This window comes from Streptomyces sp. NPDC006368, from assembly GCF_040612535.1.
GTDB lineage: Bacteria > Actinomycetota > Actinomycetes > Streptomycetales > Streptomycetaceae > Streptomyces.
The window spans coordinates 1-56,418 of record NZ_JBEXQK010000034.1; the positions used below are offsets into that span (position 1 = coordinate 1).

53 protein-coding genes (1 of these 53 only partly in view) are annotated in these 56,418 nt (G+C 71.8%); 17 read left to right on the plus strand and 36 right to left on the minus strand.

Annotated features, from left to right (window positions below; all coding sequences use genetic code 11):
* Window positions 1–120: 120 nt before the first annotated feature.
* On the minus strand, window positions 121–693 hold the full coding sequence (locus tag ABZZ38_RS22485; RefSeq protein ID WP_356742729.1) for a DUF4245 domain-containing protein: 573 nt from the start codon (window positions 691–693) through the stop codon (window positions 121–123).
* A 130-nt stretch (window positions 694–823) separates the two neighbouring features.
* Here ABZZ38_RS22485 and glpX point away from each other — a divergent pair, with 130 nt between their 5' ends.
* Entirely contained in the window at window positions 824–1,855 is a 1,032-nt protein-coding gene (glpX, locus tag ABZZ38_RS22490) for a class II fructose-bisphosphatase (protein ID WP_356742731.1), read from the plus strand.
* A gap of 64 nt (window positions 1,856–1,919) precedes the next feature.
* Here the strand turns inward: glpX and ABZZ38_RS22495 are convergent, their stop codons facing one another.
* Window positions 1,920–2,294, minus strand: a complete 375-nt coding sequence (locus ABZZ38_RS22495) for a WhiB family transcriptional regulator (RefSeq protein WP_356742733.1) — start codon at window positions 2,292–2,294, stop codon at window positions 1,920–1,922.
* A gap of 136 nt (window positions 2,295–2,430) precedes the next feature.
* Window positions 2,431–3,105 carry a DUF1707 domain-containing protein gene (locus ABZZ38_RS22500; RefSeq protein ID WP_356742735.1) on the minus strand — a complete coding sequence of 225 codons (675 nt, stop codon included), beginning with the start codon at window positions 3,103–3,105 and terminating at the stop codon, window positions 2,431–2,433.
* 205 nt (window positions 3,106–3,310) lie between these two features.
* On the opposite strand from ABZZ38_RS22500, the gene ABZZ38_RS22505 reads away from it, so the two are divergent.
* Entirely contained in the window at window positions 3,311–5,002 is a 1,692-nt protein-coding gene (locus tag ABZZ38_RS22505) for a fumarate hydratase (protein ID WP_356742738.1), read from the plus strand.
* 104 nt (window positions 5,003–5,106) lie between these two features.
* Here the strand turns inward: ABZZ38_RS22505 and ABZZ38_RS22510 are convergent, their stop codons facing one another.
* A complete protein-coding gene (locus ABZZ38_RS22510) occupies window positions 5,107–6,645 on the minus strand; it encodes a ricin-type beta-trefoil lectin domain protein (protein WP_356742740.1) in 1,539 nt (512 codons plus the stop codon).
* 105 nt (window positions 6,646–6,750) lie between these two features.
* Here ABZZ38_RS22510 and ABZZ38_RS22515 point away from each other — a divergent pair, with 105 nt between their 5' ends.
* The 3 genes from ABZZ38_RS22515 (at window position 6,751) to ABZZ38_RS22525 (ending at window position 11,327) form a co-directional block, all read left to right on the plus strand.
* Entirely contained in the window at window positions 6,751–8,142 is a 1,392-nt protein-coding gene (locus ABZZ38_RS22515) for a class II fumarate hydratase (RefSeq protein ID WP_356742742.1), read from the plus strand.
* A 92-nt stretch (window positions 8,143–8,234) separates the two neighbouring features.
* Window positions 8,235–8,918 (plus strand): DUF402 domain-containing protein, encoded by a 684-nt coding sequence (locus tag ABZZ38_RS22520; RefSeq protein WP_356742744.1) that lies wholly within the window; start codon window positions 8,235–8,237, stop codon window positions 8,916–8,918.
* Window positions 8,919–9,152: 234 nt separating this feature from the next.
* Entirely contained in the window at window positions 9,153–11,327 is a 2,175-nt protein-coding gene (locus tag ABZZ38_RS22525; protein WP_356742747.1) for a SpoIIE family protein phosphatase, read from the plus strand.
* Between the two features lie 87 nt (window positions 11,328–11,414).
* Here the strand turns inward: ABZZ38_RS22525 and ABZZ38_RS22530 are convergent, their stop codons facing one another.
* Window positions 11,415–13,652 carry a transglycosylase domain-containing protein gene (locus ABZZ38_RS22530; RefSeq protein ID WP_356742749.1) on the minus strand — a complete coding sequence of 746 codons (2,238 nt, stop codon included), beginning with the start codon at window positions 13,650–13,652 and terminating at the stop codon, window positions 11,415–11,417.
* Between the two features lie 201 nt (window positions 13,653–13,853).
* Here ABZZ38_RS22530 and ABZZ38_RS22535 point away from each other — a divergent pair, with 201 nt between their 5' ends.
* Both ABZZ38_RS22535 and ABZZ38_RS22540 read left to right on the plus strand, forming a co-directional pair.
* Window positions 13,854–14,807, plus strand: coding sequence for an SPFH domain-containing protein (locus ABZZ38_RS22535; RefSeq protein WP_356742751.1), 954 nt, complete (start codon window positions 13,854–13,856; stop codon window positions 14,805–14,807).
* The gene (locus ABZZ38_RS22540; protein WP_356742755.1) at window positions 14,804–15,025 is read left to right on the plus strand and encodes a hypothetical protein; all 222 of its coding nucleotides are present in this window, start codon (window positions 14,804–14,806) and stop codon (window positions 15,023–15,025) included. The genes ABZZ38_RS22535 and ABZZ38_RS22540 overlap by 4 nt, the downstream gene beginning before the upstream one ends.
* A gap of 363 nt (window positions 15,026–15,388) precedes the next feature.
* Here ABZZ38_RS22540 and ABZZ38_RS22545 read toward each other — a convergent pair whose 3' ends face one another.
* A complete protein-coding gene (locus ABZZ38_RS22545; RefSeq protein ID WP_356742757.1) occupies window positions 15,389–16,342 on the minus strand; it encodes a LysR substrate-binding domain-containing protein in 954 nt (317 codons plus the stop codon).
* A gap of 131 nt (window positions 16,343–16,473) precedes the next feature.
* Here ABZZ38_RS22545 and ABZZ38_RS22550 point away from each other — a divergent pair, with 131 nt between their 5' ends.
* Window positions 16,474–17,028: a peroxiredoxin gene (locus ABZZ38_RS22550; protein WP_356742759.1), complete on the plus strand. Its 555-nt coding sequence runs from the start codon at window positions 16,474–16,476 to the stop codon at window positions 17,026–17,028.
* A gap of 18 nt (window positions 17,029–17,046) precedes the next feature.
* Window positions 17,047–17,580, plus strand: a complete 534-nt coding sequence (locus ABZZ38_RS22555) for an alkyl hydroperoxide reductase (protein ID WP_356742761.1) — start codon at window positions 17,047–17,049, stop codon at window positions 17,578–17,580.
* 193 nt (window positions 17,581–17,773) lie between these two features.
* On the opposite strand, the gene ABZZ38_RS22560 is transcribed toward ABZZ38_RS22555, so the two are convergent.
* From ABZZ38_RS22560 to ABZZ38_RS22575, 4 genes are all read right to left on the minus strand, one after another.
* Complete coding sequence (locus ABZZ38_RS22560; RefSeq protein WP_356742763.1) at window positions 17,774–19,108, minus strand: AI-2E family transporter; 1,335 nt, start codon at window positions 19,106–19,108, stop codon at window positions 17,774–17,776.
* Window positions 19,109–19,249: 141 nt separating this feature from the next.
* Window positions 19,250–19,957, minus strand: a complete 708-nt coding sequence (locus ABZZ38_RS22565; protein ID WP_356742765.1) for a transglycosylase SLT domain-containing protein — start codon at window positions 19,955–19,957, stop codon at window positions 19,250–19,252.
* A gap of 393 nt (window positions 19,958–20,350) precedes the next feature.
* Window positions 20,351–21,673: a PhoH family protein gene (locus ABZZ38_RS22570; RefSeq protein WP_356742767.1), complete on the minus strand. Its 1,323-nt coding sequence runs from the start codon at window positions 21,671–21,673 to the stop codon at window positions 20,351–20,353.
* Between the two features lie 301 nt (window positions 21,674–21,974).
* Window positions 21,975–22,736 carry an isoprenyl transferase gene (locus ABZZ38_RS22575; protein ID WP_356742769.1) on the minus strand — a complete coding sequence of 254 codons (762 nt, stop codon included), beginning with the start codon at window positions 22,734–22,736 and terminating at the stop codon, window positions 21,975–21,977.
* Window positions 22,737–22,893: 157 nt separating this feature from the next.
* Between ABZZ38_RS22575 and mgrA the strand changes: the two genes are divergently transcribed.
* On the plus strand, window positions 22,894–23,931 hold the full coding sequence (gene mgrA / locus ABZZ38_RS22580; protein WP_356742771.1) for an L-glyceraldehyde 3-phosphate reductase: 1,038 nt from the start codon (window positions 22,894–22,896) through the stop codon (window positions 23,929–23,931).
* A 372-nt stretch (window positions 23,932–24,303) separates the two neighbouring features.
* Here mgrA and ABZZ38_RS22585 read toward each other — a convergent pair whose 3' ends face one another.
* The 4 genes from ABZZ38_RS22585 to ABZZ38_RS22600 all read right to left on the minus strand — a co-directional run bounded on the left by ABZZ38_RS22585 (window position 24,304) and on the right by ABZZ38_RS22600 (window position 28,608).
* Window positions 24,304–25,812 (minus strand): DUF2079 domain-containing protein, encoded by a 1,509-nt coding sequence (locus ABZZ38_RS22585; RefSeq protein ID WP_356742773.1) that lies wholly within the window; start codon window positions 25,810–25,812, stop codon window positions 24,304–24,306.
* A gap of 347 nt (window positions 25,813–26,159) precedes the next feature.
* On the minus strand, window positions 26,160–26,996 hold the full coding sequence (locus tag ABZZ38_RS22590) for an A24 family peptidase (RefSeq protein WP_356742775.1): 837 nt from the start codon (window positions 26,994–26,996) through the stop codon (window positions 26,160–26,162).
* Window positions 26,997–27,076: 80 nt separating this feature from the next.
* Window positions 27,077–28,225: a mannosyltransferase family protein gene (locus tag ABZZ38_RS22595; protein ID WP_356742777.1), complete on the minus strand. Its 1,149-nt coding sequence runs from the start codon at window positions 28,223–28,225 to the stop codon at window positions 27,077–27,079.
* Between the two features lie 29 nt (window positions 28,226–28,254).
* Window positions 28,255–28,608 (minus strand): hypothetical protein, encoded by a 354-nt coding sequence (locus ABZZ38_RS22600; RefSeq protein ID WP_356742779.1) that lies wholly within the window; start codon window positions 28,606–28,608, stop codon window positions 28,255–28,257.
* Window positions 28,609–28,755: 147 nt separating this feature from the next.
* Here ABZZ38_RS22600 and ABZZ38_RS22605 point away from each other — a divergent pair, with 147 nt between their 5' ends.
* The 4 genes from ABZZ38_RS22605 (at window position 28,756) to ABZZ38_RS22620 (ending at window position 32,400) form a co-directional block, all read left to right on the plus strand.
* The gene (locus tag ABZZ38_RS22605; protein WP_356742781.1) at window positions 28,756–29,112 is read left to right on the plus strand and encodes a DUF192 domain-containing protein; all 357 of its coding nucleotides are present in this window, start codon (window positions 28,756–28,758) and stop codon (window positions 29,110–29,112) included.
* A gap of 154 nt (window positions 29,113–29,266) precedes the next feature.
* Window positions 29,267–31,264 carry a hypothetical protein gene (locus ABZZ38_RS22610; protein WP_356742783.1) on the plus strand — a complete coding sequence of 666 codons (1,998 nt, stop codon included), beginning with the start codon at window positions 29,267–29,269 and terminating at the stop codon, window positions 31,262–31,264.
* Window positions 31,265–31,274: 10 nt separating this feature from the next.
* A complete protein-coding gene (locus ABZZ38_RS22615; RefSeq protein ID WP_356742785.1) occupies window positions 31,275–31,940 on the plus strand; it encodes a hypothetical protein in 666 nt (221 codons plus the stop codon).
* A gap of 22 nt (window positions 31,941–31,962) precedes the next feature.
* A complete protein-coding gene (locus tag ABZZ38_RS22620; protein ID WP_356742787.1) occupies window positions 31,963–32,400 on the plus strand; it encodes a DUF3592 domain-containing protein in 438 nt (145 codons plus the stop codon).
* A gap of 100 nt (window positions 32,401–32,500) precedes the next feature.
* On the opposite strand, the gene ABZZ38_RS22625 is transcribed toward ABZZ38_RS22620, so the two are convergent.
* The 17 genes from ABZZ38_RS22625 to ABZZ38_RS22705 form a co-directional block, all read right to left on the minus strand.
* A complete protein-coding gene (locus ABZZ38_RS22625; protein WP_356742789.1) occupies window positions 32,501–33,031 on the minus strand; it encodes a hypothetical protein in 531 nt (176 codons plus the stop codon).
* Window positions 33,028–33,759 (minus strand): hypothetical protein, encoded by a 732-nt coding sequence (locus tag ABZZ38_RS22630; protein WP_356742791.1) that lies wholly within the window; start codon window positions 33,757–33,759, stop codon window positions 33,028–33,030. The genes ABZZ38_RS22625 and ABZZ38_RS22630 overlap by 4 nt, the downstream gene beginning before the upstream one ends.
* Window positions 33,760–33,812: 53 nt before the next feature.
* Window positions 33,813–36,116, minus strand: coding sequence for a Tox-REase-5 domain-containing protein (locus ABZZ38_RS22635; protein ID WP_356742794.1), 2,304 nt, complete (start codon window positions 36,114–36,116; stop codon window positions 33,813–33,815).
* Between the two features lie 165 nt (window positions 36,117–36,281).
* A complete protein-coding gene (locus tag ABZZ38_RS22640) occupies window positions 36,282–36,938 on the minus strand; it encodes an OmpA family protein (protein WP_356742866.1) in 657 nt (218 codons plus the stop codon).
* Between the two features lie 11 nt (window positions 36,939–36,949).
* Complete coding sequence (locus tag ABZZ38_RS22645; RefSeq protein WP_356742796.1) at window positions 36,950–37,540, minus strand: hypothetical protein; 591 nt, start codon at window positions 37,538–37,540, stop codon at window positions 36,950–36,952.
* Between the two features lie 34 nt (window positions 37,541–37,574).
* The gene (locus tag ABZZ38_RS22650; RefSeq protein ID WP_356742801.1) at window positions 37,575–38,246 is read right to left on the minus strand and encodes a pilus assembly protein TadG-related protein; all 672 of its coding nucleotides are present in this window, start codon (window positions 38,244–38,246) and stop codon (window positions 37,575–37,577) included.
* On the minus strand, window positions 38,246–38,488 hold the full coding sequence (locus tag ABZZ38_RS22655; RefSeq protein WP_356742804.1) for a hypothetical protein: 243 nt from the start codon (window positions 38,486–38,488) through the stop codon (window positions 38,246–38,248). Before ABZZ38_RS22655 ends, ABZZ38_RS22650 begins: the two co-directional genes overlap by 1 nt.
* Window positions 38,489–38,715: 227 nt before the next feature.
* On the minus strand, window positions 38,716–39,645 hold the full coding sequence (locus ABZZ38_RS22660; protein WP_356742808.1) for a response regulator transcription factor: 930 nt from the start codon (window positions 39,643–39,645) through the stop codon (window positions 38,716–38,718).
* Window positions 39,646–39,648: 3 nt separating this feature from the next.
* Window positions 39,649–41,019 carry a histidine kinase gene (locus ABZZ38_RS22665; protein ID WP_356742812.1) on the minus strand — a complete coding sequence of 457 codons (1,371 nt, stop codon included), beginning with the start codon at window positions 41,017–41,019 and terminating at the stop codon, window positions 39,649–39,651.
* A gap of 50 nt (window positions 41,020–41,069) precedes the next feature.
* The gene (locus ABZZ38_RS22670) at window positions 41,070–41,954 is read right to left on the minus strand and encodes a DUF5936 domain-containing protein (protein ID WP_356742816.1); all 885 of its coding nucleotides are present in this window, start codon (window positions 41,952–41,954) and stop codon (window positions 41,070–41,072) included.
* A gap of 13 nt (window positions 41,955–41,967) precedes the next feature.
* On the minus strand, window positions 41,968–42,906 hold the full coding sequence (locus tag ABZZ38_RS22675) for a type II secretion system F family protein (RefSeq protein WP_356742818.1): 939 nt from the start codon (window positions 42,904–42,906) through the stop codon (window positions 41,968–41,970).
* Window positions 42,907–42,916: 10 nt separating this feature from the next.
* Window positions 42,917–44,254 carry a CpaF family protein gene (locus ABZZ38_RS22680; protein ID WP_356742820.1) on the minus strand — a complete coding sequence of 446 codons (1,338 nt, stop codon included), beginning with the start codon at window positions 44,252–44,254 and terminating at the stop codon, window positions 42,917–42,919.
* Window positions 44,255–44,314: 60 nt separating this feature from the next.
* Window positions 44,315–44,713, minus strand: coding sequence for a TadE/TadG family type IV pilus assembly protein (locus ABZZ38_RS22685; protein WP_356742822.1), 399 nt, complete (start codon window positions 44,711–44,713; stop codon window positions 44,315–44,317).
* 2 nt (window positions 44,714–44,715) lie between these two features.
* Window positions 44,716–45,171, minus strand: coding sequence for a TadE family protein (locus ABZZ38_RS22690; RefSeq protein WP_356742824.1), 456 nt, complete (start codon window positions 45,169–45,171; stop codon window positions 44,716–44,718).
* Between the two features lie 3 nt (window positions 45,172–45,174).
* Window positions 45,175–46,443, minus strand: a complete 1,269-nt coding sequence (locus tag ABZZ38_RS22695; RefSeq protein ID WP_356742826.1) for an AAA family ATPase — start codon at window positions 46,441–46,443, stop codon at window positions 45,175–45,177.
* Between the two features lie 7 nt (window positions 46,444–46,450).
* Complete coding sequence (gene cpaB, locus ABZZ38_RS22700; RefSeq protein WP_356742828.1) at window positions 46,451–47,158, minus strand: Flp pilus assembly protein CpaB; 708 nt, start codon at window positions 47,156–47,158, stop codon at window positions 46,451–46,453.
* 65 nt (window positions 47,159–47,223) lie between these two features.
* Complete coding sequence (locus ABZZ38_RS22705; protein WP_356742830.1) at window positions 47,224–48,114, minus strand: zinc ribbon domain-containing protein; 891 nt, start codon at window positions 48,112–48,114, stop codon at window positions 47,224–47,226.
* Between the two features lie 421 nt (window positions 48,115–48,535).
* Between ABZZ38_RS22705 and ABZZ38_RS22710 the strand changes: the two genes are divergently transcribed.
* On the plus strand, window positions 48,536–50,242 hold the full coding sequence (locus tag ABZZ38_RS22710) for a glycoside hydrolase family 18 protein (RefSeq protein WP_356742832.1): 1,707 nt from the start codon (window positions 48,536–48,538) through the stop codon (window positions 50,240–50,242).
* Here ABZZ38_RS22710 and ABZZ38_RS22715 read toward each other — a convergent pair whose 3' ends face one another.
* A complete protein-coding gene (locus tag ABZZ38_RS22715) occupies window positions 50,243–50,713 on the minus strand; it encodes a hypothetical protein (protein WP_356742834.1) in 471 nt (156 codons plus the stop codon). It abuts the gene before it with no gap.
* A 35-nt stretch (window positions 50,714–50,748) separates the two neighbouring features.
* On the minus strand, window positions 50,749–52,038 hold the full coding sequence (locus tag ABZZ38_RS22720) for an Nramp family divalent metal transporter (RefSeq protein WP_356742836.1): 1,290 nt from the start codon (window positions 52,036–52,038) through the stop codon (window positions 50,749–50,751).
* 233 nt (window positions 52,039–52,271) lie between these two features.
* Between ABZZ38_RS22720 and ABZZ38_RS22725 the strand changes: the two genes are divergently transcribed.
* Window positions 52,272–53,621: a M14 family metallopeptidase gene (locus tag ABZZ38_RS22725; protein WP_356742838.1), complete on the plus strand. Its 1,350-nt coding sequence runs from the start codon at window positions 52,272–52,274 to the stop codon at window positions 53,619–53,621.
* Between the two features lie 110 nt (window positions 53,622–53,731).
* On the opposite strand, the gene ABZZ38_RS22730 is transcribed toward ABZZ38_RS22725, so the two are convergent.
* Genes ABZZ38_RS22730 through ABZZ38_RS22740 form a run of 3 tightly spaced genes read right to left on the minus strand, consistent with a single transcriptional unit; the run spans window position 53,732 to window position 56,210 of the window.
* Entirely contained in the window at window positions 53,732–54,136 is a 405-nt protein-coding gene (locus ABZZ38_RS22730; RefSeq protein WP_356742840.1) for a RidA family protein, read from the minus strand.
* The gene (locus ABZZ38_RS22735) at window positions 54,133–54,897 is read right to left on the minus strand and encodes an IclR family transcriptional regulator (RefSeq protein ID WP_356742842.1); all 765 of its coding nucleotides are present in this window, start codon (window positions 54,895–54,897) and stop codon (window positions 54,133–54,135) included. The genes ABZZ38_RS22730 and ABZZ38_RS22735 overlap by 4 nt, the downstream gene beginning before the upstream one ends.
* Entirely contained in the window at window positions 54,894–56,210 is a 1,317-nt protein-coding gene (locus ABZZ38_RS22740; RefSeq protein WP_356742844.1) for a PfkB family carbohydrate kinase, read from the minus strand. The genes ABZZ38_RS22735 and ABZZ38_RS22740 overlap by 4 nt, the downstream gene beginning before the upstream one ends.
* Before the next feature lie 127 nt (window positions 56,211–56,337).
* Between ABZZ38_RS22740 and ABZZ38_RS22745 the strand changes: the two genes are divergently transcribed.
* On the plus strand, window positions 56,338–56,418 hold the start of the coding sequence (locus ABZZ38_RS22745; RefSeq protein WP_356742846.1) for an alanine racemase. 1,188 nt of this gene lie beyond the right edge of the window; only the first 81 of its 1,269 coding nucleotides appear in the window; its start codon is at window positions 56,338–56,340; its stop codon lies off the right edge, out of view.

Here is a 56,418-nt window from a genome sequence, read left to right on the forward strand (position 1 = left end):
GCCCCTGCGCACGCTGACCCGCCACGGCGAGCCGCTGCCCTCCCCGGACCGCTTCCTCTCCGCCGTCGCCTGCCTCCCCCACCCGGTGCCGGGGCCGCCGTCACGCCGGGGCCGCTCGTCTCACGCCTTGTCGTCCGGCGCGGCCTTGCCCGGCGCCGCCTTGGCCGGCACGGCCTTCCCCGGCTTCAGCGCCGCCGCCATCTCGGCCAACCGCTCCGGGGACGCCGTCCCCGTCACGACCGTCGTGACGCCCTTCTCGCGCCGCACCAGGGCGTCGTACTTCGGACCCTCGTAGCGCTGCCACACCTGCCCCGCGACCCGCTGCGTCCGGCCCGTGTCCGCCGCCTCGTGGCTGACCTCGCCGATGTACTTCCGCGCCGCGGCCGTCGACTGCTCCACCGCCACGTACTGCCGGTCCGGCGTCAGGAAGCCCAGGTGCCAGGCGTCGCCGTTCTGCCGCTCGTACGACACCGAGGTGGGCATCCAGCCCTTGGGCAGGCCCTCCGGCGCCAGGATCGGGTACGGCGCCGCGCGCTGCGCCGTCACCATCTCGACCCGGTAGTCCACCGGCTTGATCGGGTCGGCCTTCTCGTCATGCGGAATGAAGAGGTAGATCACGCCACCGGCAGCCAGGATGACCGCCATCGACTGGAACATTCCGCGTACTGTCCGCTTGCCTCGCATACCTGCCACGCCCCCTATGGTCGCATCAGCGCGACCTGCTCATACGTGGGCCCCTCTGCTCAATATGTCGACCTACCGATAGAGTCGCAGCACCCTCTTCACCACTTGCGGCCGTCGCCGTACAGAAAGGTGCGTACCGATGACCGACAATCATCTGCCGTCCGAGCTCGAGGTCTCCCCCGAGGCCCCCGACCGCAACCTGGCCCTGGAGCTGGTCCGGGTCACCGAGGCAGCCGCGATGGCCGCCGGACGCTGGGTCGGCCGGGGCGACAAGAACGGCGCCGACGGCGCGGCGGTACGGGCGATGCGGACCCTCGTCTCCACCGTGTCGATGAACGGCGTCGTCGTCATCGGCGAGGGCGAGAAGGACGAAGCCCCGATGCTGTTCAACGGCGAGCGGATCGGTGATGGCACCGGCGCCGAGTGCGACATCGCCGTGGACCCGATCGACGGCACCACGCTCACCGCCAAGGGCATGCCGAACGCGATCGCCGTGCTGGCCGCCGCCGACCGCGGCACCATGTTCGACCCGTCCGCGGTCTTCTACATGGACAAGCTGGTCACCGGCCCGGAGGCCGCCGACTTCGTCGACATCAACGCCCCGGTCTCCGTGAACATCCGCCGCGTCGCCAAGGCGAAGAACTCCTCGCCCGAGGACGTCACCGTCGTCATCCTGGACCGTCCGCGCCACGAGGGCATCGTCAAGGAGATCCGCGAGACGGGCGCCCGCATCAAGTTCATCTCGGACGGTGACGTGGCCGGTTCGATCATGGCCGTGCGCGAGGGCACCGGCGTGGACCTGCTGATGGGCATCGGCGGTACGCCCGAGGGCATCATCAGCGCCTGCGCGATCAAGTGCCTGGGCGGCGTGATCCAGGGCAAGCTGTGGCCGAAGGACGACGAGGAGCGGCAGCGCGCGCTCGACGCCGGCCACGACCTGGACCGCGTGCTCTCCACGAACGACCTGGTCGGCGGCGACAACGTGTTCTTCGTCGCGACCGGCATCACGGACGGCGAGCTGCTGCGCGGCGTGCACTACCGCGCCGAGACGGCGACGACGTCGTCGCTCGTCATGCGCTCGAAGTCGGGCACGATCCGGCAGATCGACTCGACGCACCGCCTGTCGAAGCTCCGCGCGTACAGCCAGATCGACTTCGACCGCGCGAAGTAGAGGACCGGGACACGAAAAGGGGCGCCCCCATGTGCGGTGGGGGCGCCCCTTCCCGTACGGGCCCTCAGCCGGCGGCGGCTATCTGCCGGCCCGTCGCCGTCGTCTTCTTCAGCTCCACCTCTCGGCGCCGGCGCCGGGCGAGGACGACGCGGCGCTCGGCCGCGGTGAGGCCGCCCCACACGCCGTACGGCTCGGGCTGGAGCAGGGCGTGCTCCCGGCATTCGACCATCACCGGGCAGCGTGCGCAGACCCGCTTGGCGGCCTCCTCACGGGCCAGGCGGGCGGCGGTGGGCTCTTTGGAGGGGGCGAAGAACAGGCCCGCCTCGTCCCGGCGGCACACCGCCTCCGTGTGCCACGGCCCTCCCTGGTCCTCTCGCGCGGGAAGGCGCTGGGCAGGTACGGCGGCGACCTGGAGGGGCTGATGCGGCAGTTGCAGCACGGTCAACTCCTGACGACGGCTTCGCGAGCGAGAGACGATGCAGCAAGGCCTACCCGTTGTGCGCGTGCCTATGCACTGCGTGGCGCTCCGGTCCGGCAGGCGGGACGACGGGCGGCCGAAACCCGCCGGGACCGCTTCAGGCGCCGAGGTGTTTGCGCATCCGGTGGTGGAGGTCCGCGATCCGCTTGCCGCGCTTCGGCTTCGCCTCGACGTTGCCGAACACCGAGAAGCCGTTGACGACGACGACCGGCGCCTCGGGGTCGACGGCCTCCGCGGTGACGACCTCGAAGTTGCCGAACACCCCGCTGCCACTGCCGCGCAGGGTGATGTTCTCCGGGACGCGGACCTCGACGTTGCCGAAGACGGAGGTGGCGTTGATGGTGGTCAGTCGCTGGGCGAAGAACGCCTCGGTGAGGTCGATCTCGACGTTGCCGAACAGCGAGAACGCGGTGGTCCGCCGTCCGATGCGCCAGCGGCCCCTGCGGGTCGTGCTGGAGAAGACGGCGATCAGCTTCTCCGCGGGGGCGGTGTCGTCGTCGGGCCCGTACGTGTACGAGGGCGCGGGCTCGCTCTGCGCGCGCGTGGCCGGCAGGTCCCGGACGAGGGGTTCCAGCTCGCCCATGGTCTTGGCGCGGTACACGGCGTCGATCCGCTCCGCGTGCTCCTCCGCGTCGATCCGCCCCACGGCCAGGGCGTCCCCGAGGATGTCCGCGATCCGGTCCCGGTCGGCGTCCGAGGCCCGCAGGCCTTCGGCGGGCGCGGTCGGCTTCTGCGGCTGCGGCTGCGGCTGCGGCTGCTTTTCGAGGTCCACGGTCTCAGCGTAGCGAAACGCGATAGATCGCGACCAGGGGTCACGGCCGCGCGCCGCGCCCTGGGGCGCACCCGGACAGATGGGCGCAGGGGAGGCGTGAACTGAGCCTTACCTCACAGGTTCGGGCGGCGCGGGGCGTTCTACGCTGGTGGACGCGTCGCCAACGGAGGCGGCGCCGCTGTCAGCCGAGTGAGGAATGGCCGTCATGCCCCCTGTCTCCCGCCCTTCCAACCCTGCGTTCGCGTACTCCGAACTGCTCCCCCTGGGAGAGGACACCACGCCCTACCGCCTGGTGACCGCCGAGGGTGTCTCCACCTTCGAGGCCGACGGCCGTACGTTCCTCAAGGTCGAGCCGGAGGCGCTGCGCAAGCTGGCCGAGGAGGCGATCCACGACATCCAGCACTACCTCCGGCCGGCCCACCTGGCGCAGCTGCGCAAGATCATCGACGATCCGGAGGCGTCGAGCAACGACAAGTTCGTCGCGCTCGACCTGCTGAAGAACGCGAACATCGCGGCGGCGGGCGTCCTGCCCATGTGCCAGGACACCGGTACGGCCATCGTGATGGGCAAGCGCGGCCAGAACGTCCTCACCGAAGGTGAGGACGAGAAGGCCCTGTCGCGCGGCGTCTACGACGCGTACCAGAACCTCAACCTGCGTTACTCGCAGATGGCTCCGCTCACCATGTGGGAGGAGAAGAACACCGGCTCCAACCTCCCGGCCCAGATCGAGCTGTACGCGACGGACGGCGGCGCGTACAAGTTCCTCTTCATGGCGAAGGGCGGCGGCTCCGCCAACAAGTCGTTCCTGTACCAGGAGACGAAGGCGGTCCTCAACGAGGCCTCCATGATGAAGTTCCTGGAGGAGAAGATCCGTTCGCTCGGTACGGCCGCCTGCCCGCCGTACCACCTCGCGATCGTCGTCGGCGGCACGTCGGCCGAGTACGCGCTGAAGACCGCGAAGTACGCCTCCGCGCACTACCTGGACGAGCTGCCGGAGGAGGGGTCCGTCCTCGGGCACGGCTTCCGCGACAAGGAGCTGGAGGAGAAGGTCTTCGAGCTGACGCAGAGGATCGGCATCGGCGCGCAGTTCGGCGGCAAGTACTTCTGCCACGACGTGCGCGTGGTCCGCCTGCCGCGGCACGGCGCCTCGTGTCCGGTCGCGATCGCCGTGTCCTGCTCGGCCGACCGCCAGGCCGTCGCGAAGATCACCGCCGAGGGTGTCTTCCTGGAGCAGCTGGAGACCGACCCGGCGCGCTTCCTGCCCGACACGACGGACGAGCACCTCGACGAGGCCGGTGACGTCGTCAGGATCGACCTCAACCAGCCGATGGACGACATCCTCGCCGAGCTGGCCAAGTACCCGGTCAAGACCCGGCTCTCGCTGAGCGGCCCGCTGGTCGTGGCGCGTGACATCGCGCACGCCAAGATCAAGGAGCGGCTGGACGCGGGCGAGGAGATGCCGCAGTACCTGAAGGACCACCCGGTGTACTACGCGGGTCCGGCGAAGACGCCCGAGGGGTACGCCTCCGGCTCCTTCGGACCGACGACCGCGGGCCGGATGGACTCGTACGTCGAGCAGTTCCAGGCGGCGGGCGGCTCCAAGGTGATGCTCGCCAAGGGCAACCGCTCCCGGCAGGTCACCGACGCGTGCGCCACGCACGGCGGCTTCTACCTGGGCTCGATCGGCGGTCCGGCGGCGCGGCTGGCGCAGGACTGCATCAAGAAGGTCGAGGTCGTCGAGTACGAGGAGCTCGGCATGGAGGCGGTCTGGAAGATCGAGGTGGAGGACTTCCCGGCCTTCATCGTGGTCGACGACAAGGGCAACGACTTCTTCCAGGACCCGGCGCCGGCTCCGACGTTCACGTCGATCCCGGTGCGCGGCCCGGGCCTCGCGTAACGAGCGGCGTACGGCTCGGCGTCAGCGGGGTCGAGCTCGGCGTCAGCCGTGTCCGTACGGGCCCGGTCACCGTGAGGGTGGCCGGGCCCGTCGCCGTACCGCCGCTATGCGAACCGCTGCGTCGCCGAGCCGTCGCAGGGCTGGAGGCGCAGGGGGTCCTTCGCCGCGGCGAGCGTGACGCACAGGGACGGCGCCGCCGCCGGGCGGAGCGTGCCGGACTGGCGGAGGAACCGCTGGTTGGCGGCGCCGGAGCAGTTCCACAGGACCAGGGCCTGCCCGGCCCGGTAGGAGGCGCCGGGGACGTCCAGGCAGCGGTCGTGGGTCAGTTCCGTGCGGAGGGACTTCCGCTCGGCGTCGTACCACCAGTTCTGGTTGCGCCCGCCGTGGCACTCCCAGCCGCCCACCGCCGTGCCGTTGCGGGTGACGGACCCGGTGACGTCGACGCAGGTGCCCGTGGCCTCACCGCGCAGGGGCCGGAACCTCTCGTCCCACGCCCCGGGCAGCAGCACCGGTGTGCCGGTGGACGCCGGGTCGGCGCAGCTGCCCTCACGGACGCCGGCGTCGTGGAGCTGGGTGAGGCAGGAGGCGAAGGCCGCGTGGCCGGCGGCGTTGGGGTGGAAGGACTGGCGGACGGAGTTCTCGTCCGGCAGGCCGGGCTTCGACAGGTCGATGTGGAGCCCGCGCGCCCAGGCGTTGTCCATGCAGACCTCGTGGCCGTGGAAGAGCCGCGAGTTGTCGAGGTAGACGGCTCCGGTGTTCGCCGCGGCCCGTCGCATGCCGCGGGCGAAGGCGGGTACGGCGGTGTCGCGGCCCCAGACGGTGTCGGAGTCGTACCCGAGCCCGCCACAGGCGATCTTGGTGGTGAAGTTCGGGTTGTCGCGGAAGTCGGGGCCGATGGGGCTGGGGTAGCCCATGACGACCAGTTTGTAGTCGCCGTCGGTGTACCCGGCGTCGCGCATCACGGTGCGCAGGTCACGGATGGTCTGCTCGACCTTGGGGACGAGGGCGTCGACACGGGCCTGCCAGCCGGGGGCGTACTTCGGCTCGCACGGGCCCTGGAGGGTCAGGTAGCGGACGACGCAGTCCGTCATGACGGGCCCGAACTGGAGGTCGTCGTTGGCGCCGGCGACCAGCAGCACCATCTTGATGCGGGTGTTGCGGGCCTTGACGGCGAGGTTGTCGCTCTGGACGAGCTCGTCCGCGTACTGTTTGCCGCCCCCGATGCGGATGTTGGCGGTGGACGCGCCGGAGCAGGAGACGTTGTACGTCACGTCGGCGGGGATCGCGGTGCGGTGGATCGCGGCCTCGGGTGAGCGGTGGCACCAGTTGTCCGGACCGTTGGTGCCGGGTTCGTACGTGCCGACGCCCTCTCCGGAGATCTCGCTGTCGCCGAGGGAGATCAGGCCGGTCTTCCGGTCGGCGAGGGGGCGCTCCTCGGGGCTGCCGTACAGGGCGGTGGCCTCCGCGGCGCGGATCCGCTCCAGTTCGGCGGGAAGGGGTACGGATGCGGCCGGGGCGGTCGTACGCGGACCCTCGGCCGCGGCGGTCGCGGGTGACGTGGCGGCCGTCGTCCCGGCGAGTGCCGCGGCGAACACGGCCACGGCCGCGACGGGCCCTCGCCACCTGGTTCTGGTGCGCGTCATTGCGCCTCCTGGAAGTGGGGTTACCCACGGTTTTTACTGGCCGGTACGCATCTTGGGAATACGCAGAACAAGACAAGTGCTCAACTTTTTCAGGAGGTTGATGAAATGTCGGATCACCGGATCGAGCACGACTCCATGGGCGAGGTGCGGGTCCCCGCCCACGCCAAGTGGCGGGCCCAGACCCAGCGCGCCGTGGAGAACTTCCCGATCTCCGGGCAGCGTCTGGAGCGTGCCCACATCGAGGCCCTCGCCCGCATCAAGGCCGCCGCCGCCAAGGTCAACGCCGAACTGGGCGTCCTGGACGAGGACATCGCCGACGCCATCCAGGAGGCCGCCGCCGAGGTCGCCGAGGGCCGCTGGGACGAGCACTTCCCGGTCGACGTCTTCCAGACCGGCTCCGGCACCTCCTCCAACATGAACACCAACGAGGTCCTCGCCACGCTGGCCGGGGAACGGCTCGGCCGCCCCGACGCCGTCCACCCCAACGACCACGTCAACGCCTCCCAGTCGTCCAACGACGTCTTCCCCTCCTCCATCCACATCGCGGCCACCGCCGCCGTCACGGGCGGCCTGATCCCGGCCCTGGAGCACCTGGCCGCCGCCCTGGAGCGGAAATCGGCCGAATTCGCGGAGGTCGTCAAGTCCGGGCGTACGCACCTGATGGACGCGACACCGGTGACTCTCGGCCAGGAATTCGGCGGGTACGCGGCCCAGGTGAGGTACGGCGTCGAGCGGCTGCGCGCCTCCCTGCCGCGCCTGGCGGAACTGCCGCTGGGCGGCACGGCCGTCGGCACCGGCATCAACACCCCGCCCGGTTTCTCCGCCGCCGTCATCGCCGAGGTCGCCCGCGCCACCGGACTGCCGCTCACCGAGGCCCGCGACCACTTCGAGGCGCAGGGCGCCCGGGACGGTCTCGTCGAGACGTCCGGACAGCTCCGTACGATCGCCGTGTCCCTCACCAAGATCGCCAACGATCTGCGCTGGATGGCCTCCGGGCCGCGCACCGGTCTGGCCGAAATCAATCTGCCCGACCTCCAGCCCGGGTCGTCGATCATGCCGGGCAAGGTCAACCCGGTGATCCCGGAAGCCGTCCTGATGGTCGCCGCGCAGGTCACCGGCAACGACGCCACGGTCGCGGCGGCCGGCGCCGCCGGGAACTTCGAGCTGAACGTGATGCTCCCCGTCATCGCCAAGAACCTGCTGGAGTCGATCCGGCTGCTCGCCAACGCCTCCCGCCTGCTGGCCGACCGCACGGTCGACGGGATCACCGCCAACGTCGAGCGCGCGCGGGAGTACGCCGAGTCGTCGCCGTCCGTGGTGACGCCGCTCAACAAGTACATCGGCTACGAGGAGGCGGCGAAGGTCGCCAAGAAGTCGCTCGCGGAGCGCAGGACGATCCGCGAGGTGGTTCTGGACTCCGGGTACGTCGAGCGCGGCGACCTGACGCTCCAGCAGCTCGACGAAGCCCTCGACGTCCTGCGGATGACCCGCCCCTGACCTGCGCCGACATAAGCCGCCGGCCCCGCCGCCCGCGCCCGCGCCGCGGTGGGGCCGACCACGCCCCCGGGCACACGACCTAAGATCTGCGCATGACAGCCGAGACGACGGGCACCAGGACGGGAGCGGGCGCGCGCTGGGCGCCGGGTGCGCGCATCCTGTGGCGATACCGGGACAACGGCGGTTCACGGGTCCATATCTGCCGCCCCGTGACCGTCGTCCAGGACACCGACGACCTCCTCGCCGTCTGGATGGCGCCCGGCACGGAGTGCGTCAAACCCGTGCTCGCCGACGGCACCCCCGTGCACGAGGAGCCGCTCGCCACGCGGTACACGGCGCCGCGCACCACCACGCGCACCCGCTGGGAGGGCACCGGCGTGCTCAAGCTGGCCCGGCCGGGCGAACCGTGGTCGGTGTGGCTGTTCTGGGAGCAGGGCTGGGAGTTCCGCAGCTGGTACGTCAACCTGGAGGAGCCCCGCACCCGGTGGGCGGGCGGCGTCGACTCCGAGGACCACTTTCTGGACATCTCCGTCTACCCCGACCGTACGTGGCTGTGGCGCGACGAGGACGAGTTCGCGCAGGCGCAGCGCAGCGGCCTGATGGGCCCGGCCCAGGCCCGGCGCGTACGGGAGGCGGGGCTGGCGGCGGTCGAGGTGATCCGGGCGTGGGGGGCGCCGTTCGCGGACGGCTGGGAGGACTGGCGGCCCGACCCGCGCTGGCCGGTTCCGGAGCTGCCGTCGGACTGGGATCGCATCCCCGCGCACACCGCTCCATGAGACCCTTGATGCACCCCTGGGGGGCAAACGTAGGATCGTCCTCCGCAAGTCCGCGCGTCAGCAACAAGTGAGTACGGAACTGGACCTGACCGTAAATCATCCATGAGGGGGTGGGGCCGTGCCCGATGTGCGCGCCGATCCCTCGCCCCTTGTCAACGCCGCCCTCAGAGCGGGTATAGCGCCTGACAGAGCGAGTGCATCGCCCAACCGGCCCGGACGGACGGAATCCCACGCGTGACGGAGCATCCCACCTCCCACGAAGGCCGGCAGCCCTTCGCTGCCCGCCCGCAGGAACGCACCCGGCCGCGGCACGAGGCGCCCCAGGCGCCCGCCGCGACCCCCGTGCCCCCTGCGCCGCCGGGCCCCGGGACGGCCGCGTCCACCCGCGGTGGGGCGCCCGGATCCGGCTCGGCGGCCGTCGCGGCGCCGGCCGCGGCGGCGTCCCCCCACGGGGGCGGCGCCGTGCCGGGGTGCCGGTGCGGGCACGTGCCCGACACGGCCGCGGCCAGGACGGCGTCCGGGATCGGGCACCCCGACGGCGTCGCGGCTCCCGGCCGCGGGTACGGGCAGGGCACGGCGGCGGCGCGCGCGGCGGTGCCGGCACAGGCGGACGGAAGCGGAGGCGGGACCGTGGCCGCGTCGGCAGGAGGGCTCGGGGGCGTACCCGCGCAGGCGGGGCACGGCATGCAGGAACCGGTCGGGACCGCGCGGCGCGAGGGCGACCGGCTGCGGTTCGTCGGTGCCGCCACGCGTCGCATCGCCCGCGGCATAGACCTCGACGAGATCGTGCTCGGCCTGTGCCGGGCGACCGTGCCGACGTTCTCCGACGCGATCCTCGTCTATCTGCGCGACCCGCTGCCGGTGGGCGACGAGCGGCCCGTCGACCCGTTCGTCCTGCGGCTGCGCCGCACCGACCGGCTGCGTTTAACCGAGGACGACTCCGAGCTGGGCCTGTCCACGGCCGGCCCGGACGAGGACCTCGACCTCGGGCCGGCCTCCGACCTGTGCGAGGTGCGCCCCGGCGGTGCCCTCGCCGAGGTGCTCCGCGGCGTACGCCCCGTCTTCGGTGACTCGGCCGCCGCCCGGGCCGCGCTGCCCGAACTGCTCGGCGAAGGGCGTTTTGTACCGTCCGGCCACCGGGTGATCCTCGCCCCGCTGCGCGGGCGCCGCCGCGTCATCGGGGCGGCCGTCTTCCTGCGCCGCCCCGACCGGCCCGCGTTCGAGCCGAACGACCTGCTGGTGGCCGCCCAGCTGGCCACGCACACCGCGCTCGGCATCGACAAGGCGGTGCTGTACGGGCGCGAGGCGTACATCGCCGACGAGCTGCAGCGCACCATGCTGCCGGAGAACCTGCCGCAGCCGACCGGTGTGAAGCTCGCCTCGCGGTATCTGCCGGCCGCCGAGACGGCCCGCGTCGGCGGCGACTGGTACGACGCGATCCCGCTGCCCGGCAGCAGGGTCGCCCTCGTCGTGGGCGACGTCATGGGGCACTCCATGACGTCCGCGGCGATCATGGGCCAGCTGCGCACCACCGCGCAGACCCTCGCCGGTCTCGACCTCCCCCCGCAGGAGGTGCTCCACCACCTCGACGAGCAGGCCCAGCGGCTCGGCGAGAACCGCATGGCGACCTGCCTCTACGCGGTGTACGACCCGGTCGCGCACCGCATCACCATCGCCAACGCGGGCCACCCCCCGCCGATACTGCTGCACCTCGGCGGGCGGGCCGAGGTGCTGCGGGTGCCGCCCGGCGCGCCCATCGGCGTCGGCGGCGTGGACTTCGAGGCGGTCGAACTGGACGCGCCCGCCGGGGCGACGCTGCTCCTCTACACCGACGGGCTCGTCGAGTCGCGGCTGCGTGACGTGTGGACCGGGATAGAGCAGCTGCGGGAACGGCTCGCCGCGACCGCCCAGCTGACCGGCCCCGACCACTCGCCGCCGCTGGAGGCGCTCTGCGACGACGTCCTCGACATGCTCGGGCCGGGCGACCGGGACGACGACATCGCGCTGCTCGCCGCCCGCTTCGACGGGATCGCGCCGAGCGATGTGGCGTACTGGTTCCTGGAGCCGGAGGAGCAGGCCCCCGGCCGGGCCCGCCGGCTCGCCCGCCGCGCCCTGGCCCGCTGGGACCTGGAGGAGCTGACGGACAGCGTGGAGCTGCTGGTCAGCGAGGTCGTCACCAACGCGGTGCGGTACGCGGAACGGCCGGTGACCCTGCGGCTGCTGCGCACCGACGTGCTGCGCTGCGAGGTCGGTGACGACTCGCCGCAGCTGCCGAGGCAGCGGCGGGCCCGGGACACCGACGAGGGCGGGCGCGGGCTGTTCCTGGTGAACCGGCTGGCCCGGCGGTGGGGCGCGACGCGGCTGTCGACCGGGAAGGTCGTCTGGTTCGAGCTGCCGACGCGCGTGTGACGTCAGGCGCCCGAGCGGTACGCGTACGAAGCGGCCGGACCCCGTGACGCGGGGTCCGGCCGCTTCGTACGCTCACGCCTCAGGGCGTCAGGGCTTGGACTTGGGGGGCTTCAGGTCGACGGGCTCGTCGCCGTCGCCCGGGTCGCCGCCCGGGTCACCGGTCGTCGGCGTGCCGGTCGGCGACTCGGTCCGCGTGGGCGTCCTGGTCGGCTTGGTCGTCCGGGTCGGGCTCGACGTCTCGGTCGGCTCCTCCGTCGGCGTCTCGGTCGGCTTCTTCGTCGGCTCCTCGGTCGGCGACTCGGTCCGGGTCGGCGTCCGCGTGGGCGTCTCGGTGACCACCGGCTCGGCGGGCACCTCGGCCGCGACCTCCAGGTCGAACCGGGCGTCGGAGCCGCCGTCGAGGGCGTCGGTCGTGTACGCGCGCCAGATCTGCGCGGGGACGCCACCGCCGTTGACGCGGCCCGGGTTGACGGTGTCGGTCAGGGTGGTCTGCCCCGTGCCGTCCGGCTTCTCACCGAACAGGCCGACGGCGGTGACCAGTTCGGGCGTGTAGCCGACGAACCAGGCCGCGTAGTTGTTCTCCGACGTTCCCGTCTTGCCGGCCGCCTCGTAGTCGCCGGCCGCGCGGAAGCCCGAACCGCTGCTGACGACGCCGGTCATGGCCTTGGTGACGGTGTCCGCCGCCTCCCGGCCGATGACCTGGTCGCCGACCGGGTCCACGGGCTCGACCGTGCGGTCCTTGTGCTCGGCGGACTTGACGATCGTCGGCGTGATCTTCTTGCCGTGGTTGTCCAGCGTCGCGTACACGCCCGCCATGTCCCAGGTGGAGGCGCCCATGGTACCGAGCGACATGGCGGGCCGTGCCACGAAGCCGTCGCCGTCCTTCATGCCGAGGTCGAGCGCGGTCCTCTTCACCTTCTCCGGGCCGACGTCCACGATCATCTGGGCGTAGACGGAGTTGATGGAGCTGTTGGTGGCCTTCTGCACGGTGACGCGGCCGTAGCTGCGGTCGTCCTCGTTCTCGGGCGCGAAGGGGGTGTCGCCGCCCTCGACCGGGCGCTTGCTGGTGCCGTCGTACATGGTGCCGAGGCCGATCCTGCGGCCGTCCTGGGTCTCGGCGCGGTTCTCCAGGGCGGAGGCGAGGACGATCGGCTTGAACGTCGAGGCGGGCTGGTAGTCGCGGCGCGTGGCGTTGGACAGCCAGTGCTCGGTGGCGCCCACGCCGCCGTACAGGGCGACGACGTGACCGGTCCTCGGGTCGACGGAGGTGGCGCCGGCCTGGACGGTCGCGTCCTCCTTGTCGCCCTTGCGGTCCAGCTTGTCCTCCAGCCGGCGGTCGACCGCCGCGACGAGCTCCTTCTGGCGCTCCTCGTCGATGTTGAGGGTGATCGTCCAGCCGCCGGCCTTGATGTCCTCCTCGCTGACGCCCCGGCGCAGCAGTTCCTGGTTGGCGGCCTCGACGAGGTAGCCGTTGGTGCCCTCCACGCCGGGTGCGGGCTTGGGGTTGCGCGGCTTGGGGAACTCCTGCGCGGCGCGCGTGGACGGGTCGAGCCAGCCCTCCTCGACCATGTTGTCGAGCACGTAGTTCCAGCGCTCCTGGACGAGCTTGCGGCCGGTCGCGGAGGCGGAGGTCCAGTCGTAGTCGCTGGGCGCCTGGAGGAGGGCGGCGAGGTAGGCGCCCTGGGCGACGGTCAGCTTGCTCGCGTCGACGCCGTAGTACGCCTGGGCGGCGGCCTGGATGCCGTACGCGTTGCGGCCGTAGTAGCTGGTGTTGATGTACCCGGCGAGGATCTCGCTCTTGTCCTTGCGCTGGTCGACCTTGAGCGAGATCACCAGTTCCTTCAGCTTGCGGCTGACCGTCTGGTCCTGGTTCAGGTAGTAGTTCTTGACGTACTGCTGGGTGATGGTCGAACCACCCTGCTTGCCCTGGCCGGTGAGGGTGTTCAGCACGGCGCGGCCGGTGCCCTTGATGTCGACGCCGGAGTCCTGGAAGAAGGACTTGTTCTCGGCGGCGACGAACGTGTACTGGACGTCCTTGGGGATCTTCTCCAGGCCGACGGTCTGCCGGTTCACCTCTCCGGTGCGGGCGAAGACCTTGCCGTTGCCGAACTTGTAGATGTTGCTCTGCATCGTCGCCTCGGCGTTGGCGCTGGGGACGGGCACGAGCAGGTAGATCACGTACAGGGCGCCCATGGCGAGCAGACAGCCGGTGAAGAAGGTGCCCAGCAGCCTCCTCCAGGTGAAGAAGCGGCGTATGCCCGCGCCTTCGCTCTCCACCCGGCGCGCACCGCGCTGCCGGGTCCGTCGCGCTTCCGCTCGGCCCATCGCTTCGTTGCTCCGCTCTTCCTCGGCCAGATCAGCTCTGCAAACTAACACCGTCGGTCCCGACAAACATCAACGGATCATGCCTTTTCGGGACGTGAGAATCAGCACCTGTCTCATGGGAACCGACTCCTCAGGGGTGCCAACGGTTGCCATATCCGTTAAAGTGATATCACTTTGCTAGACAACGACACGGGGGTCCCCATGACCGGGAACACATCCACCGACCGCACCGGCCTCGCCGACCGCGCCGACCTGCCCGAGATGCCGGAGCCGCACGTCAGGGAGTTCGCCGCGCGCAGCATCGGCGGCGGCCTGGCCCTGCTGCTCGGCCTCGCCGGCGTCGTCGCCGGTGTCTGCCTGGTGGTGGCGGGCGCGACGGCCGGCTCGACCGGCCTGAAGGTGGCGCTCGTGGCCGCCGGGGTGCTGATCGCCTTCGCCGCGTTCTTCGCGATGTGCGGACTGAACATGGTCGCGCCCGGTGAGGCGCGGGTGGTGCAGCTCTTCGGGCGGTACCGGGGGACGATCCGCACGGACGGGCTGCGCTGGGTGAACCCGCTGACCTCGCGGGCGAAGATCTCGACGCGGGTGCGCAACCACGAGACGGCGGTCCTGAAGGTCAATGACGCCTACGGCAACCCGATCGAGCTCGCCGCGGTGGTGGTGTGGAAGGTCGAGGACACGGCGCAGGCCATGTTCGAGGTCGACGACTTCCTGGAGTTCGTCTCCACGCAGACGGAGGCGGCGGTACGGCACATCGCGATCGAGTACCCGTACGACGCGCACGACGAGGACGGGCTGTCGCTGCGGGGCAACGCGGAGGAGATCACCGAGAAGCTGGCGATCGAGCTGCACGCGCGCGTGGAGGCGGCGGGCGTACGGATCATCGAGTCCCGCTTCACGCACCTCGCGTACGCTCCGGAGATCGCGTCCGCGATGCTCCAGCGCCAGCAGGCCGGCGCGGTCGTGGCGGCGCGCCGGCAGATCGTGGACGGCGCGGTGGGCATGGTGGAGGCGGCGCTCGACCGGCTCACCGAGCGTGACATCGTCGAGCTGGACTCCGAACGGAAGGCGGCGATGGTGTCGAACCTGATGGTGGTGTTGTGCGGCGACCGCGCGGCCCAGCCGGTCCTGAACACGGGCACGCTCTACCAGTGACCGAGCGCCCGCAGCGCAAGCAGGTACTGCTCCGCCTCGACCCGGCGGTGCACGAGGCGCTGGCGCGCTGGGCGGCGGACGAGCTGCGCAGCGCGAACGCCCAGATCGAGTTCCTCCTGCGCAAGGCCCTCACGGACGCGGGCCGCCTGCCCCGCCCCCCGGCCCGCCTCCCGAAACGGGGCCGCCCCCCGAAGACCCCACCGCCGCCTCCGGCCTGACCCGCGCCGTCGGCCGCCCCTCCGGGGCGGGCCCTCCCGGGCCCGGGGGCACCCCCGCGCGCCCCCGTCCCACGAACAGGGCCGGTATACCCGGGGTGTACAGCCGCCCGTATGGTCGGGACCATGTCCATGGGTCACACGCTCCTCGGGCTCCTGGAGTCCGGCCCCGCGAGGAGGTCCCCGACTGGTGGGCGCTCCTGCCGGTGGTGGGCGGGGGCGCCGGCCCGGTCCTGGCGGTGACCCCGCTGAGCCTGCCGCCGCTGTGGCGGCTGACGCGCCGGGGCGGCCCGCGGGCGGAGTGGCGGCGGCGCGCGCTCCGGTACGCGGCCGGTCGGCCGCCCGGCGGGCGGGCACGTGCCCGGGTTACGCGCCCGGCTCCGCTATCCGTACCGGCAGGTCCGCCATCGCCTCCCGCAGCGCCGCCGCGAGCTCCTCGAACTCCGCCTGCCGGGCCGCCCCCGCACGCATCGCCAGCGCGATCCGCCGCGACGGCGCCGGATCGGCGAAGAACCCCGTCAGGAGCCGCTCGTTGCGGCCCGTCTCGACCGTGACGGCGGTGCGCGGCAGCAGGGTCACCCCCAGGCCGCCGGCGACCAGCTGCACCAGCGTCGACAGGCCCGCCGCCGTGGTGGTGACCGCGGCGCCGTCCTGGCGCCCCGCCTCGCGGCAGATGTCCAGCGCCTGGTCGCGCAGACAGTGCCCCTCGTCCAGGAGCAGCAGCCGCAGCTCGCGCAGCGCGTCGCGCGGGATGTCCTCGCGACCGCCCAGCTCATGGCCCTCGGGCGTGACCAGCACGAAGTCCTCGTCGAACAGCGGAAGTTCGGTGACGCCCGGCACGCCCAGCGGCACCGCGAGCAGCAGCAGTTCGAGCCGCCCGGCCGCGAGGCCCTCCAGCAGGGAGGAGGTCTGCTCCTCGTGGACCTGGAGGTCCAGCTCGGGGTACCGCTCGTGCACCAGCCGCAACACCGTGGGCAGCAGGTACGGCGCGACGGTCGGGATCACCCCGAGGCGCAGCACCCCGGTGAACGGCGCCCGCGCCGCCTCCGCCTCCTCCATCAGCTCCCCGACGGCGTCCAGCACCGCCTTGGCCCGTACGGCGAGGCGCTCCCCCGCCGGGGACAGCAGCACCTTGCGTGTCGTACGCTCCAGCAGCTGGACACCGAGTGCCTCTTCGAGCGCCGAAACCGCGCCCGAGAGGGCGGGCTGGCTCATCCCGATCGCCGCCGCCGCGTCCCGGAAGTGCAGATGCTCGGCCACCGCCGCGAAGGCCCGCAGTTGAGCCAGACTGGGCTGCTTACCCTTATATACGGACACCACTGATAACCACCTTCGATCAACTTGACCCAGTCTAGCTATTTCACTGATCAATGCACTCCGTGCCATGCTGTGGCTCCGTCCAACCCCCACGGAAGACCTCAAAAGGGACTTCCCAGCTGCAAGGAGAGCGTGTGCTCACTGTCGGTGACCAGTTCCCCACGTACGACCTGACCGCCTGTGTGTCGCTGGAGAGCGGCAAGGAGTTCGCGCAGATCGACCACAAGTCCTACGAGGGCAAGTGGCGCGTGGTGTTCTTCTGGCCGAAGGACTTCACCTTCGTCTGCCCCACCGAGATCGCCGCGTTCGGCAAGCTGAACGACGAGTTCGCCGACCGCGACGCCCAGATCCTCGGTGTCTCCGGTGACTCGGAGTTCGTGCACCACGCCTGGCGCAAGGACCACGCCGACCTGCGTGACCTGCCCTTCCCGATGCTCGCGGACTCGAAGCACGATCTGATGCGCGACTGCGGCGTCGAGGGCGCGGACGGCTTCGCGCAGCGCGCCGTCTTCATCGTCGACCCGAACAACGAGATCCAGTTCTGCATGGTGACCGCCGGCTCCGTCGGCCGTAACCCCAAGGAGGTCCTGCGGGTGCTGGACGCCCTGCAGACCGACGAGCTCTGCCCGTGCAACTGGACCAAGGGCGAGGACACCCTCGACCCGGTCAAGCTGCTCTCTGGCGAGTGACGGGATACCTGATCTGACATGGCTCTCGACGAACTGAAGTCCGCCATCCCGGACTACGCCAAGGACCTGAAGCTGAACCTCGGCTCGGTCATCGGCAACAGCGAGCTCCCCCAGCAGCAGCTGTGGGGCACGGTGCTGGCCTGCGCGATCGCCTCGCGCTCCCCGCAGGTCCTGCGCGAGCTGGAGCCGGAGGCCAAGGCCAACCTGAAGCCCGAGGCGTACCAGGCGGCCAAGTCCGCCGCCGCCATCATGGCGATGAACAACGTCTTCTACCGCACGCGTCACCTGCTCTCCGACCCGGAGTACGGGACGATGCGCGCCGGTCTGCGGATGAACGTCATCGGCAACCCGGGCGTGGAGAAGGTCGACTTCGAGCTGTGGTCGCTCGCCGTCTCCGCCATCAACGGCTGCGGCCAGTGCCTCGACTCGCACGAGCAGGTGCTCCGCAAGGCCGGCGTGGACCGCGACGTGATCCAGGAGGCGTTCAAGATCGCCGCTGTGATCCAGGCGGTCGGCGCGACGCTCGACGCCGAGGCCGTCATCGCCGAGTGATCGGTACGGCGCACGCCTGACGCGTACGAAGGGGCCCACCGGCATCCGTGCCGGTGGGCCCCTTCACGCGTTCCGGTGGAGGAGGGAGCGGCGCGCGCTGTACGTGCCCGGCCGGCACCCGGCCCGGGTCCATGGGCGCGAAGTCACCCTCGACGTGGCGCGCTCCACAAGGCGGGAGAGCGCCGCCGTACCGTCACTCCTCCCGGGGCTCCTGGGGCTCCCGGGACGGAACCGCCGGCGCGGCACCCGCCGGCGCCGGTGCCGCGCCGTGGCGGATCGCCTGCTCGCGGGTGAACGCCCGCAGGTAGCCGACGACCGTGTTGGTGACCGCGACGAGCGGCACCGCGACCACCGCACCGCCGATCCCGGCGGTCAGGCCGCCCGCCGCGACGGCCAGGACGACCGCGAGCGGGTGCACGCGCACCGCGCGGCCCAGGATGAAGGGCTGCAGCACATGGCCCTCGATCTGCTGCACGGCGAGCACCACCAGCAGCACCATCAGCGCGGTGAACACCCCCTGGGTGACCAGGGCGACGATCACCGCGAGCGCGCCCGAGACGACCGCGCCGACCAGCGGGATGAAGGAGAAGAGGAAGATGAGGACGCCGAGCGGCACGGCCAGCGGCACGTCGAGGAAGTAGATGCCGAGACCGATGAAGATCGCGTCGATCATCGCCACGATGAGCGTGCCGCGCACATAGGCGGTGAGCGTCCGCCAGGCGCGCGGACCCGCGCCGGCGACACCCGGGCGCGCCTGCGCCGGGACCAGCTTGAGCACCCACTGCCAGACGCGCTTGCCGTCGTACAGCAGGAAGAGCGTCGAGAACATCGCCAGCAGGATGCCGGTCAGCACCTCGACCACCACCGTCACGCCCTGCAGGCCGGCGGTGGTGATCTCCTCGGTGTTCGTGCCGATGGTGTCGCTGAGGTTCTTGGCGATGTCGTTGATCTGCTGCTCGGTGACGTGGAACGGGCTGTCCAGCAGCCAGCGCTTCAGCTCCTCGATGCCGTCCCTGAGGCGGTCGGAGATGTCGCCGAGGTTGTCCATCACCTGCCAGACGACGAACCAGCCGACCAGCCCCATGATGACGAAGCCCAGGACGGCGGTGACGGCCGTGGCGAAGCCGCGCGGCAGGCCCATGCGCATCAGCCGCGCCACGGTCGGCTGGAGCAGGGCGGTGATCAGCAGGGCGGCGACGAAGGCGAGCACCACGAGCTGGACGGTGCTGATGACCTTCATCAGCACCCAGAGCGTGCCCGCGAGGACGAGCAGCCGCCAGCCGGCCTCGGCCGCGACGCGGATGCCCCAGGGGATGGCGTCGACCGGATCGGGCGGGGCGGCGACGGCGGGGGCGTACGTGGGGGGCGCGGGAACGCTCTCGGGTGCGTGCGCGCCATCGTCACCGTGAGGTCCGGACACGCCCGGCTCATCCGGTTCGTCCTCCGCCCGGCGGCGCTCCTCCAGTCGCTCTCCGACCCTGCTCAGACCTGCGCCCAGCCGGCCCAGCCACCCTGGCACTTTCGACATGTTCTTCTCTCTTCCCCCACCGCTCCCCCGGGAGTCACGGGCTTCCGACGGTACACGCCCGGAGCCCCTCGCCGTAGGACGGCGAGGGGCTCCGGGACGTCGAGCGCAGGGCGGGATCCCGCCGATGGCCTAACGGACGGCCTAGTACCAGTGGTTGGCCTGCCAGAAGTTCCAGGCGCCGCACGGGCTGCCGTAGCGGTCGTTCATGTAGTTCAGGCCCCACTTGATCTGGGTGGCCGGGTTGGTCTGCCAGTCGGCGCCGGCGGAGGCCATCTTGGAGCCAGGGAGCGCCTGGACGAGACCGTACGCGCCCGAGGAGGGGTTCTGCGCGCGGTAGTTCCAGTCGGACTCGTGGTCCACGATGTTGCTGAAGCACTGGAACTGGTCGCCCGGGATCATCTGACGGGCCATCGCCTGCACTTCGGCGACGCTGTACGAGCCCTTGGCGGCGAAGCTGGACACGGAACGGACCTCGTCGCGGCTGGCCCGCTTCTCGGCCTCGCGCGCTTCCCGCTCCTTGCGCTCCTGCTCGGCCTTCTCCTCGGCGGCTTCCTTCTTCGCCTGGGCGTCCTTGGCGGCCTGGAGGCGCGCGGCCTCCTCGGCGGACTTCTGCGCGGCCGAGTCGGCAGCGGCGGCCTGGGCCTCGGCCTGCTGCGTCAGGGACGAGACCTGTACCTGGGCCTGCTGGCCGACGGGGATGTCCGCCAGGAGCGTCGTGTCGGCGGCAGCGGCCTCGAAGTTGTCGTTCGAGGGCTGGGTGGTGCCCGAGGCGACGCCGACGACAGCGCCGACAGTGGTGACCGCAGTGGCCGACGCCACCGCGAATCCCCGGACCGAGATCCGGCTCACACGGTTTCCTTCCAGCATCGCCCGGTTAGGTGACCTCGCGGGCGAAATCGTGCCCCTGGCGCTGGTCCCCCCACTGCTGGGTCACGGGGGACACGGGCCCGGTGGGCAACTCCCTTGCGGGAGTGCCGCGTGGTGCTCGGGCGGCATACGGCGAGCGGGTCTTGAGTTGTTACAGGTGTGCCGTATGCGGGGCCTGACGGAAGCAAGACTCTGCCCGACCGCGACGCCGCAAGGCAATTCTTCGTTGCGTGTGAAAGCTCACATGCCGCTTCTCGCGGGAGTTTCGCCGAAAGAGTCGCACAGCGCGGCGCCGCCCGGCTAAGCTCTCGCGCTTTGCCGGGCGGCGCCAACTTCCTGCCGGATATGCCGGTTCATGGGCCGGATCGAGGGCCGTTAAATCGACACATCCTCCAGCATTTCGGTCACGAGCGCCGCGATCTGCGAGCGCTCCGACCGGGTGAGCGTGACATGGGCGAACAGCGGATGGCCCTTCAGCTTCTCGACGACGGCGACGACTCCGTCGTACCGGCCGACTCTCAGGTTGTCCCGCTGTGCGACGTCATGCGTCAGCACGACACGGGAATTCGCCCCGATACGGGACAACACGGTCAGCAGGACGTTGCGTTCGAGGGACTGTGCCTCGTCCACGATGACGAACGCGTCATGGAGGGACCGGCCGCGGATGTGCGTGAGCGGAAGGACCTCCAGCATGCCCCGGCTCAGCACCTCCTCGACGACCTCCTTGCTCGCCACCGCCGAGAGGGTGTCGAAGACCGCCTGCGCCCAGGGGCTCATCTTCTCGGCCTCGCTGCCCGGCAGGTAGCCGAGATCCTGCCCGCCGACGGCGTACAGCGGGCGGAAGACCATCACCTTCTGGTGCTGCCGGCGCTCCAGGACCGCCTCCAGCCCCGCGCAGAGCGCGAGCGCCGACTTGCCCGTGCCGGCCCGTCCGCCCATCGACACGATGCCGACGTCGGGGTCGAGGAGCAGGTCCAGTGCGATGCGCTGCTCGGCGCTGCGCCCGCGGATGCCGAAGGCCTCCCGGTCGCCCCGGACCAGCCGTACGTTCCCCTCGGAGGTGACGCGTGCGAGCGCCTTGCCGCGCTCGGACTGGAGCACCAGGCCGGTGTGCACGGGCAGGCCGGCCGCCTCGGGGACGTACAGCGACTCCTCGCCGTAGAGCAGGTCGATCTGCTCGGCGGAGAGGGACAGCTCCGACATCCCGGTCCAGCCGGAGTCGGTGATGGCGAGTTCGGCGCGGTACTCCTCGGCGAGGAGGCCGACGGAGGACGCCTTGATACGGAGGGGCAGGTCCTTGGAGACGACCGTGACGTCGTATCCCTCGGCCTGGAGGTTGCGCGCGACCGCGAGGATCCGTGAGTCGTTGTCGCCGAGGCGGTAGCCCGCCGGGAGGACACCGGGGTCCGAGTGGTTGAGCTCCACCCGGAGGGTCCCGCCGAGCTCCCCGATGGGGAGGGGGGCGTCGAGGCGGCCGTACCGGAGCCGGAAGTCGTCCAGCAGGCGCAGCGCCTGACGGGCGAAGTAGCCGAGCTCCGGGTGGTGCCTCTTGGCCTCCAGCTCCGTGACCACGACGATCGGCAGCACGACCTCGTGCTCGTCGAAGCGGGACAGGGCGTTGGGGTCGGCCAGCAGGACGCTGGTGTCGAGAACGTAAGTCCGCCTGTCGTGCAGGCGGCGCTTTGTGCTGGTCACCACGGTAAGGACAGACCCCCTCTTATAGAGGCACATGAGGTCGGGGTGCGACGGCGACGGCGTCGCGGGGGGATGAGGCCGCGCTCCGGCCTCGACGCGCGGGCCGGGCTCCGGCCCTCCGCGTCGTCCGTACACGGCGTGCACGGTCGTCCTGGTGCAAAGGACCTCCCGGGCGAGCGGGCTTGAGTACCGCTCACTTCTGGAAGGGATATGCCCGCGAACGCGCGCGACCATGCCATGGCATATGACGACGCGTCGGTGAACAGCGGGTGACCGGGTTTTCGCGGGCCGGGGGCCCGCGCCGTCAGGTGCCGTAGCGGCGGTGACGGGCCGCGTAGTCGCGCAGGGCGCGCAGGAAGTCGACCTTCCGGAAGGCCGGCCAGTGGACCTCGCAGAAGTAGTACTCCGAATGGGCGCTCTGCCAGAGCATGAAGCCCGACAGGCGCTGCTCGCCGCTCGTGCGGATCACCAGGTCCGGGTCGGGCTGGCCGCGCGTGTAGAGGTGCTCGGAGATGCGGTCGATGTCGACGATCTCGGCGAGCTCCTCGAAGCTGGTCCCCTTCTTCGCGTGCTCCAGCAGCAGCGAGCGGACCGCGTCAGCGATCTCCTGGCGTCCGCCGTAGCCCACGGCGACGTTCACGAGTATCCCGGTGTGGTCGCGGGTGGACTCCTCGGCCTCCTTCAGGACCGCCTGGGTCCGCGCGGGCAGCAGGTCGAGCGTGCCCACGTGGTGCACCCGCCAGCGGCCGTCGGCGGCGAGGGCCCGCACGGCGTCCTCGATGATGCCGAGCAGCGGGACGAGCTGCTCCTCGGGGCGGTTCAGGTTGTCGGTCGAGAGCATCCAGAGCGTGACGACCTCGACGTCCGTCTCGGCGCACCAGCCGAGCAGCTCCTGGATCTTGCTCGCGCCCGCCTTGTGGCCCTGCTCGGGCGTGCCGCCGGACGCCTTCGCCCAGCGCCGGTTGCCATCGAGGATGACGCCGATGTGCTTCGGTACCTGGGCGTGGTCGAGGCGGCCTTCCACCCGGCGTGCGTAGAGCCTGTACACCAGGTCGCGCAAGTTCACCGATCTCACCTCTCGATTGCGTACGGGCCCGCAGCGGCGTCGGCCCAGGGGGATCGATACCGGCTCAGCGCGGCCGTCCCCGAAGCCGCCACATTACTGCGCGGGGGTCACGGCGGCCCAACCCGGTCCGTCACAAGTCCGTGATAAGGAGGGAGACGTGACTGATACCCCCGCATACCGCCCCGCCGGCGACCGCTACGCCACCATGGAGTACCGCCGCACCGGCCGCAGCGGCCTGAAGCTCCCCGCCATCTCGCTGGGCCTGTGGCACAACTTCGGCGACGACCGCACGCTCTCCTCGCAGCGCGCGATCCTGCGCCGCGCCTTCGACCTGGGGGTGACCCACTTCGACCTGGCCAACAACTACGGTCCGCCGCCCGGCTCCGCCGAGCTGAACTTCGGCAAGATCTTCGCCCAGGATTTCACGCCGTACCGTGATGAACTCATCATTTCCACCAAAGCGGGCTATCTCATGCACCCGGGCCCGTACGGCGAGTGGGGCTCCCGCAAGTATCTGCTGTCCTCGCTCGACGCCTCGCTGAAGCGCATGGGCCTCGACTACGTCGACATCTTCTACTCGCACCGCTTCGACAAGGACACCCCGCTCGAGGAGACCATGGGCGCCCTCGCCTCGGCCGTGCGGCAGGGCAAGGCGCTGTACGCCGGTGTCTCGTCGTACACCGGTGAGCAGACCGCCGAGGCGGCGCGGCTGCTGCGGGAGATGGGCGTCCCGGCCCTGATCCACCAGCCGTCCTACTCGATGATCAACCGCTGGACGGAGGAGGACGCCCTGCTCGACACCCTGGAGGAGGCGGGCATGGGCTGCATCGCCTTCGCGCCGCTCGCCCAGGGCATGCTCACCGACAAGTACCTCACGGGCATCCCCGAGGGCTCCCGGGCCGCCCAGGGCAAGTCGCTCGACCCGGACCTCCTGTCCGAGGACGTCGTACGCCGGCTGCGCGGCCTCGACGAGATCGCGCGCCGCCGCGGCCAGTCGCTGGCGCAGCTCGCGCTGACGTGGGTACTGCGCGACGAGCGGATGACGTCGGCCCTGATCGGCGCGTCCAGCGTGCGGCAGCTGGAGGAGAACATCGCGGCGCTGGCGGGGCCGCCGCTCGGCGAGGAGGAGCTGAAGGAGATCGACTCGTACGCGGTGGACACCGCCGGTACGAACATCTGGGCCGCGCGGAGCTGATGCGAAGCGGCCGGGGCCGGCCGGAGCGGTTCCCGGCCTCAGGGAAGCGCCGGCGCGGGCCCGGACGGAAAACGGGCCGGTCCGTGGGGGGGATACGGACCGGCCCGAGGGGGGGTTTCCACCATAACCCTTCGTAAGGGGTGCTGCGTGCCACGACAGGCCGTCACTACGCTCCGAATGCGCGGGGACGCGCGGCGGGCCGGGCGTTCGTGGAGTCCGGGGCCGTCGCGGCGGCCCGCGCGCCCGGCGAATCGGGGCGGGCCTGTACCCCCGAAGAGGGACCCGGCCCGCGGGGCGCGGCGTTGACGGCGCCTCGCCCGCGCGGGGCGGGCGGCGCAGGGTCGGCGCCCTCTCCGTCGGCCTGTCCGCCGTTCAGTCGCCCGTCTGCCGCGCCTGGACGCGCCGCAGCAGGGTGATGCCGTCGCGCCGGGCGACGCGCTGGTAGCCGTAGCGCTTCTCTGCGGCCGCGAGCTCGGCCTCCTGCTGCCGAAGGGGGTAGGGCCAGTGGCCGGTCCTGTACGGCCAGGCCTCGGGGGGCCGCCGGTCGAAGACGATCCACTCGGCGGTGGGCCGCGGCAGCCGCGTCCTGTCGTACGCGTACAGCTGCCCCTGAACCGGGAAGGTCGGGAAGACGACGACCGTGCAGCGCGACGTGAGCTGCGGGATGAGGCGGTTGGAGGCGGCGACGGTGGCGCCGTCCGGGATCTCGGCGAGCAGGGCGCGGGCGGCCTCGATGTGCGGCGTCGTGCGCCAGGTCGCGCGCTGGACGAGCAGCGCGAGGGGGAAGGACGGCAGCATCACCAGCGTCACGGCGAGCACGGTGGCGAGCGAGGCGCGGACGTGGCGGGCGGCGAGCGGGTGGTCGGTGCGGCGCCACACGGTGAGCGCGTCGATCAGCCCGGCGACGACGACGGGCATGAGGACGGCGCTGTAGTGGAAGGCCGTGCCCCAGTGGAAGGCGTTCTGCGACAGCATCCGCCAGGCGAGGGTCGGCACGGCGATCAGGGAGAGCGGGGAGCGCAGCGCGAGCAGCGCGGAGGGCGCGAAGACCAGGACGAGGGTCATGGCCTTGATGTCGGGGCGCAGCGCGTCGAGCGGGGCGTGCGCGAGGGCCGCCGGCAGTGACCCGTACCCCTCGCCGAGGTTGCCGCCGTGCGCGTACGACCCGCCCGGATGGAAGGCGGGCAGCAGCAGCGTGATCTCGACGGCCGAGCCGATGAGACCGGTCGCGGCGGTGGCGAGGCCGAGCGTGCGCGGGCCGCCGCGCAGCGCGATGCAGGCGCCTACGGCGGCGAGGGTGAGGCCCAGGTCCTCCTTGATGAGGAGCAGGGGCGCCGCCCAGGCGACGGCCGCGCGCCACCGCTGCCGGGCCAGGGCTTCGAGGGACCAGGCGAGCAGGGGTACGGCGAGGGCGACCTCGTGGAAGTCGAAGGCGGCGGCCGACGCGATGCCCCAGCTCAGCCCGTACGCGGCGGCCACGGCGTGCGCGGCGCGGCGGCCGAGCGCGCGGGCGGCCCAGCGGGCGAGCGGGACGACGGCGAGGGCGAGGAGCGCGGACTGGGCGACGAGCAGGCAGAGGGGTGAGGGCCAGAGGCGGTAGAGCGGGGCGAGGGCGGCGAGCAGCGGGTGGAAGTGGTCACCGAGCAGGTTGAAGTCCTCGCCGCGCAGCGGCACGACGGGGGCGCGGAGTTCGGCGTACGCCCGGACGGCCTGCTCGAAGATGCCGAGGTCGTAGCCGGTGGTCCGCAGGAGCTGATGGCGGCGTACGGCGACGGTCGCGTACAGCGCGCAGAGTGCCGCGGCCCACCCCCAGACGAGGAGCCGGGGGGTGGGGGGGTTCACCGTGACCGGGACGAGGGGCGGTGAGGCCGTACGACTCAAGGACCCATTGGTGAGGAATGTCCGCATACGCCGGATGCTAGGTCGGCGGACGGCCGGCCCGGGTGAGGCGGATGGCGCGTGGTGCTGGGCACGCCGTCCGGCAGGCCCCCTCACGGCGGTCGCCGGCGGTGGTGGGGTGCGACGGTGGCGCGGGGGCGGGCTCGCGCGCGCCGGACGTGCCGTTCGCGCTGCCGCGCCGGGCTGCCTGCCGCACTTCGGCGGGCCGGCGGCCGGCGCCGAAGTCCAGGGCCCATCCCCTCGCGGCCCTTCTCATGCCCGGTGCGCCCGGACCGCGCCGTGGTGGCGGGCGCACCGAGTCAGTGCCGGCCAGGCCCGGGCGCGGCGGGCTACACCGGTGTGGCGGTGAACGCGCCGAGCAGCAGCCCGAGCAGCGCGCCGCCGATCATGAACGGGCCGAAGGGGATGGCGCTCTTGCGGCTCGCCCGCCCCAGGACGACGAGCCCGATCCCGTACAGCGCGCCGAAGAGGAAGCCCGCGAACGCGCCCGCGAAGAGGATTCCCCAGCCGTACCAGCCGAGCGCCACGCCCAGGGACAGGGCCAGCTTGACGTCACCGAAGCCCATGCCGTTCGGGTTGATGAGGAACAGCGTGAAGTAGGCGGCGCCGAGGACGAGGCCGCCGAGGAGCGCCGACGTCCATGTGCCGGCGTGCCCGGGGAGCAGCGCGGCGACGCCGAGGAGCCCGCTGGCCGCCGCGGCGAGCGGCAGCGTCAGCCGGTCGGGCAGGCGGTGTACGCCCGCGTCGACGGCGGCCAGCAGCACGGCGAACGGCGCGAGGAGCAGCCAGACCGCGAGCTCGGGGTGCGGGCCCGTCGCGGCGGCGAGCGCGCCGCAGGCGAGGGCGGTGACCACCGGGGCGGTGAGGGGCCGGGCGGTGAGGGTCGAGGGGGCGGCCGGTCCGGTGGGGGGCGGGGCGGCGGCGGGCGCGGGGTGGGCGCGGTCCGGGTGGTGCCCGGGTCCGCCCGCCGGCACGGCCACCCCGCACGGCGCGCACCGCGCGAGCCCGAGCCAGCCGCGCGCCGGCCCGGTGAAGGGGTGCCCGGCGGGGCAGACGTCCCGCCACGCCTCCTCCGGGTCGACCGACAGCCGGTAGGCGGCGCGCGGCACGAGCAGCCCGGTGGCGGCGCCCCACAGGACGGCGACGGCGATCAGCGTGGCGTACACGCAGCGAACCCTAGGGCGGTACGGCGCGGCCGGTCATGGGCCCGTGGGCCCACTCCCGCGCGAGGCGGGCCCAAACCCGGTCACGGCGGCCCCGGCCCCAGCAGCGTGAACGCCCCGTACGCCCCGGACGCCAGGGCCAGCGCCGCGAGCACCAGGACCAGGGTGCGGTCCCGCAGCCGCGCGAGGGCCACCGCCGCCGGGAGGAGCAGCGGGAACGCCGGCATCATCAGGCGGGGCCGGGAGCCGAAGTACGCGGCGCCGACCAGCGAGATGGCGACTACCGCGAGGGTGTACACCAGCACCGGCAGCGGCTGGCGCTGCCTGACGCACAGCCACACCACCCAGCCCACCAGCGCGAGCGCCGCGCACAGGCCCACCCCGGCGAGCGGCGCCGGACCGGTCAGGGTGCGCCACACGAACCGGGCGAGGGCCACTCCCCCGTCGATGCTGTTGCCCCACGCTGCCTGGACGTCGAAGTACGCGGTGGGACCGCCTTCCACCACGGCGACGAAGACGACGTAACCCAGCCACCCCAGCGGCGCCAGCAGCACGCCCGCCACCATGCGTACCGGCGCCCGGCGTTCCTTGACGACGGTCACGATCGCCGTGACGCCGATCGCCGCGATGAGCGCGGCGGCCGACGGCCGGGTCAGGCCGGCCAGGACGCACAGGGCGCCGGCCGTGATCCACCGGCCGCGCAGCACCGCGTACAGCGACCAGGCGGCGAGCGCGGTGAACAGCGTCTCGGTGTACGCCATCGACTGCACGAACGCCGTCGGGTACACGCCCCACAGCACGGCCAGCACCGCCCCGGCGCGCCGCCCCGCCACCCGGGCGCCGACCGCGTGAATGCCCCAGGCGGCGGCGAGCGCGGCCGTCCACGACACGGCCAGCCCGGCGTTCGCCGCGCCGATCGGGAGCACGGCCGACAGCCCCCGCTCCAGGGCGGGCAGCAGGGGGAAGAAGGCCAGGTCGGAGTGGACGCCGCCGTCGGGGAGCCGGACCTCGTGCCCGTACCCGTGCTCGGCGATCCGCACGTACCAGACGGAGTCCCAGCGCCCGTTCAGCCGGTGGAGTCCGTCCTTGCCGGCCACAGCGGCGGCGACGGCGAGGACCGCCATTCCCACCGCCCGTACGGCCGCGTACCCCCACAGGGCGGGTGCGGCACCGGCCGACGGTCCGGGGGGCGGGGTTTCCTGATCGAGCTGCTGGGACCGGGGCCGGGACATGGGGTCGATTATGTCCGTGGCGAGGGGCGTCAGCGGAACGCGTGGACCACGTCGATCCGGCCGACGATGTGGGCGTTGAACTCGTCCAGCTCCTCCGCCGGCACCCACAGCTCCAGGATGGTCCGGCCGCCCGCCTGTCGCACCGGGTACCGGGCCGGGAAGGCGGAGTCGACCTCGAAGCGGGTCACGAACCCGGCCCCGTCGTGCTTCACGTTCCAGTCCCTGGCGATCCTGATCGCGTACTCCTCGTTGAGCACCGGGTAGAAGATCGGCTGCTCCGGCAGCCGCGGCGGCCAGGCACGCCACCCCGACGCCTCGACCAGCTCCAGCTCCTCGGGGCCGGTCGGGCGCCACAGGGTCGTCGTCGCGGGAGGGAGGTTCACGGGCCTGGCTCTCCGGTGCGAAGGGTTGGAGGGGCGGAGGGTCGCCGGCACGGCGTCCGGCGCTCCCGGACGATACCCGGGCAGGGGCGGGCGCGACCAGGCCGTTTCGGGCCCCGACGCGTGCGCCCCCGCGATACCGTCTGGGCCATGGCGGGATGGCGGAACGGCACGGGCAGGCTGACGGTCGCGGGCGGGGACGGTGAGGCGGTGCCCGTGGAGATCGCCGCGTCCTACCGGGCGCGTACGCGCGGACTCCTCGGCCGGGACGGGGTGTCCGGGCTGTTGATGCTGACGCCGTGCGGGAGCGTGCACACCTTCCGGATGCGGTTCACCATCGACGTGGCCTACCTCGACCGGCGGATGAACGTCATCGCCGTACGGACCATGGAACCCGGGCGCCTCGGGCTGCCCCGGCCGCGCGCCCGCCACGTGCTGGAGTCGGAGGCGGGGGCCATGGCGCGCTGGGGCATCCGGCCGGGGGTCCGGGTGACCGTCGAGGCGTGACCGGCCCGCCAACCTCCTCGCCGGGGAGGGCCGTTACGGTCACGGGTGCTCGCCGCCGCGATTTGGGCCCGGCTTTGGGACCGCAGGCCCAGGTCGGAAACGGTCCCCGCTTCGTACGCTCCGCACACGCCGGAGATGTGAGAGGGGTGCGGCCGTGGACGGTGGCTGGGGCAACAGAGGCAAGGGGCACATACCCCCGCCCGGAGGGCGGGGCGGCGACTCGGGAGCGTTCCTCGCCCTGGTGTGCGGCTGGGCGGCCGGCGTCATCGTGTACGTGGGCTGCGGTGTGCTCTTCAGCAGGGCGCTCTTCGAACCGCTCGCCGACGCCGCCCGGCTGGAATCCTTCACCTGGCGCCTCGCCCTGCTGCATGTGCCCAGCGCTCTCACCACCGTCCTGTCGGTCCTCGCAGCCGCCCGGGTGGTGTCCCGCAACCACCGTGACTCCCTCGCCCTGCGGCTCACGGCGGCCCTCGGCATACCGCTCGCCGGCCTGGTCTACGGCCTCTGGGTCTCCTGGGACGTCGTCAGCGCCGAAGGCGTGTTCATGCCCGCGGCCGGGCTGCTCACCGGTGCCGCCGCGGGCCTCGCCCTGGACGGACTGCTGGAGGCGCGCGCCACCCCTCCCGCCGCCCCGTTCCCCGCGCCGCCGCGCCCGGGACCGGCATGGCGTGACCGCGGCGCCACCGCCACCGAGTACCTCGGCGTCATCGTCGTGGTCGTGGCCCTGATCTCGGCGCTCGCGCTCGCGGGCGTGGGCGGCAAGATCGGTGACCGCATCCGCTGCGCCATCACCTCGATCGCCGGTGGCGGCGGCAGCGGGTGCGCGACCGGCGAGGACGGCGTGGCCCGCCCGAAGACGGACGCCGACTACGAGCCGAAGCTCTGTCAGGTCTCCGCCGTCTCCGACACCGCGGGCGGCAAGGTGAAGATCGGCTGGTTCGAGTGGGGCAAGGAGTACGGCTTCCAGCAGAAGGTCAGCCAGTCGAAGAAGGACGAGAACGGCGACGGCAAGGTCGACGGCAACGACAAGCTGGTCTACCTGACGTTCACCGACGCCGCGTCGGCCGGCGTCAACGGCTCGACGCCCGGGGTGAAGCTGGGCAAGCTCGGCAAGGCCGACGTCGACCTCGGTGCCGGCATCAAGGTCACCAACGGCGACACCTGGGTCTTCAAGAGCGAGGAGGAGGCCGCGAAGATGCGGGCCGACATCGAGGAGATGAAGATGTGGGAGACCTCGATGAAGCACAGCGGCGGCTACGGCGGCGGCTGGTACGCGGCCGGCAAGTACGGCGAGAAGCGCGAGGCCATCGAGAAGCAGATCGGCGACAAGAAGATCTCGTACTCGACGATCGGGCTCAACGTGTACGCCGACGGCGGCCTCGGTCTCAAGCCCGGTGACGACACCAGGCTGGGCGCGAAACTGGGCGGCAAGGCCAAGTTCTCGCCGGACGTGACCATCACCAAGGACGACGTCAACGGCAACGAGTCGTACACCTACACCGCCAAGCTGGAGGTGGAGGGGAAGGTCGGCGGCGAGGCCGGACCGCTCGGCGGCACGGCGGGCGCGAAGGACACCTACACCGGAGCGATCACCGTCACGCGCGACCAGAAGACGGGCAAGCTGGTCCGCATCGACATGACGAAGACCGTCGAGAAGACGTCGACCTCCGACAAGACGGAGGGCGGCCACGACAACGGCGAGAAGGACGACGGGAAGCGCGGCGGCAAGGGCAACGTCACCGACTCCTCCGGCCCCACCGGCATCGGGGTGCAGACCGACTCGATCGTCTTCGGCAAGGAGACGGACAAGGCGACCGAGGACAAGCGGGCCGTCGCCGAGACGTGGCTGGACGGCTCGGGCAACAACACCGCACCGTTCGAGTACATGTTCAGCGGACGTGAGTTGGACAAGAAGCCGGCGGGTAACGACCCCTTCGAGCAGATGATGTTCCAGGACGGACTGTCGAGCACGCTGGACTACCACGGCGAGACCGACGCCCAGGAGTTCGGCTTCGAGGTGTCGCTCGGGATGAGCCTCGGCTTCTCGATCTCGGACGAGCACAAGAAGGAGACCCTCAAGGACGCCAAGTTCCTGGGAGCGCCGCAAGGTGACAAGCGCCCACTCCTGCCCTACAGCTACTGCGCGAAGTAAGGCGATGCCCATGAAGAGTTCCCGTGTCCCGGCGTCCCGTGCCCGCAGCGCCCGTTGCCGGGCGTCCGGTGCCCCGGCGTCCCGTGCCCCGGCGTCCCGTGCCCCGCGCTCCCGCAGGACGGGCGGCTTTGCCGCCGCCGCCCTCGGCGCGGCCCTCCTGCTCACCGGCTGCGGCGGCGACGGCGAGGCCGCCGCCGTTCCCGACGGCTGGACCACCCTCGATACCAAGAGCCTGTCCGTGGGCGCTCCCAAGGGCTACCGGGAACAGCCCGCGAGCGAGCGCGCGAAGGCCAACGCCGCCGTGGCCCTCAAGGAGGAGTCCGGGGTGCGCACCGGCATGGTCTCCGTCCAGCTCGACTTCGCCACCGGTGTCGACGACGCGGAGGAGGCCGCCGCGGCGGCCGGCGCGGGCATCGGCCTCGGCTCGACCCGCAAGGGGACGTCCGACGTGCGGCTGGCGGGTGCGGAGAGCGCGCGGGAAGCCCGCCGCATCGACTACGAGTTCACCTCGAACGGCGAGGACCGGGCACCGGCCAAGGGCACCCGCATGACGGGTGTGGTGGTCGCCGGTGTCGACTCCAAGGGCGTTCCCTTCGCCGTACGCGTCAACGCGGTGAAGGGCTCCCTGACCGACGGCGACCTCGACGCGTTCGTCGAGTCCATCACCGTCAAGTAGGGCCGGAATGGACGGTAGCGGTATGAGCGGTGCGGATGTCACCCTCCTGTTGCTCGGCCTGCTGTTCGGCGCCTTCGCCCTGCGCTCCACGCTGCGCCTGCTGCGCGTACTCGCGCTGCTGCGGCGCGGGGAGCGCGTCGAGGGCCGGTGCGCCGCCCGCCGCAGGGTCGACCGGGGGCCGGGGATGGAGCGCCGGTTCGCCACGGAGTACGTCTTCGCCTTCCGTACCCGCGAGGGCGAGGACGTCGAGTTCACGGACCAGGCGCCCGGCCTCTTCGGTTTCGAGGTCGGGGCGCCGATCCGCGTCACGTACGACCCCGCCGCCCCGGCGAAGCGCGCGACGGTGGCGGGGCCCGGCGCCTGGTGGCCCCTGCTGGCGCCGGCCGTCTTCGCGCTGGGGCTGGGCCTGCTGACCCTGGTGCTGCTGTACGGCTTCGCGGCGGTGCGGGGGTGGGTGTGAGGCGCGGCCCCCGGTGCTGAGCGCCGGGCGCTCGGGGGGCGGGGGTCCGGCGCCCGGAGCCGTGGGCGCCGGGCGCCGGGCGCCGGGTGGTGAGCGGGGCTCAGGGCCGCTGGTCCTCCGGTGCGGTGACGGGGCGGTCGCTGACGGCGGCCACCATGACGAGCGGGGCGTCGCCGTCGCTGTGGCCGACGGAGACCCCGATCCACCGCGGGCCGTCGCCGGTGTCCAGCGGCCCCCACACCGCCAGGTCGCCGTAGCAGTCCTGGGAGAGCATCGCCTCGAACAGCGGCGGTACGGGCTCGCCCGCCTGCCACCGGAAGAGCGGCACATGCGTGGCGACCCGGCGGTGCGGCCCCCAGCGGCGCTCCAGCTCGCCGACCAGGTCGGCGAGGTGCTGCTCGCCGGTCCCCACCGCCTCGTTCCACTCCGGTTCGTACGCCCCGGTCAGGCCCTCGCCCTCCCAGAGGGGCACGAGTGCGAACCCCTCCCCCCGCGTCCCGGTCCACTCGCCCGTGGCCGGCTCGCCCTCCGCGACCGTGGGCCCCGCCGCCGGCACGGGCGCGGCCAGCAGCGCCTCGACCTCGAAGACGGCCCGCCGGGTGTCGAACACCTCCCCGGCCCGGGCGCTCACAGCACCGCCCGGCTCATCGGGCGGGGCAGCGGCTGCAACGCACCCGCGTCCCGCAGCCGCAGGCAGGCCCGCAGGACGCCGTCGGTGTCGTCGGGAGCCGCGATGTCGAGCAGGACGCCGCCGCCCCGGAGTTCCTTACGGGCGGCAGCCACGTCGTCCGGGACGAGAGCCGCCCGCGCGGCGGACAGGTAGCCCACCCAGCCCACCAGCGGCTCGCCGACGCCGAACCCGCCCTCGTCCTCCAGGACGTCGAGGACGTCGTCATCGCTGACGTCACCGAAGTCCGGCTCCCACTCCTCGGCGATGGCGGTGAGGAGTGCGGCGTCGGGGATGTCGGCGCCGTCGGGGGCGGTGACGCCGATCACCATCGACTGGAGCAGGAACTCCGGGGTGCCGCCCGCCAGACCGCTCACCTCGATCCTCCAGCCCTGGGCACCGGTGGTGACCAGCCGCAGCCCGTAGCCGTGGCCGCCGGACCACGCGTCGGTCTCCCGCTGCGCCCGCAGGGCGGCGAGGAGCGACGCCTCGTCCGCCCGCAGTTCGGTGGCCGGCCCGGACGCCCGCACGTGCTGCCAGCCCCAGGCGTCCTCCGCCCGCGGTGCCCCCGCCTCGGCCCCGGCCGCCGGGAGCAGCTCCGCGATCCGTCGCAGCGTCACCTGCCAGCGCCGTGCCAGCACCTCCGGCGACTCTTCCCGGGGCCCCCAGAACCCTCGCACCACACGCCGCACGTCCTGCCTCCCTCGTGCTCCGCCCGCGGCCTACGGGCATCCACCTGTTCACGCTAGTCGAACGCCTCGGGCTTCCTGGTGCTGTCCGACGGCTTCTGGGGGGTGTGCACGACCTTGATCGGCAATTGCTCCTCCCGGAATGCCCGGCGGGCGGCCCTGGCCACCTCGGGGTCGGAGAAATGCCACTCGACCGGGCGACCTCCGGACGCCTCGACCTGCGCCCGCGCCTCGGTGACGAACTTCTCCTTTCCGGATGTCGTGAGCGTGCCCTTGTCGGTCCGGGACAGATAGCTGCCGTAGCCGTTCTTCGCTTCGAGATACGTCTGCCTGCCGGAATCCCAGCCGTCGTATTCGACCGCCGGCTTTCCCTCCTTGGGGTGCGGCACGACGTACTCCTTGCCGCGCACGGTGCCGGTGATCTGCTCCTGGTAACGCAGCCAGGACTCGTTCACCCAGTTGGGCTTCGGGTTGCGGTCACGACCGGCCCAGTAGCCGTCGCCGTTGTCGGCGGAGCCGAGCACGCGGTCCTTCAGGTCCTTCGCCCAGCTCGGGGGGTTGTAGTTGCGCGGGTCGGACGTGTCGTTGCGCTTCGGCTCGGGCCACGGCTTCTTCTCCGCCAGGGCCTTGGCCGCGCGGGCGGGCTCCTCGGCGCGCTTCTGGGCCAGCCAGGCCGCCCGCTCCTGTTCGCGGGCCTCCTTGGCCTTGGCCTGCGCCTCCGTGTCGCAGCCGTCGTCGGCGAGGACCACCCGGTCCGGGGGCCCTGCGGCGAGGACCCCGGTACCGGAGCCGGCGACGCCGGTGAGCCCGTGGCGCGGCCGGGGGCCGAAGGCGATGACGCAGCCCGTCTCGCGGGCCTTCGCCTCCGCCTCGTCCGCCGCCTCGTCGGCCTCCTTCGCCGCCTTGCGGGCGCCCTCGACGTCACCGGCGTCGGCGGCCTTGCGGGCCCGGTCCGCCGCGTCGCCCGCCTTCTCGGCCGCATCGGCCGCCGCCTCGGCGGCTTTGCCCAGCTTGCCCAGTTTCCCCAGCTTGCCGACGACCTTCGCGACGTCGTAGCCGGGGATGAACATGGAGCCGACGTTCCATACGACGTCGGTGACGGCCCGGGTCCTCTCCCCGTTGTTCCAGCGGTCGCGCACCTCGTCACCGACGAAGACGTCGTCCCCGACCTTCAGTACGGTGTTGAGCGAGGCGCCGCCCCAGTCGCCCAGCGCGCCGAGGTAGTCGCCCTTGCTCCACTTGTCCCCGGCGCCCTTGGAGTCCCGCACCCACTGGTCGCCGAGCCGGCTGCCGTAGTCGGCCATGCCGGACCACGTGTCGCCGTCGAACAGGTCGACGATGCCGGAGAGGTCGCCCCAGATGCCGTCGACGAAGACGCCCTTGACGACCTGTGTGCCGCGGTCCAGGGCGCAGCCGAAGAAGCCCCAGCCGCCGCAGTCCTCCTCGTCTTCGGCCTTGCCGTCGCCGCCGTCGTTGCCGGTGCCGGTGTCCTCCGTGGTGACGGCGGGTACGTCGTACTGAGCCTCGGGCTCGGCGCCGGTCTCGGGGTAGGTGGCATCACCGCCACCGGTTCCGCCGGTTCCGCCGGTTCCGCCGGTGGAACCCGAGGGCCCTCCCCCGGAGCCGCCGGAGCCGCCCGTGCCGCCCGAGTCGGCGCCGCCGCCCGTACCGCCCGTCGTGTCCTCACCGGTGCCTGCCTCGACCTGCGTATCGTCGCCACCGCCGTCGCCGCAGGCCGCGCCGCCGCCGATCCGGCACACCTGCGCGACGATCCTGGACGTCAGTTCCTGACCGATCCCGGTCGCGACCAGCCCGCCGATGACGGCGGCGACCACGAGGACCAGGCCGAGGTACTCCGGGGCGGTCTGCCCCCGGTCGCGTCGCCAGGTGATGAGGTGGGGGAACGAGAACTCCGGCTTCTCCGTCCGCTCCCCCTCCGGCAGGCGGAACCACTCACGGCTCTCCGCCCGGCAGAGGAAGTACAGGATCAGTACCGGCAGGAAGAGCTGGGTGAAGCCGTGGCCCGAGCCGTGGGCGACGTTGGCCAGGCCTCCGAGGAGGAGCCACACCTGTACGGCGACGAGACCGGCCCACAGGGGTGTCCCCCCGGTCCACACCCGCCGGGCGAGCACCCACCCCACGACTCCGGGCGCCGCCGCGTAGAGCGCGATGCCGAGGAGCTCCGCCCCGGCCGCGTCCACGGCGAGCGCGGACCCCCACAGGCCGAGCCCGCCCAGGACCGTCGCCGCGAAGAGGACGTGCACGAGGGCGCGCGCCACGGCCAGCGCCCTCGGAAGCTCCCGCCGACCTCCCGCCGGCGCGGCACCTCCGTACGCGGGTATGCCACCGAACGCCGCCATGCGTGTCCCCCACCGGTCAGGCCAGTACGTCACATGAGCACAAGCAAGCTATGACCGGACGGCCCCGGCGTCGTGGGCCCGAGGACCCAAGAACAGGCCCAAGAACGGGACACCCCGGCGGTGACGGGCCGTCGGCCGGTCCGTCGCCGTCGGGGTGAGCGGGTGTCAGCCCTGGGTGCCTTCACTGCGCGGGAAGGAGACTTCCACGCGCCGGTTCTTCTTCCGTCCCTCTTCGGTGCCGTTGTCGGCGATCGGGTACTGCTCGCCGTAGCCCCGGATCTCAAAGGTGATCCCGGCGGCGGCCAACTCCTTGGCCAGCACACCGTGCACCGCCTCGGCGCGCTGCTTGGACAGCACGTCACCGTGCGCGGAGGACCCGAGATTGTCGGTGAAGCCGAACACGCGGACCTTCTTGGCGTCCTGCTTCTTGATCTCGGTGGCGATCGCCGCGATACGCGCGTTGGCCGCGCCGCTCAGCTTCGCGCTGTCCTTGCCGAACAGCACCTCGGCCTGAAGGGCGAACTTGACGCTGGAGTTGCTGTCCTCCCGTCGCTCCTCGCCGCCCTCGTCCTCGACGACCTGCACGATGTCGAGCACCTTGGCCGGCCCGAGCGTGGCGCCCTCCGGCATCTTCAGGTCCGGGTCGGATCCGTCGACCTCGACCGGCGGCGTGGCCGAGGCCTCGGTCCCGGGCGGCACACTCGGGCCGTCGTCAGCAGCGGCGACGTTGGTTCCGAGGATGCCGGTGACGGCCAGCAGGACCAGCGGCACGACGGCGGTCACCGCCGTACGCGGCCGACTCGGTCGAGTACGGACAACCATCATGTCGGCCATCACCCAGCGATCTTGATGGTGGTGTTGGTGAACGTCGGCAGCGAGAAGTCGACCTCGCTCGTGCCGCTGGGCGGCGCCGGGAACTGCATGAAGACAGGGGTCGCCTTGCCCGGCTGGATCGGCAGGATGCCCGTGGTGCAGAGGCAGCGGCCATCTGTGTCACGGAGGACGTAATAGCGCTTCTTGTTCACCTTGTCGACCAGCGTCCCGCCGGCGACGGAATTCGGGTTCTTCGCGATGATCGTACTTTCGGCGCCTTCCCAACCGCTGGAGTTCCGCACCTCATCACTCTGGTTCCTGATCTCACCGCTGACCGTGACGAAGCCGCCGGAGTCCCGCTTGGCCTCGTTGATGACGAGCAGGAGATCGCCCTGTCCCCTGATCTCCGCCAGCTTCACGTTGGGGTCAGGCTGCGGACCGGTCGCCGTGTCCTGGCCCTTCTCACCGCCGGCGGTCGTCGGCGAAGACGCGCTTACGCTCGCCTTCGGGTCGTCTCCCTCGCCGCAGCCGGCCCCGGCGACGGCCACAGCAGCTGCCATGGCGAGGGCGAGTGCTGCCCTTCGGCCTTTGGTTGCGCGCCGCTTGCTCATGAATAATGGTTCCTTTTCTCGTCGTTCACTGCTGTCAGTCGATCAGGTGGACAGTGAAGATCTTCTGCAGCTGCAGCGAGGGCAGGGGGATTCCGGGCTCGATCACCAGGTCCTGGCCGTCGCAGGTGAGTTCCGCGGGACCCGGCGTCTCGTTCCCTTCCTCCTCGTCCTCGTCCGTGTCCTCACCCGGCGTGTTCGGTTCACCGTCGGGCTTCATGCTGCATCGGAATTCGATGACGGCGGTGGATTTGGCCGTACCGTGCTGTCGTTCGGTTCCGGGGATCACCGATTTGCCGACGGTGTACCGGGTCTTGATCTCCACGGTGAATTCGTCGCGCAGAAAGCCGGGATCACGGCTGCACCCACCGTCACCGCTGCCATCGACGTCGACGACGTCCGCGCGGTTCTTCGCAGCGAAGGCCTGCGCCTGCGCGCACGCCGCGGCGGTTCCGAACTTGTTGCCGCGCAGAAATTCCTCGATACCCCCGGGCGCGAAAATGCTCGCGAGGAGACCCGGCGCCATCTGATCCCTGGCATCCTGCGCCGCGGCCAGCGCCGCGGCGTCCGCCGCGCCCTGGGCACCGTTCCTGGTCACCGTCGCCTGACCGACTGCGAAGAAGGCGAACGCGAGAAAGAGCAGGCCCACCACCATCATGATGTAGATGGGGAAGGCCTGCCCGGCGTCGCCGCGTTTGCAGGCGCTCATCAGCCAGCCTTGATCGAGCCCACCAGGCCCTCGATGCGCTCCTTGATCTTGCCGCCGATGCCGGAGGCCGCGATACCACCGATGATGGCCACGACCACCAGGATGATGCCCAGGTACTCGAAGGCCGTCTGGCCGCGGTCCTTGGTCTCGTAGCGCTTCTGAATCCTCGACACGGCGGTGTTGGCCCAGCCGTTCACCCGGATCTGGGTGTCGACGGCAGCCTTGAGCATGGTGTCGGTCATGATGATCCCCTCGTGTCCCGGCCGGCCGCCTGCCGACCGACGTGCGAGCCTCGGTCATGTCGTCCGCCGCGCCACCGGCTTCCTCCTGGCCGGTGCCGCCTTGGACACGAGAAACGTACGCCGCGACACGTCGTCGGCCAGAGGGTCCCAGGACCCAACCACGGGCCCAAAGAGGCGGCTGGGCCCCCGGGCCCAGGCATGACCCCCGGCCCGGCACCCTGCCCTGCTCAGCCATGGTGACCCGCCCCTCCCGCACCGGGCCCCGGCGTCGGCGCGGTGCCCAGCCAGCGGGCGATGGCCTCGCTGCGGGTGCCGCTGTGGAGCTTGGTGAAGATCCGGTTGATGTGGTTCTTGACCGTCTTCTCGCTGATGAAGCAGGTGGCCGCGATCTGCTGATTGCTCATGCCGGACGCGATCAACTCCATGACCTCCTCCTCCCGCGAACTCAGCCCGAAAGCAGCCCGGTTGGGCAGGGTGACGGGACCTGCCGTCATGGACGACTGTGCCACAACCGGTTGCAGTTGCGAAAGGCTTTGGGGTTGTCGTGCCGCCGGGGGCGGTGTCGGCACCGGCCGGGCGGCGTCCGGGTACGGCGAGCCCAGGGCGGTGCCGAGCCCGTCGGGCAGCGGATGGCCGCCCGTGGGGCCATGGCCCTGGCGCATGTGCTGGAGCAAGGCGTTCGTCGCCGTGGGGGTGAGGTGCGGGCGACCGCTCTGGATGTCGCGCACCGCCTGGACCAGCTCGTCGGCGGTGAACTCCCCGTGGACGAGGTAGCCGCCCGCGCCCAGCCGCAGTGCCTCGTGGACGACGGCGTGCTCGCGGCTGTACGTCAGCATCATCACGGGTGCGACCCGGACCAGGTGCGGCAGTGCGGAGATGCCGTCCACGCCCGGCATCCGGACGTCGAGGAGAACCACGTCGGGCCGGTGCCGTACGGCCGCCTCGTAGGCCGCTCGGCCGTCCGCCGCCTCCGCCACCACCTCGATGTCGGCACGACCGGAGAGCAGTACCGTCAATCCGGCCCGGACGACGGGGTTGTCGTCGGCCACGACCACCCTCATGGGAGCGGTCGGCCGGGCTTCCTCGACCGCCGGGAACGGTGCGTGGGCCGACGGGGCCCGGCGTTCTTCCGGTGTTCGGGGGGATTCCTCCGGCATTCGTCAGCCTCCTCTCAAGGTCTGCGTCAGTGATCCCCGGACCGCCTCTCGGCGGCCCGGGGCCGGGGCGAACGTGGTCGGGATGGCGGGCAGCAGCGCGGCCATGGGGAGGTCCACCCGGACTTCCGTGCCCGTGGCCGCGCGGCCCTTGCCGATGCGTATGCGGGCGCCGATGGAGGCCGCGCGCTCGACCATGCCGACGAGGCCGAAGTGGCCGGCTCTCCTCAGCTCGTCGAGCGAGGTGCCCGCGGGCAGGCCGCGGCCGTCGTCGTACACGCTGACGCGGAGCACCTCGCCGACCACGCCGGCCGAGACGTCGACGTACGTGGGGCGGGCGTGGCGGTGGGCGTTCTCCATGGCCTCGGCGGCGACGGTGAGCAGTTGGCGGGCGACGGCCTGGGGCACGGACGGCACCGGCTGGGTGCCGAGGCTGCGAAAGCGCACCGTCATGCCGTGGCGACGACCGAAGTCGGCCGCCCTGGTGGCGAGCTCGGCCACCACGTCGACGCCTCCGTCGAGGCCGGACTCGCGGCGGAGGTCGGCGAGGAGTTCGCGGGACTCGGCCGCGGCCCGGCGGGCGGACCGCGCGACGAGCTCGGCCTGGTGCTTCACGGTGACCGGGTCCATCCGGTCGGCCGAGTGGGCCAGGCCGTCCGCGGCGAGCGCCAGGCCGTGCAGGGTCTTGGCCACGGAGTCGTGCATCTCCCGGGCGAGCCGGGTGCGTTCGCCCTCCACGGCCTCGCTGACCGCGAGACGGGCACGGGTCTCGGTGAGGGCCTGGCTGGCGGCGCCGAAGCGCAGGAGCAGGTTGCGCAGGGTGACGCCGACCGCGCCGCCGATCACGCAGAACCCGGGCAGCAGGACGGTCGCGGGTGAGGCGTCCAGGTGCTCGCTGGCGCCGTACACCGCGACGATGATCAGGATCTGGAGGGCGGCGAAGACGGCGGCGCCCCGCCACCCGTAGACCAGGCCGGCGAGGAGCGGCGTGCACACCGTGACGTAGCCCAGGGTCGACTCGGGGGTGGCGGTGATCAGGAGGAGCGCGCCGAACAGGGAGTCGACGCCCAGCAGCCATGGGTGGCGCAGCAGGAGCGGGCCGAACCGTTCCCAGTCCCGGAACAGCATGTACGAGACCATGAAGGTGACCAGCACGGCCGCGCCGATCAGCCAGGTGGCCGGGCCGGGGGCGGTCCTGTCCATGGCGAACGGCGTGGCGATGGCGATCATCGCCAGCCGGAATCCGAAGACCTGGCGGCACATGGCCTGGAGGGCGTTGATCTGGAGGGACAGGGCGGGCGGGGACTCCGGCGTGGCGGTGGCCGCGCCCATGTCGTCGGCCAGGCCACCGCGTACTCCCCCGTGCCGGTACGTCATGAGCCGGTCACCTTCCCCCTTGCGCTCGCGCCGTGGTGGTCATCGCGCCGTCAGCCGCCCAGGAATCCGAAGTCGACGTTCGCGCCGTAGACGAAGCCCACGGTGAGCAGGATGAGCGTCCCGGGCAGCAGGAAGGTCGTGACGGCGAAGGTCGCCTTCGGTACCGCCCTGGCGGCCTTGCGGCGGGCGTTCTGGGCGTCGGTGCGCCGCATGTCGTTGGCGATCTGGATGAGCGTGTCGACGATGGGCGCGCCGAGCTCCTCGCCCTGCTGGAGGGTGGTCACGAACATCGCCACCTGTTCGGAGTCGTTGCGTTTGCGCAGCTCCTCGAAGGCCTGGCGCCGGCTGACACCCATGTCCATCTGGCGCAGGGTGATGCGCAGTTCGTCCGCCCAGGGGCCCTCGTACTTCTCCGCGACCCGCTCCAGTGCCTGGCGGAAGCCGAGGCCGGCGGAGACGACGACCGCGAGGACGTCGAGGAAGTCCGGCAGGGTGCGTTCGATGTGGTCCTTGCGTACGCGGATGGCGGACCAGATGCCGACCTCGACCCAGAAGAGTCCGAAGGCGATGAGGAGCAGCGTGAGGAAGATCTGGCCCCGGATGATGGTGGAGAAGGCGCCGAGGAAGCCGAGGGCGCCGTAGACGGCGCGGCGGGCGGCGTAGCGGTCGATGGTCAGACCGCCCGGGTTTCCGGCCAGGTCTATCTGGCGGCGCTTCTTGTTGACGGCCTTGGGGCCCATCATGCGCAGCACCGTGGGGGCCCAGCGCATGCCCATGCGGTCGATGCCCGAGCCGACGGCGCCGGTGCGGCTGGAGCCGACTTCGAGGGCGACGGCGAGGTCGCCGGGCAGCTTGGCGTCGGCCCGGTACATGCGGATGCCGTGGAGGGCTCCGTAGACGCAGAGTCCGAGGACGGTGGCGAGCAGCAGGCCCATGTCGGTCGCCTCCTCAGACGTCGATGCGGGACAGCCGGCGGATCACGATGAACCCGGTGGCGTACAGGATGAGTGAGACGATGACCGCCGCCTGGCCGATGCCCGCGCCGGTCATACGGTCCAGGGCGCCCGGCATGACGGCGTTCATCAGCAGCATGGCGGCGACCCCGAAGGCGGGTACGGCGTAGGCGGTGACGGTCACCTGGGAGAGCTGGGTCCTGACCTCGCGGCGCGTCTCCTTGCGCTCCTCCAGGGTCTCGGTGAGGTTGCGCAGGGAGCTGACGACGGTGCCGCCCGCCCGGTTGGAGAGGACGAGGGTGGTGACCAGGACGACCAGCTCGCGGGAGGGCAGCCGGTCGGTGAGCTCGCTCAGGGCGTCGTCCAGCGATTCGCCGACGGCGAGGCGGTGGGCCACGCGGCCGAGTTCCTCTCCGGCCGGGGCCTCCAGCTCGTCGGCGGCCATGGCGATGGCGGTGCGCAGCGCGAGGCCCGCCTGGGTGGCGTTGGCGAGGATGCGGGAGAGCTCGGGCAGCTGGTTGATGAAGCGTTCGGTGCGCTTGGCGCGCTGCCAGTTGAGGAAGGCGTTGGTGCCCCACAGGCCGATGAGGGCGGCGACCGGGCCGAAGAACGCGGCGAGGACCGACGAGGCGACGAGCCACAGTCCGGCCATGGCGAGCAGCGCGTAGACGACGAACTCGCCGGGGGTGATCTCCAGTCCGGTGGCCGCCAGCTTCAGCTCGATCCTCCGGCCGATCGACGTCGTGCGCAGGCGCCGGTCGAAGCCGCGGAAGCGGCGCCGGCGGCCGGCGGCGGGGAGTTGGCCGGTGTGGCTGAGCCGGTCGACCAGGGCGTCGCGTTCCGCCCTGCCGACCGCGTAGGCGTGCAGGCCCATGACGCCGAGCACGCAGCACAGCAGCGTGACACCGATCGTGAGCAGAGTGAGGTTCTCCATGGTCCTGTACCTACCTGGCCTCTCGGGTGGCGAGCTGGTCGGCTGTTGCCGCGACCCCGAAGGCTTGGGGAATGGGCTGGCTTGCCATGTACAAGCGCTCGGCGAGCCGGCGCGGAAGGGGGAGATACCGGAAGGCGCCGTGGACACGGCCGTCGGCCCCCATCGGGCGGGCGTCGAACCGCGCGACGGTGACGATGCGGTAGGGGTCGCGTCCGTGGGAGTCGAGGTACGCGATCTCCGTGACCTTGCGGGTTCCGTCCGCGTGCCGGGTGAGCTGGACGATGACGTCGACGGCGCTGTTGATCTGGTCGTGCAGCGCCTCGAAGGGGATCTTGATCTCGGACATCGAGGCGAGGGTCTGGAGGCGCATCAGCGCGTCCTCGGCGCTGTTGGCGTGGACGGTGGCGAGGGATCCGTCGTGGCCGGTGGACATGGCCTGGAGCATGTCGAGCGACTCGCCGCCGCGGACCTCACCGACGACGATGCGGTCGGGCCGCATGCGCAGGGAGTTGCGGACGAGGTCGCGGATGCTGATCCGGCCCTTGCCCTCGACGTTGGCGGGGCGGGATTCGAGCCGGATGACGTGCGACTGCTGGAGCTGTAGTTCGGCGGAGTCCTCGATGGTGATGATGCGTTCATCGTTCGGGATGAGGCCGGAGAGCGCGTTGAGCAGGGTCGTCTTGCCGGTGCCGGTGGCCCCGGAGACGATGATGTTGAACTTCGCCTGCACCAGCCCGGAGAGCAGGAGCAGCATCGGCTCGTCGATGGAGCCGAAGCCGATCATCTCGGGCAGGGTGAAGGAGCGCGGGAAGCGCCGGATGGTGAGCGTGGCCCCGGTCAGCGACAGCGGCGGGATGATCACGTTGACGCGCTCACCGCTGGGGAGGCGGGCGTCGACCATGGGATTGGACTCGTCCACGCGGCGGTTGACGGTGGAGACGATGCGTTCGATCGTCTGCATCAGCTGCTCGTGGGAGCCGAAGCGCATGGGGAGTTGCTCCACCTTGCCGCTGCGCTCGACGAAGATCTGGTCGGGGCCGTTGACCATGATCTCGGTGATGGACGCGTCTTCGAGGAGCGGTTCCAGGATGCCGAGGCCGAGGGCCTCGTCGACGACCCGGCGGATCAGCTGGGAGCGCTCGACGGTGGAGAGGACCGGGCCCTCGCGGCTGATGATGTGGCCGAGTACGCGCTCCAGCCGGGCACGCCGCTCGGCCGCGGCCAGCGAGGACATCTCCGCGAGGTCGATCTCCTCGAGCAGCTTGGCGCGGTACGTGGCGACCAGGTGGCTGTCCTCCCGCCCCCCGCCGTTCTCCTCGGGGGCGGCGATGCGTGCCCGCAGACTCATGTGCGTAACTCCTCGGTCGTACTGGACGGTTGCCGTGGGGTGCGCTCCGTGTCGGCCGTGTCAGTCGCGGGGCATCGTGGAGCTCCGCTCCGCCCAGCCCCAGTCCTCGACGCCGGGCACGACCGACGGGATCCGGACCCGGGCGGTGTACGTCACCTCGTCGGCGCCGCCGCCCTGCGCGAACGTCGACTCGTCGGCGAGCCAGTCGCTCATGGCGGCACGGCCGGCCGCCTCCGGAGCGATCTCCGGCCGGTCGTGGCTCGCGGTGCGCGCCGCCACGCGTGCGGCCGTACCGGCCTGGTTGGCGGTGTAGGCGGCGACACCCAGCTGGATCGCGAAGAGACCGACGATGAGCAGCAGCGGGATGAAGCCCATGTACTCGATGGCCACCTGGCCACGGTCGCGGTGCCGGTCCCGAGCCGGGCCCCGGTGCCGGTCCCACGCGGAAGTGGTGATCACGGTCAGCCCTCCTTCGCCGCGGCGGCTTCGCCCTCGACGTCCATGGGGAAGTCGAGGACACCGGGCACCAGGACGGGCACCTTCAGCGTGACCGTCGCGCCGTACAGGCCGGGCTCACTGCGGCACTCGGGCTTGGCCGAATCCGCCCACGGGCCGGGCAGGTCCTCCTTGGCGGCCCTGGCGCACGCCGCCTCGGCGGCCCCTTGCGCGACCGCCCCCGCCCGGGCCGCCATGTCGGCCGAGTTGCCCGCCAGGCTGTAGGTGTAGCCGATCAGCGCGCACTGCCACAGCGCCACCAGTAACAGGATGATCAGCGGTGTCACGCCGACGAACTCGATGGCGGTCTGGCCCCGGTCCCGCACCGGGCCGTTTCGCTCCGGGCCGTTCCGCCCCGGCCCCTCCCGCTCCGGGCCGCTCCGTCCGGGCCACGTCCGGCCCCGTACCCCCATGGTCGTCATGGCTCAGCCTGCTCCCTCAGTACCAGACCCGCGCCGGCGGCGCGGGCGTCCGATCGAGCCGCGGTCACCGCGGAACCTACCGCCCTTGTCGGCGCCTTCGGGAATCTTCACCAGTCCCAGCTCCCCGGCCAGCGACCACAGCGCCTGCTTGACCACGCTGCGGGCGTCCAGGTCGTGCATCCGGCCGGCGTCGATCACGCCCTGCAACTCCTTGAAGTTGGCCGGGACCGCCGTACCGGCCACCCGCGTGCCGGTGATCTTCTGGATGAGCGGCGGCTGGATCTCGGAGTTGCGGCTGTGGCGGTTGACCACCGTGACCGTCTCCTCCGCCTTGCGGATCTGGAGCCGGTCCCAGAGCCGTACGAGGCGCTTGGCGCCGCGCACCGCCACCACGTCCGGGGTGGTCACCAGGACCGCGGTGTCCGCCATCTCGATGGCCGCGGCGTTCGCGCCGTGCATCTGGCTGCCGCAGTCGATGACCACGACGTCGTACCGGGAGCGCAGGGCGCTGACGATCTGCCGTGCGGACCGGTCGCTGACTTCTTCCCCGCGCTCGCCCTCGCCGGGGGCGAGGAGCAGGGCGACCCCCGTGTCGTGGTTGTAGATGGCGTCCGACAGCACCCGGGGCGAGATGTCGGAGATCAGGGCCAGGTCGACGATGGAGCGGCGGAACTGCACGTCCAGGTACGAGGCGACGTCCCCGGTCTGGAGGTCCAGGTCGACCAGGGCGGTGTTGCGGCCGGACGCCCGGGCGGCGAGGGCGAGCTGGATCGCGGTGACGGTGGTGCCCACGCCGCCCTTCGCGCCGGTGACGGTGACGACGGTGCCGCTCGGGCCGGTGAAGACGTCGGCCCCGGCGCCCAGGTGGCGGCGTACCCCGGCGGACCACTGCGCCGCGGCCTGCACGCGGTGGGCGAGCTCCTCGTAGCTCAGCGGCAGCGCCACCAGGCCGCGCGCTCCGGAGTCCATGGCGGCCGAGAAGAGCGCGGGGCTCGCGTCGGCGGTGATGAGGACGACCCCGATGGCGGGGAAGCGCAGCGCGACCTCCCGGATCAGCTCCAGCGCCGGCACCGGACCGATCCGCTCGTGGACCAGCACGACCTCGGGCAGCTCGTCGATCGACTCCGCCGCGAGGCGCGCGAGCGTGTCGATCAGCTGGGTGGAGTCGCCGACCGGGACCGCCGGGTCCGAGTCGGGAAGCTGGCTGAGCAGCGTCGTGACCGACCGTGCCGCGTCGGCGTCACCGACCGCCGGGAGGATCCTGGTGCTCATCCGATGCTCACTTGTCCTTGTCGAGCGTGTAGGTGCGGTCGCCCGGACGGATGGTGGTGTCGCTGCCCGGCGCGACCAGCGCGAGCCGTACGTGCTCCGCGAAGGATTCGGCGTAGGCGACGCGCTGGGTGTCGAGGGTGTTGAGCGCGAAGGTGATCGGCACGGCCTCGGTGGCCTGGTTGGCCTTGCTGTCCCGTCCGGGTTCCAGGGCGGTGAGCTTGCCCACGTCCAGGACGCGCGCGTTGGCGACGATGACCTTGGACTGGGCGGGCGCGCCCTGCCGCTCGCCCGCGAAGGTGGCGTAGATGTTCACCGTCGCACCGGGGGTGATCTTTCCGGCCACACCGGTGGCGGCGTCGATCATGATGGCGATTTCCTGCTGGCCGGCCTGGAGGGCGGGACGTTTCACGATCATGTCGTTCTGCAGGAGCGAACCCGCCCGGAGCTGGGTGACGGCGATCTTGCCGTTGATCTCGGAGATGTCGGTGACGGCGTTGTCGGAAAGCCAGCGCTTGGGCATCGAGATCTTTTCGAACTGTCGCGCGCTCAGCGACGTATAGGGCGCCACATCGCTTTTGACCTTGTACGCCGACCCCTCCGGGCCGACCTTGGAGTTCACGTCGCTGATCACCGAAAGCACACCGGCGAAGGCGGCGAAGGCGCACAGGACCGACAACAGAAGGAGTATGACGCCGCGGCGCTGGCGGGAGTTCATTCCGTACGACCTCGATCGGATACGTGGGACGGAGCGGACAGAACGCGTGGAGCGTGCGCGAGGAACTACGGGTTGGGGGAGGTCCCCTGATTCAGGACACCTGAATCGTGTGCCCGGTTCTCGGGCGCGGGGACGGGCGCGGAGCAGAAGGCACAGCGGTCACCGATGAGTTCCATGCCGCACCAGTGGCACCGTTCGCGCCGTACGGACGCGACGAGCTGGTAGAGGACGGTGATGTCCGGCAGGTACGCGGCGAACTCGACCAGCTTGCCGGTGCCCCACCAGCGCGGTGACTGGTCGGGCAGGGGCGCCTCCTGGACGTCCTGCACGTGCCACGCCGGGGCGAGGGTGTCGGTGACCCATTCCGAGGGGAGCGCGCCCCGGGCGGTCAGCATGCGCGTGCCGAACTGCGCGCCGAATTCGGGGCCCGTGAGCAGGCCCGACCCCTGGCCGATCCGGATGAGCTGCGGCTGCGGCCCGGCCAGCACGGCGAACTGCGAACCCGGCATCCAGCCCTTGAGGTGGGCTTTGAGGCTGACCGGGACGCGGTCCAGTTTGGCGACGGAGTTCAGTACGGCTCCGGCGTAGATGTAGTGGGAAAGGAGACGCGCCGCGGAGGCGATGATTCCGGGGCTGAAGTCGCAGAGGGACAACTGGCGCAGCTGGCGGACGAGCACGGCCGTTCCCAGCGGCGGGAGGTCCAGCTTCAGCAGGGCGACGCGGTCGCTCTCCAGGATCGCGCGCACGGCGAACAGGCGCCGTTCGTGGTCGGTCGTGACGGAGGAGGGATACGCCACGACGACGTGCCCGTGCTGCTCCAGCAACATCTGCATATCGGCCAGCGCCGCGTCGAGGGGCCGGCTGTCCGGCGCGGGTAACACGGCGGCTGCGGGCGTCTGTTGATCAGTGGGAGGCAGCACCAGGTCAGCACTGGTGACCGCAATCGCTGTCGGCACTTCGAAATCCCCGTTCACTCCGGTCACCGGCGAACCGGCCACCGCAGATCGTCGACTGCGCAGTGCAGTTGCCTCAGCACTTTATCCAGGACTTACTCCGGCGGTGAACCTCTCCACCTTTCTCCGGGGCAGGGAAATTACTCACAAGTACGAGCAAAAGGGGGACGAGCAGACGTTCCGCTCCCCCGGCTCGGTCGCGCGCGGTGTCCGGGAAGCCGCGCGAGGAACGATTCTGCTCCACCTTCGCGTGAATTCCCTCCTCAGGGCGCCGCCGGGCACCGGAGCGGCCCGCGTGAACGTCCCCTCGCGTACGAGTCGGTGTCACAGGCCTTGACAACTCGATTGGTCTGGACCAGTTTTACGCCAGCGGTGGCCGCCGTTCTCCTTCCGTACCCCTCGACTCCCCCACCGGAGGCAGCAAGTGGACCGCTCACGCACGCGACCGCACCGGCGCAGATGGCTCGGAGGTGCCCTGGCGCTCGCCGTCGGGTCCGGGCTGGCAGTCACCGGCGGAGCCGGTACCGCCCAGGCCGCCGACGTCAACGTCGCCAAGAACGCCGGCTTCGAGTCCGGGCTCGCCAACTGGACCTGCTCGGCCGGCAGCGGCGCCACCGTCTCCTCGCCGGTGCGCGGCGGCGCCGCCGCGCTCAAGGCCACGCCCAGCGGGCAGGACAACGCCCGCTGCGCACAGACCGTGGCGGTCCGGCCCAACTCCACGTACACCCTGAGCGCCTGGGTGCAGGGCGGGTACGCGTACCTCGGCGCGAGCGGCACCGGCACGACCGACGTGTCGACGTGGACGCCGGACTCCTCCGGCTGGAAGCAGCTGACCACCCGCTTCACGACCGGGGCGAACACGACGTCGGTGACCGTCTACACGCACGGCTGGTACGGGCAGGCGGCCTACTACGCCGACGACGTCTCCGTCTTCGGGCCCGACGGGGGCGGCGGCGGTGACCCCGACCCGGTGGTGCCCGCGACGCCCGCCGGGCTCACGACCGGCGCGGTGACCTCGTCGTCCATCGCCCTGAGCTGGAACGCGGTCCCGGGCGCGACCGGGTACAACATCTACCGGGACGGCGCCAAGGCGCAGTCCGTGACGGGCACGTCGGCGACCGTGAGCGGGCTGGCGGCGAACACCGCGTACAGCTTCCAGGTCAGCGCGACGAACGCGGCGGGCGAGTCCGCGAAGTCGGCGGCGGTGAGCGGCAAGACGTCGGGCGGCGGCACCAACCCGAACCCGGCCGTGCCGCGGCACGCGCTGACCGGCTACTGGCAGAACTTCGACAACGGCGCGACGGTGCAGAAGCTGCGGGACGTGCAGGCGCAGTACGACATCATCGCGGTGTCGTTCGCGGACTCGACCGCCACACCCGGCCAGATCGTCTTCAACCTCGACCCGGCCGTCGGTTACGCCTCGGTGGCGGACTTCAAGGCCGACATCGCCGCGAAGAAGGCCGCCGGCAAATCGGTGATCATCTCGGTGGGCGGTGAGAAGGGCAACGTCACCATCAACAGCGACGCGTCGGCGACCGCCTTCGCGAACAGCGCGTACGCCCTGATGCAGGAGTACGGCTTCAGCGGGGTCGACATCGACCTGGAGCACGGCATCAACTCCACGTACCTGACCAAGGCGCTGCGCCAGCTGTCGGCGAAGGCCGGGCCGTCCATGGTGCTGACGATGGCGCCGCAGACCATCGACATGCAGTCGACGGGCACCGAGTACTTCAAGACGGCGCTGGCGGTGAAGGACATCCTCACGGTCGTCAACATGCAGTACTACAACAGCGGGTCGATGCTCGGCTGTGACGGCAAGGTGTACGCGCAGGGGTCCGTGGACTTCCTGACGGCGCTGGCCTGCATCCAGCTGGAGGGCGGCCTGGACGCCTCCCAGGTCGGGCTCGGCGTCCCCGCCTCCCCCCGCGGCGCGGGCAGCGGCTACGTCGACCCGTCGATCGTGAAGAACGCGCTGGACTGCCTGACGCGCGGGACGGGCTGCGGCTCCTTCAAGCCGTCGAAGACCTACCCGGCGCTGCGCGGGGCGATGACCTGGTCCACGAACTGGGACGCGACCGCCGGCAACGCCTGGTCCAACGCGGTCGGCCCGCACGTCCACAACCTGCCGTAGCTACGCCACCGGCGGGCGGTTCGCCAGGTAGTGGTGCAGTACGGGGCCCAGCTCGGCCAGCCACTGGTGGAGCTGGGCCTTGCGGCGGGCGTCGATCCGGCACTCGTACAGCATGCCGCCGGGGTGGGCGACGGCGACCATGAGGACGGCGCCGCCGTGCGGGGAGGGGGCGTGGTGCACGGTGGCGATGGCGGCCCACGGGAACTCCATGGTGTGGCCGTTGATCTCCAGGGCCACACCGAACGGGTCGACGATCACGGAGTTGCGCCGGTCGTGCGCCACGAACTCCGGCCCGTCGGCGGGCGGCGGCGGGCCGTAGGGGGCCGCGGCGCCGTACGGGACGGGAGCGCCGTACGGGGGCGGGGCCGGCGCGCCGTACGGGGCGGGTGGTGGGCCGCCGTACGGGACCGTCGGGGGGCCGTACGGCGGCTGCGCCGGTATCGGGGGGCCGAATCCGGGGGGCGTTGTCATGTCCCCCAGTATGAGCAGCCCGGTACGACCACGGCCTACCAGGGCAGTTCGCGCACCTGCTGGACGCACAGCACCACGAACAGCAGCCCCGCCGCGCTCAGCATGCCGTTGCTCAGCCGGCCGTTGCGCCACTCGCGCGGGGTCCGGTCGGAGTTGAGCAGCCAGACGAGCGTGAGCGCCAGGAACGGCATGAAGAACGCGCCGATCACGCCGTACACGATGATCAGGCCGAACGGCTGGTCCAGGAAGAGCAGGCTGATGGGCGGGAACGTCAGCCACAGCAGGTACGCCCGGAACGGCAGCGACTTCTCTCGGACCGCGACGGCGGTCGCGTCGCCGCCGCGCTCCGCGCGGAAGCGGGCGACGAAGTCGGCGAACATCAGGCTGACGCCGTGCCAGACGCCGATGAGGGAGGTGAAGGAGGTGGCGAAGAAGCCGATCAGGAAGAGCTTGGCCGTCGCGGCGCCGTACTGGTCCTCCAGCACCTTGCCGAGGTCGAGCAGCCCCTTGTCGCCCTTGGCGAGCGCGACGCCGGAGGAGTGCAGCAGCTCGGCGCCGACGAAGAGCATCGCGACGACGAAGACGCCGGTGGTGAGGTAGGCGACCCGGTTGTCGAGACGCATGACCTTGATCCAGCTGATGTCGGTCCAGCCCTTGGCGTTCACCCAGTAGCCGTACGCCGCCAGGGTGATCGTGCCGCCGACGCCGCCGATCAGGCCGAGGGTGTAGATCAGCGAACCGTCCGGCAGGACGGGCGCGAGGCCGGCGAGCGCGTCGCCGAGGTGCGGGGTGACCCGGATGGCGAGGTAGACGGTGATCACGAACATCACGCCGACCAGGATCGTCATGACCTTCTCGAAGACGGCGTACCGGTTGAACCATACGAAGACCAGCCCGGTCAGGCCGCACAGCACGGCCCACCACTTGAGGTCCATCACGTCCGGGAAGAGCGCGCTCAGCGGGAGGGCGCTGGAGGACATGGCGGCCGCGCCGTAGACGAAGCCCCAGACGATGACGTATCCGACGAAGTAGACCGTCGTCCAGGCGCCGAGGCTGCGCCAGCCGTCGAAGAGGGTGCGGCCGGTGGCCAGGTGCCAGCGGCCGGCGGCCTCGGCGAGGGAGATCTTGACGACGCAGCCGATGACGGCGGCCCACAGCAGGGTGTAGCCGAACTTGCTGCCCGCGATGAGCGTCGCCGCCAGGTCGCCGGCGCCGACGCCGGTGGCGGCGACGACGATGCCGGGGCCGATGGAGCGCCAGGTGGCCCTGCGGGGGGTGACGCCTCCCGCGGCGTCCTCGCTCCGCGCGGTGTCTGTGCCTGTCATGTCCGTCCGCCTTCCCCTCGTGATCGTTATGACGTGACGTCACGTCACCAAAGCGGGTCCGGGGTGATCCCGCAAGGGGCGGCACGCCGGGACCACGGCCCGCGAACGCCACCACGGCGACCGGAGCGCGGCGACCATGGCCGGAGACAACCTCTTGACGCGGTCATGCCATAGCCGCACGATGCGTCGCACGGGGAGAGCCACCCCGTACCCCCCACCCAGGAGACAGCAGCATGCGACTTCGCATACGCGGCATGAACGGCAGAAGGTCCGCCACCCTCACGGCCTTCCTGGCGCTCGCCGTCGTGGCACCGCTCACCGCGACCACCACGACGGCTGCCGACGTGCCGACCGCCCCCGCCGCCACCACGGAGGAGGTGATCCGGCAGTACGAGATCCACGGCCCGTCCACCGCGGCCGAGCGCACCGCCCTCGCCGCCACCGGCGTCTCGATCGACGAGGCCGACGCCCACGCCGTCGTCGTCAGCGCCAACGCCGAACAGCTCCGGCGGCTGCGCGCACTCGGCCACAAGCCCGTCGCCCTGCCCGCCCCGCCCGACCGGACCGGCGGCAAGGCCGTCGGCGCGATGGACTTCCCCTCCGCCGACGCCCGCTACCACAACTACGCCGAGATGAACGCGGAGATCGGCCAGCGGCTCCAGCAGTACCCGAACATCATGAGCCGCCGTGTCATCGGCAAGTCGTACCAGGGCCGCGACATCGTCGCCATCAAGATCAGCGACAACGTCGCCACGGACGAGAACGAGCCGGAGATCCTCTTCACCCACCACCAGCACGCCCGCGAGCACCTCACCGTCGAGATGGCGCTCTACCTGCTGCGCGAACTCGGCGCGGGATACGGCTCCGACTCCCGCATCACCAGCGCCGTCAACAACCGCGAGATCTGGATCGTGCCCGACCTCAACCCGGACGGCGGCGAGTACGACATCGCCTCCGGCTCCTACCGCAGCTGGCGCAAGAACCGCCAGCCCAACGCCGGCTCGTCGTCCGTCGGCACGGACATGAACCGCAACTGGAACTTCAAGTGGGGCTGCTGCGGCGGCTCCTCCGGCTCGACCGGCTCCGAGACCTACCGCGGCTCGGCCCCCGAGTCCGCCCCCGAGGTGAAGGTCGTCGCCGACTTCGTCCGCTCCCGCGTCGTGGGCGGCAAGCAGCAGATCAAGGCGGGCATCGACTTCCACACGTACAGCGAACTGGTCCTCTGGCCGTACGGCTACACGTACAACGACACCGCCCCCGGCCTGACCCAGGACGACCGGGACGCCTTCGCCACGGTCGGGCGCAAGATGGCCGCGAGCAACGGCTACACGCCACAGCAGTCGAGCGACCTCTACGTCACGGACGGGTCGATCGACGACTACCTGTGGGGCGCGCACAAGATCTTCGGCTACACCTTCGAGATGTACCCGAGCAGCTCCGGAGGCGGCGGCTTCTACCCGCCCGACGAGGTCATCGAGCGCGAGACGAGCCGCAACCGGGACGCGGTGCTGCAGCTGATCGAGAACGCGGACTGCATGTACCGGTCGATCGGCAAGGAACAGCAGTACTGCACCGCGGGTTGAGCGGTCACACACTACGGGAACGCACAGCCGCACCGCACAGCCGCGACGCACGACCGCGACGCGCGACGGAGGGCGCCCGGCACCGGGCGCCCTCCGCCTTCGCGGGACGGTCAGTCCAGGACCGCCAGGGCGTCGATCTCGATGAGCAGGCCGGCGGGCAGGCCGACGTAGACCGTGGTCCGGGCGGCGGGGGGCACGGTCAGGCCCGCGAAGTACTCGTCGTAGATCTCGTTCATCTCGGCGAAGTGCGCCGTGTCCGTGAGGTAGACGCGGATCATCATCACGTCGTCCCACGTCGCGCCGCCCTCCTTCAGGATCGCCTCGACGTTGGCGAGGGTCTGGAGGGTCTGCTCGCGCAGCGTCGGACCCGCGACGGCCGGCGCCCGGCCCTCCACGGCCGGCAGGAAGCCGACCTGTCCGGCGACCTGGAGGATGTTGCCCTTGCGCACGCCGTGGGAGAAGCGGGCGGGCGGGGCGGTGTGGGTGGCGGGGGTGAGCGCGGTCTTCTCGGTCATGCGATGACTTCCTCGGGTGGGGTGTGTCCGGAGTAGTCCCGCGTGATGGCGTCGGCGGTGCGGCGCACCAGCGGGAGGAGGGTGAGCAGTTCGTCGGCGGTGACGACGACGTTCGGCGCGGAGACCGACATGGCGGCGACGACCCGGCCGTCCGCGCCGCGGATCGGGGCCGCGACGCAGTTGATGGACTCCTCGTGGCCGCCGAGGTCGGTGGCCCAGCCCTGTTCGCGTACGGTCGCCAGCTCCTTGAGGAACGCGGCGGCGTTCGGGGTCGAACGGGGCGTGTACTGGGGGTAGTCCAGCTTCGCCGCCAGGGCGCGGCGCTCGCCGTCGGGCAGGTCGGCGAGCAGCAGCTTGGCGACGGCGGCGACGGTGATCGCGACGGGCTTGCCGATGCGCGAGTACATGCGCACGGGGTAGCGGCTCTCCACCTTGTCGATGTAGAGCACCTCGCCCTCCTCGTGCACGGCGAGGTGGACGGTGTGCCCCGTCCGCTCGTTGAGCCGGACGAGGTGGGGGTGCGCGATCTCGCGGACGTCGAGGTTCTCGACGGCTTCCTGGGCGAGCGCGAAGAGGCGGGCGCCGAGCCGGTAGCGCTGGTCCTGCTGCCGGTGGACGAGCCCGTGCGCGTGGAGCGTGCGCAGCAGCCGCAGGGCGGTGGACTTGTGTACGCCGAGGGCGACGGCGACCTGCCCGAGGTCGGCGGGGCCCCGCGCGAGCAGCGGCAGGATGCTCAGCGCCCGGTCGACGGTCTGGCTCATGGCGTACGTACCTCCTGGTCTTCCCCGGTCCGCGTCCAGCCGGGCCCGAGGTGCAGTCTCCCCCAGGCGTCGTCGTCGAGTCCGGCGAGCCGGTCGGCGTGCGGGGCGGCGGGAGGGGTGCCCAGGTCGCCGGGGACGGTGAGGGCGGAGGCGGCCATGAGGTGCCCGTGGCGCAGCCGCTGCCGCGGGTCCAGGCCGCGGAGGGTGGCGCCGAGGAACCCGGCGGCGAAGGCGTCCCCGGCGCCGACGGGGGCGACGACGTCGACGCGGGGGGCGGGGACGAAGGTGACGGTGTCGCCCGGCCGCGGCTCCGCCCCGAGCCCCCCGGGGCTCGGCCCCGGCGCGGGAGCGTGGTGCGCGGGCACGGGGCCGCCGCGCGGTGCTTCACCCCACCCCGCCCCTGCCCGGAACCGGGGCTTCGCCCCGGACCCCGCACGGCCTTCGGCCGTGTCCTCACACGCCGGACGGGCTGCGTGCGGCGGGCGGGCCGCGTACTCGGCCCCTGGGGGTTCCCCCTGGACGAAGTCCTCGGGGGAGGTCGAGGCGCGGGGGTCCGGGGGCGGCGCCCCCGGGTACGCGCCCGCGCCGCGGGCGTACACCGTCGCGCCCCGCCCGCCGTGCTTGACCACCACCACGCCCGGCTCCGGCAACGCCGCCCGGATCGCCCCGGCGCCCCGCAGGCCCCACGCCGCCTCCGCCTCGTCCTCGCCGACGAAGACGAGGTCGGCGCCCCGCGCCAGGTCCAGGAGGACGGCCGGGTCCGCGGGGGCGTCGCGCCACAGGGACGGGCGGTGGTTGACGTCGAAGGAGAGCAGGGGGCGCCCCGGGCGGCGGCGGGTGAGGTCGCGCATCAGGGCGAGACAGCCCGCGGAGAGCGCGGCGGTGATGCCGGACAGGTGCAGGACGCGGGTGGAGTGCAGGTCGTCGTACACCACGGTGTCCGGGGACATCGCGGAGGCGGCCGACCCGGCGCGGTAGTAGACGACCTCGTGGGCGTCGGCGGCCCGGTCGGTCGCCGTGCGGAAGTACACGCCGGTCGGGCGGTGCGGGTCGCGGCGTACCGCGCGGGTGTCGACGCCGTACGCGGCGATCGCCGCCACCAGGTGGTCGCCGAAGCCGTCCGCGCCGACGCGGCTGACCCACCGGACGCGGTGCCCGGCGGCGGCCAGCGCGCAGGCGACGTTGGATTCGGCGCCGCCGATGGCGCGGGTGAAGGAGGGGACGTCGGCGAGGCGGCCGGGCCGGGAGGGCAGGAAGGTGACCATGGACTCACCGAGACAGACGACGTCGGTTCCGGTCACGCTGAGGGTCACGCCGGGGGCTCCTCACTGGCTCGCCCGGCTCCATTGACCCGGCGCTGCGCCGGATGTTAGACAGCAGCGAGCACTATACGCAATGGGTGTTGCGCGTAGCGCAACGTCGGGAAAGGGAGGGGCGCGCATGGCTGCCGACCACCTCAGGCACGAGCGTGTCGACCACCGCTTCAAAGGGCTCCCCGCGGACGCCGACGGGCTCACCGTC

What these genes read in the sequence shown, in the direction of transcription:
- glpX (WP_356742731.1), top strand. Translation starts at nt 824, where the DNA reads ATGACCGACAATCATCTGCCGTCCGAGCTCGAGGTCTCCCCCGAGGCC.
- ABZZ38_RS22505 (WP_356742738.1), top strand. Translation starts at nt 3,311, where the DNA reads ATGCCCCCTGTCTCCCGCCCTTCCAACCCTGCGTTCGCGTACTCCGAA.
- ABZZ38_RS22510 (WP_356742740.1), bottom strand. Translation starts at nt 6,645, where the DNA reads ATGACGCGCACCAGAACCAGGTGGCGAGGGCCCGTCGCGGCCGTGGCC.
- ABZZ38_RS22515 (WP_356742742.1), top strand. Translation starts at nt 6,751, where the DNA reads ATGTCGGATCACCGGATCGAGCACGACTCCATGGGCGAGGTGCGGGTC.
- ABZZ38_RS22520 (WP_356742744.1), top strand. Translation starts at nt 8,235, where the DNA reads ATGACAGCCGAGACGACGGGCACCAGGACGGGAGCGGGCGCGCGCTGG.
- ABZZ38_RS22530 (WP_356742749.1), bottom strand. Translation starts at nt 13,652, where the DNA reads ATGGGCCGAGCGGAAGCGCGACGGACCCGGCAGCGCGGTGCGCGCCGG.
- ABZZ38_RS22535 (WP_356742751.1), top strand. Translation starts at nt 13,854, where the DNA reads ATGACCGGGAACACATCCACCGACCGCACCGGCCTCGCCGACCGCGCC.
- ABZZ38_RS22555 (WP_356742761.1), top strand. Translation starts at nt 17,047, where the DNA reads ATGGCTCTCGACGAACTGAAGTCCGCCATCCCGGACTACGCCAAGGAC.
- ABZZ38_RS22560 (WP_356742763.1), bottom strand. Translation starts at nt 19,108, where the DNA reads ATGTCGAAAGTGCCAGGGTGGCTGGGCCGGCTGGGCGCAGGTCTGAGC.
- ABZZ38_RS22595 (WP_356742777.1), bottom strand. Translation starts at nt 28,225, where the DNA reads ATGTCCCGGCCCCGGTCCCAGCAGCTCGATCAGGAAACCCCGCCCCCC.
- ABZZ38_RS22605 (WP_356742781.1), top strand. Translation starts at nt 28,756, where the DNA reads ATGGCGGGATGGCGGAACGGCACGGGCAGGCTGACGGTCGCGGGCGGG.
- ABZZ38_RS22615 (WP_356742785.1), top strand. Translation starts at nt 31,275, where the DNA reads ATGAAGAGTTCCCGTGTCCCGGCGTCCCGTGCCCGCAGCGCCCGTTGC.
- ABZZ38_RS22620 (WP_356742787.1), top strand. Translation starts at nt 31,963, where the DNA reads ATGAGCGGTGCGGATGTCACCCTCCTGTTGCTCGGCCTGCTGTTCGGC.
- ABZZ38_RS22635 (WP_356742794.1), bottom strand. Translation starts at nt 36,116, where the DNA reads ATGGCGGCGTTCGGTGGCATACCCGCGTACGGAGGTGCCGCGCCGGCG.
- ABZZ38_RS22640 (WP_356742866.1), bottom strand. Translation starts at nt 36,938, where the DNA reads ATGGTTGTCCGTACTCGACCGAGTCGGCCGCGTACGGCGGTGACCGCC.
- ABZZ38_RS22645 (WP_356742796.1), bottom strand. Translation starts at nt 37,540, where the DNA reads ATGAGCAAGCGGCGCGCAACCAAAGGCCGAAGGGCAGCACTCGCCCTC.
- ABZZ38_RS22650 (WP_356742801.1), bottom strand. Translation starts at nt 38,246, where the DNA reads ATGAGCGCCTGCAAACGCGGCGACGCCGGGCAGGCCTTCCCCATCTAC.
- ABZZ38_RS22655 (WP_356742804.1), bottom strand. Translation starts at nt 38,488, where the DNA reads ATGACCGACACCATGCTCAAGGCTGCCGTCGACACCCAGATCCGGGTG.
- ABZZ38_RS22660 (WP_356742808.1), bottom strand. Translation starts at nt 39,645, where the DNA reads ATGCCGGAGGAATCCCCCCGAACACCGGAAGAACGCCGGGCCCCGTCG.
- ABZZ38_RS22665 (WP_356742812.1), bottom strand. Translation starts at nt 41,019, where the DNA reads ATGACGTACCGGCACGGGGGAGTACGCGGTGGCCTGGCCGACGACATG.
- ABZZ38_RS22670 (WP_356742816.1), bottom strand. Translation starts at nt 41,954, where the DNA reads ATGGGCCTGCTGCTCGCCACCGTCCTCGGACTCTGCGTCTACGGAGCC.
- ABZZ38_RS22675 (WP_356742818.1), bottom strand. Translation starts at nt 42,906, where the DNA reads ATGGAGAACCTCACTCTGCTCACGATCGGTGTCACGCTGCTGTGCTGC.
- ABZZ38_RS22680 (WP_356742820.1), bottom strand. Translation starts at nt 44,254, where the DNA reads ATGAGTCTGCGGGCACGCATCGCCGCCCCCGAGGAGAACGGCGGGGGG.
- ABZZ38_RS22690 (WP_356742824.1), bottom strand. Translation starts at nt 45,171, where the DNA reads ATGACGACCATGGGGGTACGGGGCCGGACGTGGCCCGGACGGAGCGGC.
- ABZZ38_RS22695 (WP_356742826.1), bottom strand. Translation starts at nt 46,443, where the DNA reads ATGAGCACCAGGATCCTCCCGGCGGTCGGTGACGCCGACGCGGCACGG.
- cpaB (WP_356742828.1), bottom strand. Translation starts at nt 47,158, where the DNA reads ATGAACTCCCGCCAGCGCCGCGGCGTCATACTCCTTCTGTTGTCGGTC.
- ABZZ38_RS22715 (WP_356742834.1), bottom strand. Translation starts at nt 50,713, where the DNA reads ATGACAACGCCCCCCGGATTCGGCCCCCCGATACCGGCGCAGCCGCCG.
- ABZZ38_RS22720 (WP_356742836.1), bottom strand. Translation starts at nt 52,038, where the DNA reads ATGACAGGCACAGACACCGCGCGGAGCGAGGACGCCGCGGGAGGCGTC.
- ABZZ38_RS22725 (WP_356742838.1), top strand. Translation starts at nt 52,272, where the DNA reads ATGCGACTTCGCATACGCGGCATGAACGGCAGAAGGTCCGCCACCCTC.
- ABZZ38_RS22730 (WP_356742840.1), bottom strand. Translation starts at nt 54,136, where the DNA reads ATGACCGAGAAGACCGCGCTCACCCCCGCCACCCACACCGCCCCGCCC.
- ABZZ38_RS22735 (WP_356742842.1), bottom strand. Translation starts at nt 54,897, where the DNA reads ATGAGCCAGACCGTCGACCGGGCGCTGAGCATCCTGCCGCTGCTCGCG.